The sequence below is a fragment of the Ferrimicrobium sp. genome (assembly GCF_027319265.1).
GTDB lineage: Bacteria > Actinomycetota > Acidimicrobiia > Acidimicrobiales > Acidimicrobiaceae > Ferrimicrobium.
This window is the reverse complement of sequence record NZ_DAHVNP010000031.1, coordinates 1-57,671: the sequence shown is the minus strand read 5'-3', so window position 1 is coordinate 57,671 and position 57,671 is coordinate 1. Positions and strand designations below refer to the sequence as shown.

Here is a 57,671-nt window from a genome sequence, read left to right as displayed (position 1 = left end):
ACCCCGCAACGAGTGAGCGAACTCCAACACAACAGAGAGGAATCGCAGGAGGAATACCAAATTGCTCCCCGCACCGCAAACAGCACGGGATTTGTTCCCTCTATCGTGGGCCGTAGAGGACTCGAACCTCTGACCCCTTGCGCGTCATGCAAGTGCGCTACCAACTGCGCCAACGGCCCGTGGGCTACACTCTATAGCGTATGGCCCCACATTCGTGCCATCGGATCCCGACCCCACGCCGTTGGCACCCATGATCACCGAGGCTAACGCCTATCAACATCGTCTCGCGACGCACGTGGGCAAGGCGGCGTGCTCTGGGAGCGTAACAGCAGGATCATTCCGACCTCTGACACCCGCAATATGTCGAGCCGAACAGCGATCACCCTGGGGTCTGCCATCGGCGCGCCCGGGAGGACTCTCAGCTACGCAAACACAATCACTGGAGAGATACCAGCAGGTTTGGACAAGGTGAGAAGAACCCGCGCCTCGAGCTCATCGAAGACAGTAAGGCAGTAGGGATTGGAATGGCTGACAGACATCCTCTTCGTGAGCACTGGATCGATCGGCGCTCCTGGTAGTCGTCATCTTGTCATGCAACCCGTAACAACGATGAGCGTTAGTTCGTTCACCTGCTCCACGAGATGGTGGTGGACGATGTCGTTCTCGCTCCAGAGCGCGAGCCGACGCCCATGCCCAATTCCAGCTACACGCGCCAGCCCGTTGTCCACCAGAATGGTACCACGATCCCCGATACCGACTGAACAACTGGCACTGGAAGGCTCGCCGTCCTTGGGCTTCCACGCACAACGGCATCCAGAGGTCGCCCTTAGCACGGTGCAGTTGCAGACGTGTCACCCCGATGATGTTGACCCTGTTGCACCGCAACCAACGGCAAGGTCGTTGCCGTGCACCAAGGACCCTGGCAATCGCTCTACCCTTCAATCCTGACCGGGGACCCTCGCACACCCGCGGAAACGGTGACTCAAGGGCGGTGAATGTTCCAGGGGCGCCACGTCTCCGGCGCGCGTTTTTAACCTGGCGACCATCGGCTGACTCACCCCGTGACTGCGACTCCCGAGTCCATCGTTCCCGGTTCTACCACAATCAAGTCCCAGCGCACGTCCATTGGTGCCACGACAATGACTCTCTTTGGATAGGGAAACTTGTACGGGCCGTCGACAACGATGGCACCACCTCCTGACGGATAACACATAGGTTGAAGCGACTCATTTCCGGGCTCTAACCTGATCTTGAGGTGCTGCGTCTTACCTGTACAGTTCGCTGAGAGTGTCACCTTGGAGTCCGGAAGATAACGCTCGAACCCTGGAGATTGAGAGCTTGTTGCGGGCCCAGGTACCATCTGTGAGCTCACAGGAACGATCTCTGAGCCTTGTCCGTGCGCTTCAACCAATACGGTCGCCCCAACCGCTGGGTAGAAGTGTCCGAGCGAAGGATTACCGGAGACATCAATGACTGCGACAGTGCCAAGGGCTAACAGCACCGCCAGACCGATCCACCAGTGCTTGCGCAAGAAATGCACTCGCCGCCCCTTCATCCCAACAGGGACAGCACCAAGCCTAAGTGTCATCTTGCTTACTCCCTTCTTGCTCGCAGTACATCGGTGCCGAGGCACCGTTTTGCTGCACCTCGTCCGCCTCGATCCTCGAAGGCGAACGAGCGTCCCGCTAACCACGGCATCGGCCACCGGCGATAAGAAGACCGGATAGCGCACGACTCCCCATGCCAGGGATCACCTGTCCTCAGAACAATGGCGGTTGCAGTGCCCGCAGCCCCCACATGCGCATGGGTCCACCTACTGCTCACTCTCAGCATCCCGTCAATCGAGTTGGCGAGAAGGGTCGCTGTGTGCCTGATAATGGTGGAAAGCGTAGCAACACTCCTGATGAAGTCGGGGTCTTCGCATGTGAGAACTTTTGAACCCACTGGCCAACAACCCAACGAACCCCGGTTGGGTTTGATCGAGAACATGCAACGGTCAGATGTTGTGAAATCCTTTGCTCGATGTGCGGAGAGGAGCCCTTCGCTCCGGCATCCTTGGCCACCGTATGGGTGTTCACCATCTGTCTAATCCTGGTCAAGACTGCAGACCATGACCGTACTTCCCGAACTGAGTTCGACACCCCTATACGCCACTATGGCAATCATCGCCACCACCATGCTTGTCAGTTGCTCCTACAAACCTAACACATCATGCCGACACTTACACGACATTAGTGATTATTTCCTAAAGTCAAGAGATCCCCTTCTCTCATCCCGACTTGCCACTATCGTTGCGGATAGACAGGCAACTGTCGGACCCACCTTGTCGATCCGGTGACCTGCACAGCTTTTGAAGTGCACGGAGTCCCCTTTTGAGCCCAAAGGGCAAACCGGACACCGATGGACATGTTCTGATGAGGTGCGCAGTGTCTGATCCCACTGCTACGGCGATCGGTCCGGACGTTCTCATACTGCCGGGATCGCGCCTATCGCACCACCACCCGAACACCCAGCCGCCAACCGCACCACTGCAACCCTGGCCACCCTCAAGTCCACGGATCAAGCATGCCGGGGCCTTCCCACTATGGAAGCCTTGCGTGGCACAAGTTTTCAGCCAATGCTCGTCACCACCTCGGGGGTTTGACCAGGTACGTCAAGGACTCCGGTCATGGGGCTCTCGGTGATGCGGGCATGTGGGCTTACCAACCAGTTATTATCTACCACGTTGAACGTGGCGGTCGCCAACGTCCAAAGACATCCAGTGCTTCCTGGAGGGCCTCAGCTTCAGCACTGCGCCCGCTGTGTCACGTCAATCACAGCGATGAGGTCGCCTTGCCGTGCTGGGGCCGCAGGCAATCACCTCCATGACCCTCTGTCAACCGCTCTACACCGCTCCTCTCAACCGAAAGGGCGTTTGCTCTCCTGCCCCGATAACGGACCTTCGCGGCCGGGAAAGGAGAAGTCTGTCTCAAGCCAGGACAACGCAAAGGACCTCACCATCCAATGCTTCAGCCAAGGACAACCGGGTCTTGGGCTTATGGTACCCACGCCTAGGATTGGGGCGTTTCGCAACCAGTCGAACCCGTCCTATCGTGGATAAGGAATGACGTGTTGATTGCCGAGCGTACACAGATGACCAAAGCGGGCTGCCAGCCGAACGACGCTTCGGTACACCACCAGACTCAGCTCACCCACGCGAAAACTCACCAGCGCCACGCATTGGGGTGCTGTTCATCGAGCGGACGACGGGATTCGAACCCGCGACCCTCACCTTGGCAAGGTGATGCTCTACCAACTGAGCCACGTCCGCGTTACGATCAACAGTATAACAGATGCCCCAAGTTCACTTGCCGTTGTATCCATGTGAGCGTGCCCGCATCCCATCTCGGGCAAGATCTGACCATGTAACCTGTGACGGGATTGTTGCCAGCTTGCCACCACTGACAGACGACTTGCGGCCAGATGTCCGAGTTCGCGCCCACAATCCGAGATGCAGGGTCGGCGAGTCCAATCTATCGCTCCAACAACCGGCGAGGTTCACCCCACCCCACCGGGAGACTCGTCAGCGATGACCAGTGTGGCCGAACCCTCCAGCTCCACGTTCCGTCTCCGTCAGTTCGGTTCGCGCCACATACTCAACATCCACGTAGGGAACCACAACCAGCTGCGCGACACGGTCTCCTGGAACGAGTTCCACCGTGTTCTCGCCAAAGTTGACCAGCAACACGCCGACCTCGCCGCGATAACCCTCATCGATGAGACCAGGGGCGTTCAATACCGTCACGCCAGAGCGCAGGGCAAGGCCGCTACGGGGCACCACCAACCCCATCGTTCCAGGCGCTAGTTCCACGGCGAGTCCCGTGTGACCGATGCCTCGAGAACCGGGGCATAGCGTCAGGTGCTCGATGAGGACAAGATCAGCCCCCGCATCACCGGCTAACTGGCGCACCGGCAGTTGCGCTCCAGGATGGAGCAACCGTACTGCAATCTCTCTCACGATGAGCGCCGGATCAGCTTCTCGAGATGATCGATCAATCGATCCTGTCGTGAACCTTGGCGCAGCCATGGAACTCTTCGACTGATCCCCCAAATCGTACAGAGCATCATCGCCTCAATCACGATATCGCTTGACATCTTCGAGCTGCCTGCACGCCGATCATGAAAGGTGATTGGAACCTCGATGATCCGGAAACCCAGCTGGGAGACAAGATAGGCCATCTCCACCTGAAATCCATAGCCATCAGCACGCACCTGATCCAGGTCAATCATCTTCAATGCATCGGCCTCATAAGCCCGAAAGCCAGCAGTGGCATCGCGAACATCGATACCGAGCATGATCGATGCATAGCGGTTCCCAAGACGAGAGATCAAGAGGCGCAGAGCCGACAAACCCTCAGACGAACCGCCGGAGATGTAACGGGAGCCGATGGCAAGACCAGCACCATCATCGAGACCGTCAAGCAACCTCGGCATGACCGCTGGGTCGTGCGAGAAATCCGCGTCGATTTCAACCAGCGCTGTTGCTCCCGCGCTCAGCGCCTCCCGGAAACCTGCCCGGTAGGCCGCACCCAACCCGGCCTTACCAGGACGACGCAGCACGCGAACGAACTGATCACCCTTGCTGAGGCTCTCGACCAGATCCGCGGTGCCATCAGGCGAGCTATCATCAACCACAAGTACCGTCGCCGCGGGAACCGCCTTGCGTATCGCCTCAACGATGTCGAGGATATTACTGGCTTCGTTATATGTTGGAACGATCACCCAGGGATACTGCGATGCCGTACGACCCATAAGCCCCTTCTTGCTCGTCTTACCTTCATGGTACCCCACTTAGCATACACAGCGAGTAACCTGGCTGTCATGTTGGCATGGATGGATCTTGAAATGACAGGGCTGCTCCCCGAGCGCCATGTCATCCTAGAAATCGCAATGATTGTTACCGACGACGACCTCAATACCGTCGAGGAGTTCGGACCGCTCGTGATTCATGCCGACGAGGACGCGTTAGGGGGTATGGAGAAGGTCGTCACGAAAATGCACGAAACCAACGGGCTCCTCGCCGACGTTCGCGCCTCCACGACCACTCTCGAAGAAGCCCACTCTGCCGCCCTCGCCTTTCTTAAACGACACTGTCCGAACGCTCGCCAGGTGCCGCTGTGCGGGAACTCTATTGGAACTGATCGTCGCTTTCTCGCCAAATATATGCCGGATCTTGAAAACTGGTTGCACTATCGCTCCGTCGATGTCTCAAGCATCAAGGAGCTTGCAAAGCGTTGGTATCCTGGCTTGGCAGAACACTTGCCCAAAAAGGACAGCTCCCATCGCGCTCTAGACGACATTCGGGATAGCATCGCTGAACTCGAGTACTACCGCGAGCATCTATTCGTCAAGACACCACGGATCATGGATGTCGACAATTCGTGACAGGCGCACCCGGTTGTAGCGTTGAACCGCTACAAACGGAACGTTCGCAAGCACGGCATAGAGCACAGGCACGACGACAAAACCTGGGCTAAGCCACAGCGCTGGCAACCACTGAATTACCAACAACCCAGTGTGCACCAACTCTGCTCGCACGGTCTCCAAATACAGTCTTACCAGTGTGCTGTGCTGACGATTGACAATTCGCCGTTTCGAGACACCACCCCCAAAGCTTCCCGCCTCAGGCAACCGATGCTTCCAGGTGTCAATGCATAGCCTTTGTCGGTACCAGCGTGCCTTTGGCCCACCCAACCACCAGGGATGACGAGCGATCGAGAGCAACACTGTTAGCGGAAGCCGTGCGCCGAGGAACCCCACCACCACGCTCGTCGCGATCCAGAATGCTACGGCAAGCGCCATGCCGACCACATTGGACACTACTCATCGCCTCGTTCTCATTGGCTGCCCTTTCCAGGTAGTTGTACCACGCAGCAGATCAACACCAGACATCACTACGATCACAAGGAACGCTGCTAAGTAGAGCACCTGGAGTACCATACTGCTCCAGGTGAAAGAACCGATACGCCGCGCTACCAGCACATTGATGAAGAACATCAACCCCACAACGGCGAGGGCTCCGACCAGCTCATGTGGCGCATCGGTAACCAGATTTGCGATCGCCGAGAGTTGTGCAACGATCATCAAGGTCGCCACCAATGCACCGATGCCGCGAACACTGATGGCGCCGATAGCGACGTTCTTGCGGAACCCCTCAAGTAACTGCCAGAACCCATCCGGGTACATCCGAAACTCAATCCAACTCCGACCCCCATAGAGGATGGTGTGCCCGCTAGTGTGCCGAAACTTTTCCCCCAGGGCTTGATCATCGAGCACCGAGTCCAGTACAGCTCCGTGTCCACCGACACTTTGGTATCGGGCTACTTGGCAACACAATACTGGACCAAAGGTAGCCGATGAGTAGGGATGACCTAGCGCCCCGAACGCCCCTGAGGCGATCAGAGCGACGAGGTTGGGGAAAAATGCGAATTGCTCGTACCAGCGCTCCATCCGATGATAAGGCTGCACACTGATGAGATCATTCGGTCGATTCCGGGCAGCGGCGACCAACCTAGCCAACGCATCAGCACCCACAAGAACAACATCAGCGTCCAAAAAGACCACCGTCTCGGTCGACTCCTTAGGGGACCAAGCGCTTAGAGCGCCTGCCTTCGGATTATTGCCCCGACGCTGGTCGAGGCGAACGACCTCGGCTCCCAGTGATCGTGCAATGGCACCAGTCCCATCGATTGAACGATCGTCGATCACAGTCACGGAGAAGATGACCCCCCTTTGGGCACTCAGGCTGGCAAGCAGCTTTGACAGTGATGTCGCCTCGTTGTGTGCAGGAATCACAACCTCCACCCTAACGACGGAAGCGCTCTCAAGCAGGGATCGATCAAACCGAGGAGGAATCAACAACTTCCATGCAAAATATACCTCCCCCACGACCACCAACAACGGCCACAGAACCGCAATGGAAAGCACCAAATCAAAGCCGATCAACCATGGAACGCAGCTGTCGGAACGAACCAATTGGATCTTTACCAATCGGGGTCACCATCAACGTAGTGACGCCGGCATGGGCAAAAGCCTCGACACGCTCCTGAACAAAACCCGCACTACCGACAAGGTTCATGCGCTCCAGCAGCTCATTCGGCACGAGTTGGGCGGCCCTTTCCCGTTCTCCGCCAAGATAGAGATCTTGAATTTGCTCCGCTAGGTCGCCATATCCATAGCGTCGGAACAGGTCGTTATAGAAGTTCTTCGTCTTTGCACCCATACCCCCAACGTAGAGTGCCACATATGGCCGCGCGAGATCAAGCAGATCCTGACTGTTGTTCTCAATAGCGAGCAAACCTCCCGCAACGATCTCAAAATCACCGAGATCAGAGTCGCGAAGACTCAGTCCCTTGCGCACCGATTCACCCCACACCGATTCCGCCTGTTCGGGAAGGTAGAAGATAGGCAACCAACCCTCCGCGAGTTCAGAGGCTAATGCCACATTCGCTGGTCCGATCGCCGCGAGGTAGATCGGTACTCGTGGCCGAACTGGCTCGGTAATCAGTTTGAGCGCTTTACCCAACCCAGTACCGCCCCGAAGCGGAATCTGGTAGATGCCATCAGACTCCAGTCGCTCACGGCGCCACACCTTCCGACAGAGCCCGATGAGCTCCCGTGTCCGAGCGATCGGTCGGTCATAGGCAACCCCATGCCAACCCTCGATTACCTGAGGACCGGAGGCTCCAAGACCAAGAACAGCACGCCCACCTGAAACGTAATCAAGTCCAGCCGCGGTCTGCGCAATCAACGCCGGCGTACGAGAGTAGATAGGAAGAATGCCAGGCCCGAGCTCGACACGTGTCGTTCTTGCCGCCAAATAGCCGAGGATAGACACGGCGTCGAATCCGTAGGCCTCGGCGACAAAGACGATATCGAGTCCGGCACTCTCGTAGCGAACGACCTCCTCAACCGTATCAAGAATATTCCCCGCATAGTTAATCTGCATCGCTAACTTCATCGTGCCTCCGTCTCCACCATGTTCCTATCTCCGCCATGCCATTATCGCTACATTGTCCCTATCACCATCATGTCCCTACCGCTGCGAACCTCTGCTCTCATCGCCCCAGTCTACGTTACCAAAGGCCACGACTTTGGTCATAGCGATGAACGCGTCACTAGGCTTGTATCGCAGGCAATATCTCCAACGGCACTCCACCATCGAAGGGCCATACAGCACGACCAGGCGACAGACAGGACAGCGATATGAAGCGAGTGGTAATAGTGGCGATGGTGCTTCTCCTCATCGCGGGCTCCTCACTCTTCCTCTTTGCCCCCACACAGTCGCCAACGTCACCACCCGTGCACGATTTGACCATTCCAGCTGGTGATCCAAACTGGGAAACAGCCTGTCATTCGGCGCTGATTCCCGACACAACACCGGCCTGCATGCAAGCCGCGCTCTTCGACCTCAACCTAGCGCGACGGACCGAGGGCCTGCCACAACTGACGCTTCCGCAAGATTTCGCCACATTCAATCAGGCTCGTCAACTCGTCTACCTGGCCAATAATGAGCGCTCGATCAGGAAACTCCCCACCGTAGTAAAGTCATCACCAAAACTTGACCACCTGGCCCGCCAGGCTGCCACCCAAGCACGAGACCCATTCATCCCGGCATCGATGAACGGAGGATCTGACTGGGCAGGCAACTTCCCGAACGCCATCGTCGTGGTTTTTATGTGGATGTACGAAGACGGATATCGCTACACCAATGGCGGAGGTGGATCTAACCTCGACTGTCAATCCCCAAAGGCAAGTGGATGTTGGGGCCATCGCGCCGTCATTCTGGAGGACTCCTCCACCAATACCCGTTATGGAGCCGCCTTCACGACGCAGCTCGCACCGTCACAAGCCCTCAAGTACGCCGACTCGTACACGCTAGAGTTCGCCGGGGCCCCTGCGCTCTTTGCACTCGGCAATACTAGTCAACTCGCATACACGATCGTCGTCATTGCGTTATTGATGATCTTGGTATCGGTGGCCTCATGGTTCGTTCGACGTCATCGCCGTCGTGATGGCCGCCATATGGGGCCTCCCTCGCCGCCTTACCTGTCTTGGTCATGATCCTCGTAAGCCCCAACGGCACACAGCAGGAGATCTCCCACCAGGAGACAGTCACTCTCGCGCAGCGATACCACCGAGGTTATCGCCCCACTCGCCAACGATAGGACCCAGAGCGGCACTCTACCCGACCCCGGACCAGATCTTGTCTCTCGCTAGTCCAAGCACCTACTGGACGACGGCCCTAGAAAATATCGACGAGGTGTCCTACCGGTCCCATCGGCCCCGGTAGGACACCTCATTATGACATTATGGCGTGGTGCGCTACAACTCGAGATCTAAGCCTTGGGATCTTTGGCAAAGCGCAGGTACGACTTCACCTCGCGAAAGCCTTCGAACTGCTTGCGTGCCGCTTCAGCACTGACAGAGTTAGCGACGATCACCTCGTCACCTGGCTTCCAATTCACCGGGGTCACTACAGGAAAAGCATCGGAGAGCTGCAACGCGTCCAAGACCCGCAGAATCTCCGCAAAGTTTCTGCCCACCGAGGCTGGGTACGTCATCTCGAGGCGTAATTTCTTGGCAGGATCGATAATGAAGACGGAGCGGACCGTGAGCGTATCAGATGCATTCGGGTGGATCATACCAAAGAGAGTCGATACCTTCCGATCAGCATCCCCGATCATCGGGAATCCAACCGCATGCCCTCGCACCTCTTCGATATCCGACTCCCACTTCAGATGACTCGCAACGTCATCGACCGAGAGACCTATCACTTTGGTGGATCGACGGTCAAACTCTGGTTGTAGACGTGCTACCTCACCCAGCTCTGTCGTGCACACCGGCGTATAGTCCTTGGGGTGGGAAAATAGAACACCCCAGGAGTCTCCAAGCCACTCATGAAACCGGATCTTCCCTACTGTCGTATCCGCCTCAAAATCTGGAACAATATCACCTAACTGGACCACCATAGCCTCACTTTCTTCTGTTGAGAGAACCCATTCAGCGCCCTCCCCTAACCGCCATCTACGCTCGGGTGACGACAAACGTGCGACCCGTGCGACTGCTATGTCGTTACCACCGATGAGCTCCGTGTCAACCGACCAACCGCCATTCCAACGACTACCATGCACATCACGGCCGTCGTCTACCACGAGCAACCCGGACTTGACCCTCTCGTATCAGACCGCACACTCCTGCTCGCCAGTCTAGTTGTTCCAGCGAGAGCAGCACTTAGCGAGGGCAGCACTTATCGGTCCACATCATGCGGTCTACATCATGGAGACGCTGGCGTTGGTGAGTTGCAGGGCTCAGTGTCCATGAGCAAACGCTAAGACTCCAGAGGCGGCCAGTTGGACTGCAATGGCGGCCAGGAGGAGGCCGAAGACCCGAGAGAGCAATTCAATACCCCCCTCGCGTAACAGGCGGCTGAGATGCACGGAGAATCGAAGCACAACAAGCAGCACCACCATCACCACAACGATCACAACCCCGAGTCCAAGCGCATTTCCCACCGAATGTACTTCACCGGCAAATACCAAGACCGTCGCGATCGCACCGGGGCCAGCGATCAAGGGCGTTGCGAGGGGAACCAGCGCCACATTGACCTTGGACTGTGCCGTGAGCTCCGCTTGCTTCCCCGTCAAAAGCTGTAACGCTACAATCAACAACAGCAGGCCACCAGAGACCTGGAGGGCGGGCAACGAGATGCCAAGATAGCTCAGGATCTCTCTGCCGAAACCGGCGAAGACGGCTAACACGGCGGTCGCCACCAACACCGCCTCGAGCGCGAGTCGTTGACGCGCCTTAGTGCCTTTACCTTGGGTCACCACAAGGAATGTTGGCACATTGCCAATCGGATCAGTAATCACGACAAGCGTGACAAAACTCTCCACCAGGAACTTCGTATCCACCGTTAAACTGCCTTTTTGAGCGCTTTTCCGACGCTACCACTCGCCGAACCAAAGTCTGAAGAAACTCTCAACCCTGCTGATACAAACCGACTACCCGTCACCCGCGTACGAACTATACTCTTGACTACTCGCTAGGGAAATCGTGGCGAGACTGGCCTGATAAAAGCTACGGCCAGGCCAGCATAGCTGCAATTCTCACGAGGAGGTGTCGATTGGCGAGTGCCAGGCATACAAGGTCGAAAGGGTCACACCGCGGCCGCAATGCTCTAGCGATCGGCGGTGGCGTCGTTGGGGGGCTGTTGATCGCCGGTGGCATCGTGATGGCAATCAACTGGCCGAAAGCATCCCTCTCTTCCTCCTACACCTCGCTCGGCAAATTGACCACTTCGGGAGCACACCAAAGCGTTCTCAGCGTCGCTGGATCCGTTGGTCAACAACCTATTCCGGTGGAGATCCAGGATGGAGAGGTCCTGCCAACCAAGCACATCTCCACTGGCGTAACGACAACGATCACGGTCACTCTGCAGCGTCCTTCTTGGATCGCTTGGATCGCTGGCAAAACCCAACGACTGACACTTACCGGCCATACCCCCCGTGCGCGCCTCCTCGATCCTGTAGCGATTGCATCTTCAGGTCAATCTGTTCAGTCTGAATTCTCGAATCCCGTCAGCGTCGTTGCCTACTCCTTCCACTCCACCACAAAGTATGTGAAGCTCAACAAGGCGACGAGCCACGTTGCCATACCTGGTTCTTCCCACAGCGCCGCCGGTTCACTGCAGGTGGCGGCTGTCCCTGACCCCTGGGAGACGCTCCCAGCAGCGTCCAACATGGTCTTCTTCCGCCAATCCGGGTCGACACCTGAGGCGATCATCAGTCCGGATCTCACCAACCTCTCCCCCGAGGCAACGATCACCATCACGCTTTCCCAACCGGTGACAAAGGTTTTTGGCAACAAGCTGCCTACCATCAGTCCCACCGTCCAGGGTGCCGACCCTGTCAAGGGGAACTGGAGTGAACCGACCCCCTACACACTCACTTTTACACCAACAACGGGTGACTTCTGGCCCTCAGAGACCTTCACCATGACGACCCCTACCTCGGTCGCTGTTGTAAGTCCAACCGGAGCCCGTGGAGCCACAGGAGCCACACTCGCGCTGAGCGGCGCACCGATGTCCATGCTCCGTTTGCAACAGGTACTAGCCCAGCTCAACTATCTCCCCGTCTCCTTCTCCTCGCCGACCACCGTTGCCTCTACCGAAGCAGCTCAGCTCAGTGCCCTCCAGTCGCCACCACAAGGCACCTTTAACTGGCGCTGGACGATGCCCACGCAGCTCACCTCCCTTTGGAGCCCAGGGAACGCCAATGTTATCACCAAGGGTGCAGTCATGGCATTCGAGGACTTCAACAGCCTCAACTACACCAACGGCAGCGGTTGGGCCAGTAACCCGTTGCTCTGGCCAACTCTGATCAAGGATGTCATCTCCAACAACGTTGACCCGCACCCCTACGCGTGGATTCAAGTGCAAAAGGCACCGCTACCTGAGACTCTTTATCTCTGGGAGAATGGCCGTGTCGTCCTGACGAGTCCGACAAACACCGGTATTGCAGGACTCAAGACTACGAATGGCACCTTCCCGATCTACCTGCGCTTCAAAGAAAATTACATGAGTGGCACCAATCCAAACGGCACCACCTATCACGATCTCGTCCATTGGATCAATTACTTCCTTGGATCAGAGGCGGTCCACGGGTTCGTGCGAGCACAATACGGCTTCCCGCAGAGTCTCGGCTGCGTCGAGCTCCCTGTACCCACGGCAGCCGTCGTCTTCCCTCAAGTTCACATTGGAACGCTCGTCACGGTAATGCCGTCGTAAACATTCGGCCAACCCGGCCGAGCGTGATCCTCCCAGGCCAATCTGATATCCTCGGGTACCTTCACTCTGGTGAGGCGAGGATGCTCCCGTAGGCACGGTGAAGAGGGCAGCGATAGACATCCTTCATTGGGAGAGCGTATTCGTTGTAGCAGTCGGGCTTGCCCCGACCTTTGGTCTTCCCGACCTGCAGCCAGTGCACCGCTCGGTAGCTCGCTCCGGTAAAGCGGGCGGATTCGACGAAGGCCGCTAAGAGTGCAGGCTGGTACCCGTTGGCGAGCTGCCAGTCGCTCCGGAGACGGCAACAGGACATGCGAGGCGAGGTTCACAACACCTACCTGAGGAAGAATGAGAAAGCGGGCGTCCCCAACCACAAGCAGTAGCAGCCGTGCTTCGCGGGTTGCTTTGTCCCAGCCGATATGGGTATCGCGCGGTATGCAGCTCCATGCTGAGGCAGCGAAGCCGATCGCGCCGATAGTCCCACCAGAAGAACATTCGGTGAGATAGCGCAGCTGTGCGCCTGCCACGGTGGTGTAGCCGAGATAGCAGTAGCTAGCGATGAGGTTGCACCAGCGCCGCGTTTTGGCTTTGGTGTTAGCGATGACGAACCTGATTGGAGCGAGACCGCCAAGCAATTCAGAATAGGCCAACGGTAGCTCAGCGAGAGGCTTTACGTCGCGGGTGATGTGGCCGTTGCGATTGCAATGCTCACTCAGACAACAAACACTGTAGCGAGCCAGGTGCCCAAGGCGGGAACCTGATACCGCGTCGACCCTTTTGGAATCGGTCCAGCTCGAGTTCGCCATCCGTCAACACTGCACACTACCGCTTCCGACTCGCTCTCCACGGCGTTAGACGAGACAACGACGAACAAAGCCACGACACCAGAGATCAAGTCCGTTGCCAGCAGGTCACACTAGCACCCCAAGAACTTCGCCGAGGGGCAATCATCACCCGTGGGTTCCGACGTCTTCGCCCCGATCACGGATACCCTCAATAAGGCGGCCCTAGACGTAGCATCGGGCCACCACCGACTGCAACGTTCACTACAACAACCCGAACCAGCCTGTTACTCCTCATTCTGCCTCGCTCCATGGCACTCCGATCGCCGGTATCGATACCAATAGCGTGGGCCGTATCTCTCCGCAGGCGCTACGCTCCCGGGTCTCCTCGCAGCAGGACGACTCCTCAATGCCTATACTATCCCGGCCCCGTCCAACGCGAAGATCATAGCTCGACTACCGTAGTACACATGGCGAAGTATGCGATAAGCGAAATCAAAGCAGATCTCAGTGCGGTGATGGGCAAGGAGGCAATACTGAACGGAGACATTCCCGAGGCCTACACCCATGACGAGGCCCTGGAGCTCGACCCTATCGATCCCCTCGGCGTGGTCTTCCCAACCTCCGCTGAGCAGGTGGCCGACCTCGTCAACTACGCATCCCACTCCAACATCGCACTCGTCGCCCGAGGCTCCGGTACTGGCCTCTCCGGAGGGGCACGACCAGTTACTGACGGACTCGTCGTGGGCTTTGAACGCATGAACCGCATCCTCTCCATCGACACCATCGACCAAACCGCGAGCGTCGAACCGGGGGTCACCCTCGCCCAACTCGAGGAGGCGCTGGCAGGAACACCCTACTTTTACCCCGTCTATCCAGGGGAGATGTCAGCCACCCTCGGCGGCAACGTCGCCACCAACGCTGGTGGGATGCGAGCTATGAAGTATGGGGTGACGCGTCACAATGTGCTTGGACTCGCATTCGTCACTGGGAGCGGAGTCAGAGCTCGGTCGGGCGGCGCGTATGTGAAGACAAGTTCGGGCTATGACCTCACCCAGCTCCTCATCGGCTCAGAGGGAACGCTCGCATTGGTCACCGAAGTCCTCGTACGCCTCAGCCTCCGTGCACACACCCGAACGCTCATCCTGGCAAGCTTTCGCAACTTCGAAGATCTCGCCAACGCGGTCGTGAGCATTCCCGAACGTGGTCTACTCCCTAGCATCTTGGAGTACGTCGAAGCAACCGGTCTCGCCGCGATGGCCGAGCACGCAGGTGTGAGCCTCGGCGTGAGCGCCAACGTCGCCGCAACTACGAGTGCCTACCTCATGATAGAGCTCGAGGCCATGAGCGATGACGATCTCTCATGGCAACTCAATGAAGTGATGGAACTGCTCGACGTTCATCATTCCACTGAACAGTACCTGCTCGATGAGGGACAACGCCAGGGTCTGATCAACGCCCGCGAAGCGGCGTTCTGGACCGTCAAGGCGCTCGGGGCAACGATCATACTCGATACGGTGGTGCCCCGTTCACAACTCGCAACACTCTTCGCGGGCGCCGCCCGCTGCGCTCGCGAACACGACACACTCCTCGTTGGCACCGGACACGTCGGTGACGGCAATGTCCACCTCTCACTCTTTGCGCCCGATCCCGTCGAGTGCCATGGCGCAGCAACCGCCATCGTAGAACTCGCGATCAGCATCGGTGGTGCCGTCTCCGGCGAGCATGGTATCGGGGTGGCCAAGCGACAGCTCTTCCTTGAACAAGAACCTCCTCCTCGCCTCGGGCTCCTCCGCTCCATCAAGTCCGTCTTTGATCCCGATAACCTACTCAACCCTGGGAAGCTACTATGACCGGAGCACAACACCTTCTCACCGGTCTGCGTGATGCTGGTGTCGAGTATCTCTTCACCAATCCGGGCACCACGGAGATCTACTTCGTCGCCGCGCTTGGACTCTCACCCACCCCGCGTCCCATACTCACCCTCTCCGAAGGTGTGGCGGCGGGAGCTGCTGATGGCGTAGCGCGGATGACCGGACGTCCTTGCGCCCTTCTCCTCCATCTCGGACCCGGCCTCGCCAACGCCATCGCCTCGCTGCATAACGCCAAGCGCGCGCACTCTCCAGTCGTCGTCATCGTCGGCGACCATAGTCCGGCGGTCGGGGTCCAGGATCCGCCACTTGCCTCCGACATCGAAGGCCTTGCTCGGACCTTCTCGAAGACGGTCCTCCGCGCGACCTCCGACCAACATCCGCGTCACATCGGAGCGTTGGCAAGTTACCTCACCCTCGAAGGCATGCCAGGGATCGTCACCGTCATCGTGCCAAGTGACCTCTCCTGGAGTGACTTTGCACAGGTGGCTCCCTTGACGGCCCGGCCATCGCCCGTGGTCGGGCTTGACACAGCGACCATCGCTCGGGCACGGGCAGCGCTCGATGACCCCACTGGGACAACCCTCATCGTCGGCGGTGACCTATTGACTCGTGACGGTCACGAAAGCCTCCACCAACTGACCAGCCGAGCAAACCTCCACCTATGGACCAACACGTTCCCCACCCGGATCGATCGTGGCGCGGGAACACCACCAATCCGGCGCCTACCCTACCTGCCAGAGATGGCGATAGCGGAGCTCGCAGATACTCGACACATCATTGTCATCGGGGGATCACCCCCTGTCCCCTTCTTCGCCTATCAACATCTTCCAGACCGTTTGGTGCCCGACGGTTGCGAGATCATCACGGTCACCACAAATCCAAGGGGAGCCCGAAGCGGAGCTGATCAGTTGCTGGCATCGAACACGGCCACATCGCATACGAGTACCGTAACTTCGAGCCCTAGCCCAGAGCCCTCCGCACCCGACCTCGCCGGTCCACTCAACGCCAGCAACTTTGCCTCGATTGTCGCGCATCTCCTTCCGGTAAGGGCGATCGTCGTCGACGAAAGCAATACCCTCGGCATCAACCTCGAAGAGGCTACTGCCGCGGCGCCAGAGCATGTGTGGCTCTCTGCACTCACCGGCGGCGCGATCGGTCACGGCCTCGGGCTCGCGATTGGGGCAGCACTCGCGGCCCCCGACCGGCAGGTGCTGGCCCTCATCGCCGATGGATCCTCGCTCTATGCGCCCCAAGCGATCTGGACCCATATCGCCCAGGGACTCAACATCGTCACCATCATACTGATCAACAGAAGCTACGGCATTCTCCACTTCGAGCTCGACCGCCTTGGCCCCCACGCCGCGAATGAGGAGACCGAAAAACTTCTCTCGCTGCATCACCCTCCTCTCGATCACGCACGACTCGCCGAGGCCTTCGGGGTACCAGCAACCACCGTGGAGAGTGCTATGGAGTTCCACGATTCCTTGCGGCGAGCACTCCAATCACGGGGTCCCTCTCTCATCGCTGCAATCTTTGCTACTTGATGGCGCGACGCCACAACCCTGCGATCACCGACTCATCAAGGCATCGCTTCCGTCAAGGATCCAACGAGCATGATGATCTCCTCCGACAGGACTACCTCACCCCAACTCTTCGCGAAAGTACTCCTCACGGAGGCTGCGTTTGAGAAGTTTCCCGGCCGCGTTGCGCGGTAGGGCCCTCCGTCGAACCTCGATGATGTCCGGAACTTGAAAGGCCGCCAGCCTCGCCGAGAGGAAGGCACGGAGCGCATCAGGATCGAAGGACGACGCCCGCGCCACCACCACCGCCGCTACGCGTTCACCGAGGATCTCATCGGGATAACCAAAGACCGCGACATCCTCCACCTCAGGATACTCAAAAATTGCATTCTCCACCTCGACGGTTGCCACATTCTCGCCCCCTCGGATGATGAGATCCTTCAGGCGATCCACAATCGTCAGGTAACCATCACTATCGATCGTCGCAATATCTCCTGTGCGGAACCAGTCCCCCTCGAAGACCGCCTGCGTCTCAGCTACCTTGCCCCAGTACTCACCAAAAACGGTCGGGCCGCGCACTAAGAGCTCACCAGCCTGACCGTCATCCAACTCGTCCCCCAGCGAGTCGACTACTTTTATGTCGGTAACCGGTACCGGCGGACCTGCCGAGCTCGGTCGCTCTTGATAGGATGTGCCATTGTTAAATGTCACCAGACCTGCAGTCTCCGTGAGGCCATAGCCATTACCAGGCATCATCTCAACAGAAGTCCGTTCGATCATTCGAACCAGTTCGGGAGCTGATGGCGCACCACCATAGCTCACCACCTTGACCGACGACAGATCGAACCGGTCACGGTCTGGATGGCGCAGAATCTGCTGGGCAACCGTGGGAACTCCACCAAAAGATGTCACCCGCTCACGCTCGATCAGCGCCAGCGCTTCGAGCGCGTCGAATCGGCGACTCAACACCAACTTCGCCCCCGTCGCGGTTCCAGGCAAAAGAATGGCCACACATCCGGTCACATGGAAAAGAGGGATACTCACCAAATTCACCGCTTGTTCTTGGTTCTCCGATAGATCACCTCCCGCTCGCAGCACGGTGCGAGCACCCAAGTAGAGGGCGTTGAAAAGCGCCTGGAAGAGGTTCTCGTGCCCCAGAACCACCCCTTTTGGTCGACCAGTGGTCCCTGATGTGTAGAAGATAGCAGCTGGCCCAGTACCTCCGACCTCGCGGATCTTCCCCTCTCGTGATGCCCCATCCCGCACTCGATCATCGAGCAGCGCCAACGACGGGCTCAGTGGCAGCTCAGTAACACCGCGTAACCATAGATTCATCGCGACCCGGTCCTGGAGCATCGTCGCACGCTCCTCATCAACGATAGCGAGCTTGGCTCCCGAATCGGTGAGGCCATAGACCAGTTCGTCCACCGACCACCAGGCGTTCAGCGGAACTGCAATCAACCCAGCGGCCGTAATGGCAAAGAAGCTAAACACCCACTCCGGAAAATTGCGCATCGCAATGGCGACGCGGTCTCCGGGCTCGAGACCCACCGCCTCGAAGGCCCTGATGATGCCAATGATGCGTTCCTTGGCCTCAGCGTAGGTGATACGTTGATCCTCAAAAACGAGGTATTCTCGCTCTCCAAAGCGATCGAAGTACTCCATGGTCGCCGCCATCGACCGCGGTGCGTGTCGATAGCGTCGCTTCCCGTTGGGGAGAACCTCGAGTTCAAATGGGGAGGACGGACGCTGCAACAACGAATCGGCGAAGTCCAAACGATACAAACCCATAACCCCAATCGTAGCCCACGCCATCGTTCTTCGAGGGATCAGGATGAGACAATATCCTCATCGGCGTGTGCCTGGACCTCTTCGATCACCTCGTGAAGAATGGAACCGAGACGATCATCGCCTTGCTGCCCGACAGAGGCAATAAAGGCATCGGGAAAGCACCAGTGTTGTAGGGCTCGCATCGTGATCTCGGTGCTCGTCTCCCCATAGTGCTCACGTTCAAAGGCCTCACGTTGCAAAGGGGGCAGCTGACGCAGCTCGACGAATCCAACTGGGTCCTGTTGGGCTATCAACACCAGCCCTAAGTTGACCACCAGTCCAGCGGCGATCGCTACCTGGGCGTCGAACCCCTCGGCCTCGGCCAGAACTCCCGCCTTGGTTGCGATCGCTTGGCTCATAAGATTGAGCTCATTGGGACAGTGTCCCCCACGCCGACCTAATTCACTGAGAGTGATGCTTCGTAGCCCGAGGACACCAACTACCGAACAGGCGAACTGCAAGGATTGTACGATGCCAGCCAACCCGTAGTAGCGAGAGTTCGCCACCCGCATCACCTCTGTCGCCAACACACTGTCACGCGTCACCAGGTCAGCGATCTCATGAAAACCAACCGACTCGTCCCCGACTGCCGCCATGATTTCAGCGAGCAACTCACCGTTGGCGACTCCCGTCAGTGCCACCTCAATACTGCGCACTACGAAGCCCTCATCTGCTTGCGGGCATACATCGCACGATCCGCTTTGCGAATCACCTCGCTTGCCGTATCCCCCGCTTCGATCGGTGTGACACCAACGGAGGTGTTCACGCTAAGCAAGGCGGTGCCGATGGCAATAGCGTTCGAGATCGTGTCCGCCAACACCATCTCGATCTCGCGAACCGATCGAGGATCCTCATCGATCAAGACAACGAACTCGTCGCCAGCAAATCGATAGGCAGCTAGGCCGGCCTCTTGGAGCCGATGCGCCACCTCGATCAGGACACGATCTCCTGCGAGATGGCCTAAGGTGTCGTTGATCAGCTTGAAGTTATCGATATCACAGAATCCAATCATGGCTCCTTGGAGCTCCCCGCTCGACAAGCGGGCCAAGCGGTCGGTGATATCGCTCTCAAGCCGTCGTCGGTTAGCCAATCCCGTCAATGCATCGTGGTCAACCTCAAAACTCAGACGAGCTTCGTTGGCGACCTGTTCGGTCACGTCTTGTATCGTGCCGATGAAGGAGACACTGGCGTCACGTGAGGTGACAGGAATCAACGCGATATCAAGTGTGCGTAGATCGATGTGTGCAGTCGAGACCACCATGGTAGTACGGACCGGGACCCCCGTCAACGCCGTGAGCGCGAGTCCCCGGAGCATCCCTCGATCCTGCTCAGCAAATGCATCCAACCAGCCCATGCCTAACATATCCGAGGGTATCAAGCCGAAGATAGTCGCCAAGGAGTTGTTCACGTAACCGATCCGCAGACCCGTCTCTGAGATAAGGATTCCGATGGGCAGGTTGTCGGCGAGCGCTTGGAGTTTACGGAAATAATCCGCGCTCTTATGATCCTCGTAGTCGGCCATGGCAAACTCCAGCATCCAAGTCGTCGTTGAAACGAGAGTCGTGGTGACCACCACATCGAGAAGGTAACCAGTCGTATGCCGGAGTGCGACCTCAGTTGAGCTACGACGGATGCGATCGAGGTTGAGTCCACCCACAATAGGAAGCGTGCTGTCGATCAGATCTTCGCGGGCCACGGCAAGCAGATCCGCTAGCGCACTGTTCGCCCATCGAACTCGGTCGGCCTCCACCAGTGCCAGCGGCCTTTGCAGTACCTCCAAGTACCGAACCAATGACTCATCCATACTGCCTTATCGGCAGAAAAGCCTGATCATTAATTGAGAAAGCCCACTCGCAAGGCATTCACAAAGGCTCGCGAGTTCCCGTGCGCAGGCGACCGGAGCGCGTTAGAGCCTCAGCCCCAACGCTATGGCCGAAAATGCAAAGATACAGGCCAACACAATCGTGATCCGATCGAGGTTCTGCTCCGCCACCGTAGATCCCGCAGCAGCCGAGCCGACACTGCCCCCCATGAGATCCGACAGCCCACCGCCCTTACCAGAGTGGAGTAGAACAAAGACGAGCATCCCCAGCGAGGACGCCACCTCAAGAACCACCAGAACCGCTGTTAACACCGAATCTCCAATCAAATCTCCACACTATCCGTCAAGCGGATGCACAACCAGCGACTACTTTGAGCTAGCCAGCCCTAGGCGAACTCGCTCTCAGTTAGCTTGCCACCTAGCAGTCTAGTCCAGCTCGCTCGCTACCTCTTGAGTTAGCAACTCTTGACCAACAGGGCAAAAGTATCTGCGTCCAGGCTAGCGCCTCCAACCAAAAGACCATCGATCGCCTCAAGGCTCATGAACTCGTGGGCATTCCCAGGATGCACCGACCCCCCATACTGGAGACGGATCTGCGCAGCCGTCGCTGATCCGACTCGCTCCGTCAGCAGTTGGCGAAGCGATCCACCGACCTCCTCGACCAACTCCGGAGAGGCCGACTCACCAGACCCTATCGCCCAGATCGGCTCGTACGCGATCACAATCCCCTCGAGAGCCTTGACTGGATAGGTGCTAAGGACCGGATCGAGTTGCTCGGTGAGCACCTGCACTGTCTGGTCTGTCCGACGTTGCTCACTCGTTTCACCGATGCAGATGATGGGACGCATCCCCATTGCTTGGACCGCAATCGCCTTACGAGCCACCTCCTCAGAGGTCTCACCAAAAAGACGACGACGTTCAGAGTGCCCGACAATGACATAACCCACACCGAGCTTGGCAAGCATCGGTGCGGATACCTCTCCGGTGAACGCACCAGAGGGTTCGTCAGCGGCGTTCTGGGCACCAAGCGTAAACGGCATTCGATCGGCTTCAAAGCTGAGCTGTAGCGAGCGCAACGAGGTAAAGGGGGGATGAATGCTGATCTCGGCATACCGAAAATCTTCGGGTCGCAACAGATGGTATAGCTTCTGCACCAGTGCGATCGCCTCAAGATGATTGAGATTCATCTTCCAATTCGCCGAGATGAGCCGTACTCGATGACTTACTGGGTCAGGGCTGGGTACGAGATCGTCATACTTGCGGCTCATCATGGCTCCCTTGAATGGCGCAAGGCGGCCAGTCCCACCAGGTCTCCGTGTTCAAGATACTCGAGCGTCGCCCCACCGCCGGTAGACAGATGTGATACGCTGTCTGCCAACCCTGCCTGATGCAGCGCGGCAACTGAGTCGCCACCACCGACGACACTGTAGGCATCGGAGCGTCCGATCGCCTCGGCAACTCCATCGGTTCCCGATCGGAATCGGGGATCTTCAAAGACCCCCATCGGCCCATTCCAGAGGATTGAACGAGCCCCGACCAGGAATTCACTAAAGCGCTCAACCGTCGCCGCGCCGATGTCAAGTCCTCGATACCCAGCGGGCACACCGAGTCCAAAGCGCTGTGCCTCGCTCGCTCCACCATTCGGTCCAAAACTGTCACTCGTCGCGAGTCCCATGACGTCGACGGGGAGTACCACCTTCCCAGTGGCCAGGAGATGCTGACATTGATCAATCATCTGCTCCTCGACCAAGGAATCGCCGACCTCAAGACCCTCGGCAGCGAGAAAGGTAAAACACATGCCGCCACCAACGAGCAGGGTGTCCACCTGTTGCACCAGCGCATTGAGCAGACCAAGCTTGTCGGAGACCTTTGCTCCACCCAACACGGCCACATAGGGACGTGCCGGCATCTCTAGCAACAGTGTCAGATGTTTGACCTCCTCCAGCAGGGTGATACCTCCGGCTGACTCCAGCAATGGTGGGACCCCGACGATCGAGGCATGACGTCGGTGAGAGACCCCGAACGCATCGTTGACATAGGCGTCGAACCCGTTGGCGAGCTGAGCCGCGAACGCGGGATCATTCGCCTCCTCTCTTGGGTCAAAGCGCAAGTTCTCCAATACCTCAACCTCTGGAAAATGTGCTGCGATAATCGCGCGCACGGGCTCCATCGTGAGCGTCGGGTCATAACCCTTGGGTCTGCCGAGATGGGAGCACACCACCACCTCCGCACCGGAGGCCCGCAACCGTTCGATCGTCGGGAGTGCGGCCTCGATCCGAAACTGATCGGTGACCACCTGGGTGCCGTCAGGTCCACTACGAAGCGGGACATTCAAGTCCGCCCGCAACAGTACCCGCTGCCCAGGGCTCAGCGTCAGATCATCGATACTTGGAATCGCCGATGGCGTCACAGGCTACCAATCCCTTTCCCTACCAACATGGCGAGATCGACCAAGCGTGACGAGTAACCCCACTCGTTGTCATACCAGCCAAAAATCTTTACCAAAGTCGTATCATTCCCGAGGTCAAGCACCTTGGTGAGCAACGAATCGAAGGTACATGAAGCGGGTGAACCGACGATATCGGTAGACACGAGCGGCTCCTCTGAGTAGACCAGCACGTTGGCGAGATCCCCATGGCGTGCCGCCTCCCCAAAGGCACGGTTCACCTCCTCCACCGTGTGGGAGCCACGCACCACCGCTGTCACGTCGGTGAGCGAACCGTCAGCCACAGGGACACGAATCGCTACCCCATCGAGCCGTCCTTGCATCGCCGGTATCACCAGGGATGTCGCTCGGGCCGCGCCAGTTGACGTTGGGACGATGTTCACCGCGGCGGCCCTCGCCCTCCGAAGATCCGCATGCGGTAGGTCCAACAGGTTCTGATCGTTGGTATAGGCGTGGACCGTCGTCATCAGGCCTTGATTCACGCCAAAGGAGTCCTCGAGCACCTTGATCATCGGCACAAAGCAGTTCGTCGTGCACGAGGCGTTCGAGATGATCTTGTGCCGCTCTGGATCATATTGAGCGTCATTCACACCCATCACAAAGGTTCCGTCAACGTTGGTGGCTGGTGCAGAGATCACCACCCGCTTGGCGCCCGCACGAAGGTGAGCGGCGGCACGCTCGCCATCGGTGAAGATGCCCGTCGACTCAATCACGCAATCGACGCCAAGATCTTCCCACGGAAGCGCGGCAGGGTCCCGCTCGCTGAGCACCCGCATCCGCTGATCGCCAGCGACCAGATCGCCACCGTCGAGGCGTACCTCCCCAGGGAAACGCCCTTGCGTCGAGTCGTGAGCCAACAGGTGCGCATTCACACTCGGCGAGGTGAGGTCATTGATCGCCACAATCTCCACCGGGTGGTGGCCTGCCACCACCGCCCTCACAAAACTACGCCCGATCCGTCCAAAACCATTAATTGCTACACGATATGCCATCAGGCCCCCTTGTCGTCTCATCGATCAGTCGTTACCAAAATTCCGCTGCACCCACCTCAGGCGACGGTCCTGTTCCTCGATCACCCCTCAACCATCTCGGTACGGGTCAACTCTAGCGGCGCTCCACCCCGCGTCGGCATTCCACAGAAGCTGCGTCGCCGTTCAGCGTTGGGCGTGGGCGGCCCAATCGAGGGCTTGTGCAAGCAAAGGCGGGGCATGCGCCACCCCATCATCGCTGAGCGGCCCCTCCCATACACGCATCACACCGTACCGAGCGAGGTCCACCGAAGAGGCCTCCGAAGGCCGAGCACGGTGGACAAGGACCACATCTGGACAGATGCCGTGATCCATAAGGGCGTGGACGGTCATCTCCTCATCGTAGTCACGCGTCTCGGCCTCTTGAGGAGCGAGGTTCGCGACAAAGACCACAACCCCTCGCGTCTCTTCGAGGGCAGCCAGAAGGCCTGGAGCCAGTGCAGTCGCCAACACACTGGTGTAGAGTGACCCCGGGCCGAGCACGACCAGATCGGCCATCATCAGCTCCTTAGTCGCCTCCGCGAGCGGAGGAACCTCTGGGACCACCCAGACCCGCGCAACCGACGGAGACCAATGGACGGCGAGTTGTCCCAGTAACGGCTGACCAGATCGGTCTACACCACGAAGCTCGAGCGCTGCATTGCTTGCAGGTAGTACGCGCTCATGAAGATTACCAAGTGATCCAAGGTATTGGAGCGCCGCATCGAGACTTCCGGTTTTCTCGAGAAGACCAAAGAGGACCAAGTTGCCGAGCGCGTGGCCAGCCAATTCCCCCGTTTGAAACCGATACTCGAGGAGCTCACCGAGTCCTGAATCGACCCCTACGAGGTTGGAGACAGTTAGGCGCGCATCACCAAGCGCAGGACAGTCGCGCCAAAGCTGGCGCAGTCGGCCGCTTGAGCCACCGTTGTCAGCGACCCCAACGATCGCCGTAACCTCGTCGGCGATCATACGCAGGGCCTCCAGCGAGACCCCGAGACCATGCCCTCCTCCCAGCGCCACGGCACGCATTACTCGCTGCGATCCAAATCCCGATGCGAGAGCAACACGGCAAAGCCGGCTTGCCCAATACGCCGAGCCACTACATCAGCTACGACAACCGAGCGATGGCGACCTCCGGTGCAACCAATAGCCACGTTGAGGTAGGCCTTTCCCTCCGTCACGAAACGCGGGAGTAAGAACTCGATAAGCGGCCAGAGGTGCTCAAGAAAGGGTTCCGTATCCGGCTGCGCCAGCACAAACGTACGCACCTCCTCATCCAGGCCGGACTTCGCTCGCAGCTGCGAATACCAGTAGGGGTTAGGGAGAAAGCGAGCGTCAAACACCAAATCGGCGTCCAGGGGGATTCCATACTTGTAGCCAAAGGAGGTCACTTGGACCTGCAGCCGCTGACGAAGGGCCGTCGGGTCAGCGAGCTCCAACGTCTGCGCACGGAGATCGTGCACACTCAGGTTGGAGGTTTCGACGATGACATCAGCGAGATTCCGCACCTTTGCGAGCGCTACTCGCTCAAGCGCGATCGCCGGTGCGAGTCCTTCCGCGGCCATCGGGTGTCGTCGTTTTGTCCCCTCAAATCGCGAGATCAGCACATCATCTCGTGCCTCAAGGAAAATCACATGGACAGCTATCGGGGCGGCCTTGAGCTCGTCGATAAGCTCAACCAGCTGGTCAAAGTTGTTGTTCGAGGGGTACCCGAGCACCAGCGCTAGTTTCTCGATACTCCCTTGTGTCCCAAGTTCAACGACCTTTGAGATCAGCGACAGGGGAAGATTATCGATGACGAACCATCCTGCATCCTCAAGTGCGGCACCAGCGGTGGAGCGCCCGGCACCCGACATCCCAGCGACGACGACAAGCTGACTCATGCGCGTCGCTCAAAGTGGAGCACCAGGAGCCGCGGATACTCCTGGACTTGGCGGTACTCTTCGGCCCTCGCAACGAAGCCGGGGGGCGGTGGCGGCTCCTCCATCCTCACCAGCATCAAACCCCGCGCACTGGCTCCATTGAGGTAGCGAGAGAGTGGCCGATGCACAAAGGGTACAAAGATCTGGGCATCGACCTCCTCCATCTGGATGTCTTCTCGCAGATAGGGGCCAAGACGCCAATACTGCTCTCCCAGATCCACGTCATCGATAAATCCCGACCCAGGTGTCTGCAAAATCGGATGATTGAGCATCAGCAGGAACCGGCCACCTGGTTCGAGTACGCGAGCTACCTCGGCGAGAACTTCATCGAGTTCCACCACATGCTCGAGTACCAAGCAGATGAGGACACCATCGAAACTGCCATCCCGAAATGGCAACGCTGCGCCGGTCGCGAGCACCACCGAGGAGCCCCGATGATGTGCCGTCTGTAGTTGGGCTACAGAACTATCGAGCACCACGGTGCTTGCGCCATCCGCGGCGAGCACCCGAGCCAACTGCCCGTCACCTCCACCGAGATCGAGGATGCGACGAGCACCGCCGAGGCCGACACGAACGATCGGCTTGATCTGTTCCTCGTATTCGGCGTCACTTCCCTCGGTAAAGCCTGCCTGCCACCAACCCGCATTGGTCTCCCATGAGTCACGCAGAATCATTGGCCACTCCGGCAGCGAACGAAACGCTTCAAGATCCACCTTTACTCCTCGCTTGAGCTGCTCTTCGTACCGTAGACTTTAGTCAGTTGCTCAAGAAGTTGCGTGGCCACCGCCGCAGGGACGATCTTGGTCGCGACAAGCTCCGCCTGCGAGGCCTGCGCGATCTCAAAAACCGAGCCGTAGTGCTCCAAGAGCCTCGCTCTACGTTTTGGCCCAAGACCAGGTATTTGGTCAAGAATCGACCGTTCCGCGGTGATCGTGCGTCGACGCCGATGATAGGTGATCGCAAAGCGGTGTGACTCGTCCCGAAGGGTCTGCAACAGGTACAGTGCCTGACTACCGCGTGGCAGACGCAGGGGCTCGCTCAACTCGGGACGGTAGACCTCCTCAAAGCTCTTGGCCAGCGAGGCAAGCTCGATCGTCTCACTCAAGCCGAGCTCTGCGAAGACTTTGCTACCAACGGAGAGCTGTCCAGCACCACCATCGAGCAAGATCAGGTTCGGTCGATAGGCGAAACGCCTACTCCGATCGAGCGTCTCGGGCTCCTCTGCGACCAGTCTTGCAAGGCGTCGACGCAAGACCTCCTCCATGGCGGCGAAGTCATCGTTCTTTGGAATGGAGACGCTAAAATGACGGTAATCCCGATTCTTCATCAGGCCATCCTCCATCACCACCATGGAGCCGACATAGTTGGTGCCCTGAAGATGACTCATGTCATAACACTCGATACGTAGCGGAGCTTCACGAAGGCCGAGTCGCTCCCGTAGATCGACGAGCGCCTCGGCACGGGCGTTATGGTCAGTCGCGCGATGCAGGCGGTGTCGTCGAAACTCCTGACGTGCATTCTCCGTCGCCGTCGCCACAAGGGCACGGGGTCGACCTCGCTTACCGGTGCTACACACCACTCTCCTACCGGCAAGCTCACTCAAGAGACGCTCAAGTCGCTCTTGATCGGCGATGGGAGCCGGGAGGATCACCCGCGACGGATAATCGAAGGCCTTCTCCGCGTAGTAAAGCTCGATCACTCGCGTGAGCATCTCCGCTTCAGTAAAGTCCTCTACCAGATCGACGACGATACCGTTGGTGCCGACGACGCGACCAGCACGAACCCGTAGCGCCTGGAGACTGACCTCGAGTTCATCGGCGTTGAATCCAAAGACATCGAGGTCACCATCGCGGCTGATCACCATCTCCTGTCGCTCGAGGACACTCGTGATCGCCTGCAGTTGGTCGCGGAATCGTGCCGCCTGTTCAAACTCAAGGTCGGCAGCCGCCTGACGCATCTTGGCCGTAATCCCCTCAGCAAGCTGTGCCCCTTGCCCCCCAAGAAACTGGGAGACCCTCTCTACCATATCGCCATACTCCGCGTGCGTCACCGCACCGATACACGGGCCAGCGCAACGACCGATGTGATAATACAGACAAGGACGCCCGTCGCGCGTATGGCGAGCTAACTTAGCGGGTGAACAGCTTCGCAATGGCAACGCTCGTAGTAGCAGTTCAAGGGTCTCCCGGGCGGCACCCGAACTCACGTAGGGACCAAAGTAGCGCACCTTTGGACGACGGGCTCCACGCACGAGCATTGCCCGCGGCCACTCCTCATTTGTGGTAACCGCAATCATCGGATAACTCTTGTCATCGCGCAATCTGATGTTATAGCGCGGCCGGTGCTCCTTGATGAGCGAGTACTCGAGCATAAACGCCTCTGCGTCAGTCGCCACCGTGATCCAGGTGACCGACTCCGCCACCGCCAACATCGCTCGCGTCTTGCCCGTCAGGCTCTGTGGGTTAACAAAGTAACTGGATACACGGGATCGGAGGGACTTTGCCTTGCCGACATAGATCACCCTTCCTTCCGCATCCCGGAACTGATACGAACCCGGCTGGTCAGGGATGGAGGACTTTTCGAGGCGCTCAATCACGATGTAACAGCGGTGCTAAAAATTGCCCTGTGTAGCTAATGGAAGAACGTGCCACCTCCTCCGGTGTCCCCGTCGCGAGCACTTGCCCTCCACGATCCCCTCCATCTGGCCCCAGATCGATAAGGTAATCAGCCGTCTTGATGACGTCAAGATTATGTTCGATCACGACAACCGTGTTACCCTGATCGACCAAGGAGTGGAGCACGACCAGGAGCTTACGGACATCCTCAAAGTGCAGTCCGGTTGTCGGCTCGTCAAGAATATAGAGGGTTTTACCCGTCGATCGTCTCGCTAGCTCGCTCGCTAGCTTCACTCTCTGGGCCTCACCTCCGGAGAGCGTCGTCGCTGGCTGTCCAAGCCGAACATAGCCCAGTCCAACCTCATCCAAGGTGATCAGATGCCGCACAATCGGCGGCTGTCGAGCGAAGAACTCACGCGCCTCCTCGATCGGCATTGCCAGCACATCTGCAATGGAGTGCTCGCGATAGGTCACCTCGAGCGTCTCTCGGTTAAAACGAGCACCATGACACGCCTCGCAGGTGACAAAGACGTCGGGCAAAAAGTTCATCTCAATGCGAATGGTGCCTTCCCCGCTACAGGCTTCACATCTTCCACCCTTGACATTGAAGGAGAAGCGACCCGGTTTGTACCCACGCGCCCGCGACTCTGGCATCTCGGCAAAGAGCTTACGGACATGGTCGAACATCCCTGTATAAGTGGCAGGATTTGATCGTGGTGTGCGACCGATCGGCGACTGGTCGATGTCGATCACCTTGTCGATCAGCTCAAGACCGGTCAGACCCTTATGCCTACCAGGGACATCACGAGAACGGTTGACCTGGGCGCGCGCAGCTTTAAAGAGGATCTCGTTCACCAGTGTCGACTTTCCAGACCCAGCCACCCCCGTCACGCAGGTAAAGAGACCGACAGGAAAGGCAACGTCGAGCTCCTTCAAGTTATGTTCGCTCGCACCGAGAACGGTAATGAAACCGCGGGCCGCCTCCCGTCGGGTTGGAGGGAGTGGAACACTCTTTTTGCCGGAAAGATAGGCACCGGTCAGCGAGGTCTTGGAACGCAGCAACTCCTTCACTCCACCCTCGAAGACGACCTCACCTCCGTGTTCGCCAGCACCCGGGCCAATATCGACGATATGATCCGCAGCTCGAATCGTATCTTCATCATGTTCAACGACAATCACCGTGTTCCCTTGATCCCGAAGTTTCAAGAGCGTATCAATGAGTCGATGGTTATCGCGTTGATGCAGACCGATCGAGGGCTCGTCAAGGACGTAGAGCACGCCAGCGAGTCCGGAGCCAATCTGGGAAGCGAGTCGAATCCGCTGCGCCTCGCCACCCGATAACGTCACCGCGCTACGCGCCAGGGTCAGGTAATCGAGGCCAACATCGACTAAGAAGCGAAGCCGCGCAATGATCTCCTTCAAGATCTGGACGGCGATCTGACGTTCGCGATCGTCGAGATCGAAACCGATCACCCGAGCCAGTGCATCGCCGATCGGCAGAGCGACCAACTGATCGATTGCGATACCACCAACGGTAACCGCACGCGCCTCGGCCTTCAATCTCGTCCCATCACAGCCCTCACACGGCACCTGTCGCATGTAGGATTCGATAATGGCCCGCGCGGTGTCCGTCTCCACCTCGCCATGACGACGTTTCAAAAAGTTGACGACGCCTTCATAGGTAAAACTATAGGAACGTTCACGACCACGCCGATCGACGTACTCATGAAGCACCTTCTCGTCGACTCCGTAGAGGATGATCCTTCGCTGCTCCTCATTGAGTGAACCCACCGGCTTGGTGAGCGGAATCTTGTAGTCCTTGGCCACTCGCTCTAGCATGTGCTCGAGGTAGTCGGCACGGAGCGCGCCGAAGGGGGCAACCGCGCCTTGCACCAGGGAACGCGAAGCATCGGGCAACACAAGTTCTTCATCGACCTCGAATCGCATGCCCAACCCCGAACAGACGGGACAGGCGCCGAAGGGAGAGTTAAAGGAGAAGTTCCTCGGTTCCAGGTGTCCCAGAGAGATGCCGCAGGCGACACAGGCCAGCTCCTCAGAGTACCGTTCTACGCGCACGACTTGACGATCTTCGCCGACTTCGAGGACGTCAACGCGGCCGTGTGCAACACCAAGCGCGGTCTCGGTCGACTCGATCAGCCTTCGTAGATCTGTTGGCGTGACCCGAAGTCGATCGACAATCACCGAGATCGAATGCGCTTCGTAGCGCTCAAGTGTGACCTGTCTGCGATCGGCCAGTTCCACAAGCTCGTCGTCGATCATCACCCGGGCGAAACCCTGTTTGGTCAGGTCATCAAGGAGCGATTGATACTCACCCTTGCGTGCCTGTACGACCGGTGCTGCGATCATGATGCGACGGTCATCAAAAGTCGACGAGATCAGGTCGACGATCTCCTGAGGGGTCTGCTGGGATACCTCCAACCCACACTGTGGACAATGTGGATGCCCAATGCGAGCGAACAGCAGTCGCAGGTAGTCATAGATCTCGGTCACTGTGGCGACGGTTGAGCGCGGGTTATGCGAGGCGGTTTTTTGGTCAATAGATATGGCCGGAGAGAGACCTTCGATGAAGTCCACATCCGGCTTCTCCATCAATCCCAAAAACTGACGAGCATAGGAAGAAAGCGACTCTACGTAGCGCCGCTGTCCCTCGGCAAAAATCGTGTCAAAGGCCAGCGAACTCTTCCCAGAGCCGGAGAGGCCTGTAAAGACCACAAGACGATCCCTCGGAATGTCCACAGAAATATTTTTGAGGTTATGCTCTCGTGCACCCCGCACCCGTAGAATGTCAGGCATACATCTCCACCCTAACGTGGATTCAAGGCACGGGTGACCACATCAAACTTGGCCTCGATCTCGGCCACCTCAGCGTCGGCTTGCGAATCAGCGACGATGCCAGCGCCGGCGACCAGCCCAAGCGTTCCCTGGCAAGCGGATGCACCCCGTATAGCCAGATACACCTCCCCGTCACCGAAAGGGTCGGTGATCCCGATAATGCCCGCGTACATCCCACGAGAAGGCTCGATCTGCGCTAACATTTCAAGAGCAGTCGTCCTCGGCACACCCGATACGGCGGCAGTCGGCGCGATAGCGAGCACCACGGACACGAGATTCGCGCCGGGTAGTAGCTGGCCCCGCATCGGGGTAGCCAAATGGATCAGTCGTCCAGCATCGAAGAGAATCGGCGCCCGCGGCATGTCAAGTTCCTTCACGTGACCGCTGAGATCATCCTGGAGCTGCTCGATCATGAGTCGATGCTCAAAAAGGTCCTTCGCAGAGTTGAGGAGCGCAACCTGACCACCTCGCAAGGCAGTACCTGCGAGTGGGCGAAGCGAGAGGAAGTGACCGGACTTGGCGGCGACAAGCTCAGGCGAGGCCCCAAAGAAGCCGTCGACGTAGTAGAGATGGCTCGCCGGGTGCGCCTTTTTTAACCGAGAGAGTGCTGCCCCAACCGAAAAACTCTCGGTCAGGGACTGGGTCGCGCGACCGGTGACGACGAGCTTTGTCAGTTGACCCTGTTCAATAGCCAGCTTTGCGAGTCGTACGCGATCGGCAGTGGCCCCAACATCGTGGGACCGTTCTCCTTGCAGCAGCGGTCCCGCGGGCGCCATCCGCACCTGAGACGCGAGTTCGAGTATACCGAGACGCATGGCGCTTCTTGGCGACGACTCATAGACATCGACCTCCAGGCGATCCTTGCCAGCTACTAACACAACCGGATACGAACGCGACGCGAAGGACTCGGTTACCGAGAACCCACTAGAGAGAAAACACGGGCCAGGCCGATCGAGTCCGGCTTCGGGCGCGCACGCCTCAGGCTGGCCGACGCCCAGGTAGAGACTGCCGGCAGCCTCAACCATCTGGAAGGGAATATGCCTCGCCTCCAGCGTCGAGATAAACCCAAAGAGGCGGCCAGACCCAAAGGACCCAACCATCGATAATCCAGAGAGGAACCTCACTCCACTCCCCGCCTCGCAATGAGAAGCTGAGCCGCCCCCAATCCGACGCTGATGCGTCGCACCTGGGTGAAACCCGACTGCTGCAGGAGTTGACGAAAACGCTCATCCGTCGGCAGGTACGCCACCGATTCAGGAAGATACCGGTAGGCACTCCTGTCAGCGGAGATCAGGCCTCCAACCAGAGGCACCATCGAGCCAAAATAGACACCGTGGAGCTCCCGCACCAGGCGACTCTTCGGCGTTGCGACCTCCAAGATGCCAAGCACGCCTCCTGGTCGCAACACCCGGTGCACCTCGGTCAGAACGGCAGCGAAGTCCGCGAAATTGCGGACCGCGAATCCCGAACTCACCGCGTCAAAGCTCGCGTCCCCAAAGGGCAGCGCCTCTCCCACACCTTGGACCAACGGTCCATACCTCTTGGCCTTCTCCAACATGCGATAAGACAGATCGAGCCCATACACCTGCATTCCCTTTGCCGACCAGGCTTTGAGAAAATCTCCGGTGCCACAGGCCAGATCGAGGACACGCGCCTTGGGATCGAGGTACATCTCGCGCACTAAGTGAGCACGCCACCCTTGATCGAGACCAAACGTCATCAGACGGTTCACCACATCATAGGTTCCCGCGATTCGATCGAACATGTCACGAACGTACGGCTGCTTCGCCCCCTCATCAGGGAGCACGCTATCGTTTTGCTTCATCGTAGCGGATCAACCCTTCACCGAATTGAACGATTCCCCGACGCTCCGCTGGAAACCAACGAAGCTCCGCAGTGCCGACAACGAGGATAGGCCGAGGACGTAGGACGCTGGCACTGTGGGCAGGAGTTCGCCCTCATCTCACCAGAGGCGACCTTGCGTATCACCGAGACTAGCATCCCCCCGATAGCTATCACGAAGAGACCCTCAAGTACATCTCGAGGTATATGGGCTAGAACGAACGCCTCTATCATCTCCGCAACTTTCTATGCGCAACTACTCCGCACACCACCTCATTCTAGTCTCCCGCCACCTCCTCAACCCGTGCTAGGGACGAGGAGAAGTTAGGCCGAACCGCTACCGCTCGGCTCCGCTGACTGTGCAGGGGAGCTTCCCATTGTTGACGCATTGAAGAGCTGGGACATAGTTGGATCGAGTGCCGCAGCGGCCTGGCTACTCTGCGAATTCGCGACAGGCGTTGGCATCAATGACGTATTGAAGAGCTGGGACATGCTTGGATCACTTCGATCCTCCCCACCCTCGCTGGCCTGGGCATCGGTCGCAGTCAAGGATGTCCCCAAGGAACTTGGAACCATCTCAGCTCGTACTCTCGGCAGTACCTCTGGGTACTGTTGCTGCAGGAAGAGAATCATCTTCTCGCGTAACTCGCACTCGAGGTTCCATGACCTTGAACTATCGGGGGAACTCATCACGAACCGGAGTTGCATCGTGGATACACCAAGCTGGGTGACCTGCATCCGAGCCACACTGCCATCCCAGTCAGGAGAGGAGGCAAGGATCGAGAGAAACTGCTCACGGATAGCCGGAACCGGGGCGGTATAGTCCAGTTCGATATGGACAATGCCAAGGATGTCGGCGGTCGTCTTCGTCCAGTTCTCGAAGGGGTTCGAGATGAAATAGGAGATAGGCAACACCAGTCGTCGCAGATCCCAGACGCGGACCACGACATAGGTGAGCGATATCTCTTCGACGCGTCCCCAGTGCCCTTGGATCACGACGACATCGTCAAGACGGATCGGCTGGGAAATGGCGATCTGGATCCCCGCGATCACATTTGACGCCACGGGCTTTGAGGCGATACCGGCGATAATCGAGATGATACCGGCCGAAGCCAACACGCCAGCGCCAGCGAGTCGGACCGATGGGAAGGAGAACAGAGCGACTGCGATAGCGATCAATGCGATCACCACGACAATAATGCGCCGAAAGACACGCACCTGGGTCTGCAGCCTCCTCGCCTTCAAGTTGTCGGCTGCATCGATGTGGTAGTAGTAGAGGATCGCATCCTCCACCGCCTCGACCAGACGCGCAAGCCCCCATGCGACCACCCCAACCAGCAGAATGGAGATCGCATGACGAATGTCCACCTCGGCAGCGACTGAAACCTTCACATAATGTAGCGACGCGAGCATCAGTAACAGCGGAACCAACGACCTTGTCGGGCCGCGTAGCCTCCGTAAGGCAGCCGTGCGCACGGAGTTCGGATGGCGCGCATTGACCCAACGGGTAAAACGGATAATCAAAAAGGCAACAGCAACCCCGAGCACGAGCGCCACTACTAGCGCCGGAAATGCCTTTAGATACTCATGAAACAAGCTATTCAACCTCTTCGAGCCCTCCTCATTTTGGCACTACTCGCCTAACAGTGTAGGGGCTGCATAAAACTGGTGCTGAGATGATGCTACGCTGAAGGCATGCCAACACCAGTTCATGGAGTCAATGGGCTCAAACAACTCGTCGGGGTCGATCTGGGGTTTACGCCCTACCGAACCATTACCCAGCAGCAGATCACAATGTTCGCCGATGCAACCGATGACCATCAGTGGATCCACGTCGATCCCGACGCCGCGAAGAATGGTCCCTTTGGGACGACTATCGCTCACGGATTCCTGACGCTCTCACTCGTGTCGGCGATGCTCCCCGAGGTGCTCCAAGTCGATGGAGTCTCCATGGGCGTCAACTACGGTACCAACCGTGTGCGCTTTCCAGCGCCAGTGCCTGTCAACGCCCGGATCCGTCTCGGAGCGAAAGTCGCTGAGGTGGCTGAGGTGGCTGGCGGCGTCCAGGTGCAGATCAACGTCACCATCGAGGTCGAGGGTGCAACGAAGCCTTCCATGGTCGGCGAGATTCTCTTTCGCTATTATTGATACTCGGCCGATCGCCACGAGTATCTTGGCACTTCCGTGCACTCCGGTCGAGACAGCCTGGCTTTGCGCTAGCCAGTCGCCAACGCACCTCACTCCTGCAGCAGTAGCGGGTTTTTCTCGCTGCTGAACTACTCACATTGACTAGCTCGCGTTGGTAGGGAGGGACAACAAGTCCCCCTCACCCAAGTCACCTGCAGGGCTCAAGAACTCCTGTACCCGACGGTATCGGGTGCACGCCGTAGGTGTCATCCAGCTTGGTAGACGCTTACCTCAAACCGCCGCCCTCTCCCCACTTGCTGGCTGGTCAATGGATGGTCACGACACCGATCGCCCACAATCCAGCGGCAACGACGAAGATCAGCAAGAGTGCCGTCGCTGCGAGTTTAAAGATCAATCGCACTCCGATCAGGACGACCACGATGACGATTAAGAACTCTGGCCAACTACTGACACCACTATGGGTAAGCTGCATGTTGCTTTCGCTCCCTCTCCTACCGACGGGCTATCTGCCGCCTTCGCCACGCCAGGACCACTCGTAGACGGCCCATAAGCCTACCGTGCATCGACACAAATTGGAGTAAGGTCACCACTATGACTACCACTCCTAGCATCAACTGGTCAAAACTCACCCGCCTCGTCCACCATCATGAGATCAACGCCAACACCTCCGCCGTACCCGGGGGGCCAGATCTTACCAAGGAGGAGGGCAAGCAGCTCCGCCACCGGAGCGTCAAGGTGCTCACAGAACTCCAGGAAGCCCTCTATGCACAAGCGTCGCACGGGGTGCTCGTGGTGCTCCAAGGTTTGGACACGGCAGGCAAAGATGGCACCATCCGAGCCATCTTTGATGGCGTCAATCCACAAGGCGTCAACGTCCACGGCTTCAAGGTCCCAACGCCATTTGAGGCAGCCCATGACTACCTCTTCCGCATTCACCAGGCGGTTCCCGGACGTGGTGAAATTGGCGTCTTCAATCGCTCACACTACGAAGACTTGATCGTTCCACTCGCCGCAACAACCATGAGCGATCAGGCATTCACCCGACGCGTTGATGAAATCCACCGCTTCGAGGAGTACCTGAGCGACCAGAGCATTGTCATCGTAAAGCTCTACCTACACGTCTCGTATGAAGTGCAGGGACAGCGGCTCTTGCGACGTCTTGACCGTCCGGAGAAACACTGGAAATTCTCCTCTGGTGACCTCGTTACCCGCGAACACTTCAACAACTTCGCACACGCGTACGGACGGGTCATTCCCGCTACCTCATTCGACGAAGCCCCGTGGCACGTCATTCCGGCGGACCGAAAGTGGTACCGAAACGCGATTGCTACCGCCATTGTCACCGAAACCCTCACCCAACTCGCGCCAAAGGCACCGAAGGTCGACATCACCCACATCGAGAAAATTCGGGCAGAGCTCAAGAAGGAACTCTCCGGACCGACGTGATCGCAGCAGCGACCCGGTGACCCTGCCACCCTCGCTCATCCGCTCAGCAAAGGGCTCTCGCGCCGCAGCCAGCGGCGATCTGAGTACGGAGGAGCACCTAACCCATTCCGCCATGCAGTGCTGTTGCCAGCACGCATCGCGAGTACCGTGACGATGGCGTACTCCTTCCAGTAAGGAGCCGCCTGGTACCGATATCTCGTCCGCCCTGTGATCACTGAGTACACAGTTAGCGGATCACACGCAAAGAGTTATCCAAATCGACCCACGAAGCCACTCCACAGCTTTTGACTGCTTCAGCGGTAGCGCAGACCGAACTCACCGATGAGCAACACATACCGGCGATTGCCAACAACCCTCGCTACTCCTATGCGAGCGAGCAAGTCGTAGGTGAGTGCGAAAGTTCTAGTGGAACCACGTCTTTGCATACATCCGTGACTGTGGATGAATAAACAAGGCAAAAAGAACAACCGTAATGATGACGTTGAGCAGCTCAGCACCGAATATCGCACTCAGGCCGACCGTGAACACGTAATAGATCAAGAGAGCTAGCGGTATGCCTGTAGCGAGTAACGCGGCATAATACCCGAGCTTTCTGGAGTTCGCAACACCATAGGCGCCGCCGATGGGAAGCAAGATATCAAGGACCAGAAACAGAAGCGACAGGCCACCACCAAACAGCACCGTCAAAAGCGCCAGCGCAGCGTTGAGGTACAACAACAACACACCAATCTGCAGCGTCTGTGGCTGAGTCCGATCGAACAACTTGAGCTCTCTCATATGCGCAGTCTATCCCAGGTCGCACGCGAAAACCCAACACAGCTCTCAGGAAGTTGCCCTACGCCGGTCGAGAGCACTACGGGGGCCACTATCTTGAGAAGGGTGGAAGCGCATCATAGTGGCCATCGCGACATCACTGGAGGCGGAGCTCGGGCAGCCGTTTTTGGTGTCTCTGATGGACTTCTCTCGAACGTTGCCCTCATCTTAGGAGTAGCAGGTGCTCATCCCGCCCCGAAGGCCGTGGTAATCGCGGGACTTGCAGGATTGGTGGCCGGCGCCTTCTCCATGGGGGTTGGTGAGTACATCTCGATGGGCGCTCAGCGCGAACTGTTTCAGCATGAACTCAACGTAGAGGCGACTGAGATTCGCGACCGTCCTGATGCCGAGACACGCGAACTCGAGGAACTCTACGTCTCCCGAGGAGTTCCCAAGGAGCTGGCATCCCAGGTCTCACGCTATCTGATGCGCGACCCGGACACCGCGCTTGAGGTGCACGCGCAAGAAGAACTCGGGATTGCACCGGGATCCGTCGGCTCACCCATCCAGGCTGCGCTAGCGTCCTTTATCTCCTTCGCAATCGGTGCGGTCATCCCGCTCATCCCCTGGTTTATCACCATCGGAACGGCTGCGGTGATCGGTTCAGCCGTCTTAGCAGGCATTGCCACGCTGATCGTTGGTGGTGGACTCGCGGCCATGACAGGAAGAAGTGTCACCAAGGGCGCTCTCCGTCAGTTCCTTCTGAGCGCGGTTGCCGCCTTGGTGACCTATGGCGTCGGCCACATTCTTGGAACTACCATCCACTGAATCCGCAGATGGACCCAGCTTCTCGTGCCGTGGCCGAACTCCTGTTGACCGTCTTGGTACATCCACCCACACGTTTCGGCTCTGACACGAATCCACCGGTCAACTAGACTTCAGTCGTGCCCTTAGCTCATGCGATAGAGACGCGCCGCGTCATCAAGTATCAAGACGGCACGATCAGCGTCTCGGTAGATTCGTTGATTCAAGAGGAACCGCTGGTGATCGACGTTGAATGGCCCGGAAGTGCCGCCACGCACTTCACGACCACAATGCGGACACCCGGCGATGATTTTGCGCTTGCCGTTGGCCTTCTCGCCACCGAGGCAGCGGTCACCAGCCAAGATGTCCGCCAAACTCGCTACTGTGTCGGTCCCGGGAATACGCAAGACTATAACAAAGTCACCGTTACGCTACGCAACGCGGTGGAGCTAACCACCTCGCCTATACGGCCGGTCTCGTGTGGCTGGTGTGGCGCTGAGGATCTCGTGGCCCGTCTTGAACCACGTAGCTCCCTTGTCGCTCAACCCTCCTACAGTTTTGACCAGATCGCCCGCCTCTTCATCGAGTTCGACCAACGGCAACGGAACTTCCACTCCACTGGCGCCTCGCACGCCGCACTGTTGCAGCCTCGTAGCGGCGAGGCGATCCTCGGGGAGGATGTGGGACGCCACAACGCACTGGACAAGGCGATCGGCCATTCCGTCCTCGACGGGGTGCCACTCGATGGTGGCATTGCACTTCTGTCAGGGAGAGCTGGATCGGACCTCGTTTTGAAGGCCGCAAGAGTCGGTCTCACCCACATCGCCTCGGTATCGGCTCCAACCGCTCTAGCGGTCAAAATCGCAAACCAGGCAGGCATCACACTCTTAGGGTTTGTCCGACCGGGTCGCTTCAACCTCTACAGCCATGCCGAAGGTATCACCGAAACCTACGACGCCACGCGCGTCCTGCGCTGAACGCGGCGAATGCGGCGAATCATCCGTCGCTCCTCCTCGTCCTTACCACCCCAGATGCCATACTCTTGATTCGTACGGAGGGCAAACTCTAGACACTCCAGTGAAACTGGACAGAGCGCACAGAACTCCTTGACACGGCGAATTTGGATCTCCGCGTCACCAGTGACCCCCACCGGAAAGAACCACCCAGGGTCAGTGTCTCGACACTTTGCATTACTGCGCCACGCCTCATAATCCCAGGTCGCTAACTTCGCTGACTCCATCGAGTACCTCCGAATTCGTTCTCCGCAACCTCGATCCCCCGAGTTCGAGCCACCAACCGAGCCGTCAAACCAACGAGCAGCGAGTCACACAACGGACCTCTTTGTCCCTCAGCTCGTCGCCCACTTGACCGGACGACATAATAAGTATAATACAAGCTTAGACGCTTCGGTATACACAAAGACGTCACTTCCTTCAACCACCGTGAGCCAATTATTATTCATTCACGCCACAAGCCGCGTTCAGCTCCGCTTGCTTCCTCATCGGTGTACAGTCTCCAAAGCATGCTTCGCACAACTTGGGCCAGCAGAATAGGCGCTGAGTGGAGCACATCATGGTCAGCTATTGGAGACACCGTCAAGGTGGCCTCCGGAAGACGATCGACGGCGTGCACCATTGCGGCCAACGGCACAACGCGATCACGCAGGCCAGCCACCACCACCGACGGACAGCGAACATTGCGTAGCTCACTCTCCACTAGACGTAGCTCGTCAAGGAGATGGCGCTGTTCCGCTAGGAAACTCCGTCGCGTACGCCCAAACTGGGAGCGGCGCGCGGGGCCAAGGCTGACCCCGGCAACGAGGGCAGATGTCATCGCTCCAAGAAAGCGTGCCGCTAGAAGACGATCGACGGCGACCAGTGAGCTTTGTGTGATCGGTGGGGCCACGAGCACGAGCCCCTTCACTCGCTCGGGATCTAGCTGTGCCGCACGCACCGCGATGGTGGCCCCCAACGAGTGCCCGATCAGAACGACCCTGGACGTCTTTAGTTGGTCCAAGACCCACGAGGCGTTCGCCTCAATCCCGATCACGCCCAGTGGATTAGCGCCCCAACCGGGGCGATCAAGACTCACCACTGGCCAGCGATGGTCCATCCATCGATAGACCGGGGCAAAGTCCTCTTTTTGACCCGGCTGTCCATGGAGAAAGATCACCTCCACTTCAGTTGCCGTCATGGTGGAGTTCGGCATCAACACGAACCTCAGAACGGGCAAGATAGATCAACGCCAGTATCTCGACAACGAGGGCTCCAAGACTCGCAAAGGTACTCGCTCCAGCCCGAAAGAGCGGCGTCTGCAACGCGAGCGCACTGATCGCAATGGCAGCAATCGGCTCACCCACGGTAACCAACGGCAAGACCCGCGCGAGGCTCTGTCGCTGAAAGGCACTCTGCACCACCAACAACGCAAGTCCCCCCACCACCACGAGCACCCAGAGTTCCCAGTGTTCTAAGGTACGCACGGCGCCCTCTTGGGTCCACAGAATCCCCACCTCACGTTCGAAGATCGAGACGACACCGAGAAGTGCTGCCCCTATCATCGCCTGTATCCGTCCATGACCTGCCAGCAGCGGGCGCAAAAGGGTGACGGTCAAGACACCAATCACGACTCCCAGCCCTCCGATCAGGATGGACGCACCGACGTAGATCGTCTCTCCACTCGCTTGTGGGCTGAGCACCAAGAAGGTGATCAACGCCCCACAGCTGACCAGCAGCGCGATCACGTCGCCAACGCCCACAGGACGCCGAGCGAGAAAATGCTCGAGAAGAATGGCGAGCACAAAGCCACTCGCCAAGATCGGCAGCACCTGGGGAACGGAACCATACTTGAGGGCGAAGAACTGGGCCACCCCACCTACGACATCGAAGATGGCCCCCAATCCAAACCGCGGATTAGCCAGTAGCCGCCATAACAGGCTAAAGCGCAGATTAAGCTCACTGGCCGACGCGGTGCTCGCTTGAAATTGCAACACTGCGGCCATCCCAAAACAAATCGCCGCCAGTAAAGATAGAAGCACTACCACGAGGTCTCTAAGTCTATGGCGAACTGGTAGAATCATCTGCAATGTCAAGCACTAAGGCACTCTTGCTCTCGGCGAGAATGGGAGGTGGCCACAACGGAGTAGCCCGGGTGATCTCGGAGGAACTCAATAGCTACGGGATTACGTGCGAAACTCGTGATTTCCTGGATGCATCTCCTCGTATGGGGCGGCTTTTAGAACGAGGTTTCAAACTTGAGGTCGAACGAGCCCCATGGGCGTATCAACTCGAATTCTGGCTTTGGAATACCTTCTCCCCGATGGCCACCATCACCCGGCGCGCGCTGCAGGCCTTCTTCCAGCGTGGTGTAGTTCGGTGGATTGAGGAGACTGAACCCGACATCATCATCGCTCTGCACCCCTTTAGTGCACAGCTGCTCGGTCAGATGAGACACCAAAAGAATCCGGTCATCTCGCATCGGCCGATTGCCACCTTCCTCACCGACTATTCCGTTCACCCACTCTGGGTGCATCCCGCCGTCGACTTACACCTATGCGTCTCTGAGACGGCAGCCATGCAGGCACGGAACCGAGCGGGTGCCAACGGAGAGATTGTGGTCACCGGACCCTTTGTTGAGGCTCGCTTCTTCCATCCTGTTGATCAGCGTGCAGCAAGGGAGGCTCTCGGCATCCCCAACGACCGCTCGATCGTGCTCATCGTCTCAGGTTCCTGGGGGGTGGGGGACATCGCCCAGACCTTCGAGCTGCTCGCCACTGAAGAGGACATCTTCCCCGTTGCTCTCTGTGGACGTAACCACGATCTTCAGGCCCAACTCGAACGCCACGGTGGCGGGCTGTCCGTCGGCTGGACCGAGGAGGTGCGCCTCTACATGGCAGCTGCCGACGTCGTCATTCAAAACGCGGGAGGATTGACCGCACTTGAGGCGATGGCGGCACAGCGACCAGTGATATCGTACCGACCAATCGCAGGACATGGGCGCGAAAATGTAGCAGCTATGGAGTCCGTCGGTGCAACGGTCTGGTGTCATAACGAGGAGCAACTCGTCCAGCAGGTACGCAACTTGCGCCTCCATCCAGCCGAACAGGTCACCAAACAACTCGATCAGTTTCAGACCGCGCCTCATCAGCCGATCCTGGAGCTACTTCATGAAGCTCGGTTGACCCCGACAACCCGCCATGGCGTTTGGGCGTTACGTCTGACAAGGACCGCCGCCATGCTGATCGTGCTCTTTGTGGTCGCCAACCTCCTCTCGGGCGTCATCGGCTATCACGGCCTCAACCTAACGAGAACTGCCAACAAATCCGACTACGTGTATCTTTCCACCCGCCTCCCCGCATCGGCGCTTGTGAACCCGGCGATCGACAGCTTGATCATCAACGAGGGCATCGGAGTTGTCGTCACCGGTCGACAGGCCATAGCTCATCCCGGCGCTGTGCGGTACGCCTTTCACCAGGGGGTTCAGCTCATCAACGGTGGTAGTGGCAACTCCTCGGACTTCAATTTCATCCTTCCCGAAAACGACCTCTCCACAGGACGCGCCGACCTGGCTCGGGTACTCGGGGTCCAGATCAACGCCTACCTCCCACAGAACACCATGAATGCCGTGGATCTCGCCTGGGCGTCACTCCATCACCAGACCATCATCCCTGCTCGCATCCTCGCCCACCACTTCGATCTGACACCGCACCCTGGCGCCATTCTCGAACTCAATCTGAGCCAGCTGTCAGCCGCCAAAGCGGAGGCTGAACTCCAGATGGAGATCAAACATCTCAACAGCGACCATCTCACTCTCGCCCCCTTTGCAACCTTGCATGGGTCCCAAGGCGTGCACGCATGAAGACCTCCACCGCCGTCCTCACCCTTGCGAGCACCAGGGTTGCTCTCCATGCTGCATCCTTTCTAGCCCACAACTGGATCCTCGCCCCCTACACCGCCCCCTGGCTTCTTGGGGATGGTCACCCCCAGTCCATTGCCTTAACCTTCGATGACGGCCCAGACCCAATCTCCACACCGCTGCTATTGGACCTTTTGGACGCGAACGATATTAAAGCGACGTTTTTTGTCCTCGGCGAGATGGTGGATCGCCAACCGGGACTCGCCCGCGACATCCTCGCGCGAGGCCACGAACTCGGCACGCATGGCTACTGGCACAAGAATCACCTGATCCGCAGTGCCCGCAGCATCCGTTACGATCTCGCTCGCGCACTCGCCACCATCGAAACCGCCACGGGGACCCGTCCCACCTGGTACCGGCCGCCCTATGGTGTCGTCACACGAGCTGATCTCACCGCCGCCCATGCGGAGGGCCTGCGCCTGGTACTTTGGGGAACTTGGGGTAGGGACTGGCGACGCCAAGCATCACCAGTATCGGTGATGGCAGATCTACGGTCACGGTTCCACCCTGGTGTCACCATACTCCTCCATGACTCCGATTGCACCTCCTATCCGGGGTCGTTTCAGGCGACGCTGCAGGCTCTTCCCCAGCTCATCGACCTCGCCCGCTCCCAGCGTTTAACCTTCGCCACCCTCTCCAACCACGGCATCTGAATCCTCAGGCCTCAGCCGCCGACGTAGCCATGGCGCGACCAGACGTCGTGCCAGCACTTGAAAACCACTGGCAATGGGGATGCCCACCAGCGCTCCGGGAACCCCTGCTAGCTGTGCTCCGATCAAAACGGCTAACAAGATCCAGAGGGGATTGAGCTGCACCGTGTGCGAAAGGATCACGGGATTGAGAAGATGATTTTCTATCTGCTGATAGACGAGAAAAACCACCAAGAGGATGATCGCCGGTAGCAGCCCATGCAATAAGGCGAGCCCAACAGCAGGAATACCTGCCAACAGACCACCCACCAGAGGAATAAGATCGACCAACCCGACCCAGACAGAGACCAGCAGTGCGAAGGGAAGCCCAAGGGAGCGAAAGGTGACATAGACAACGATACCCGCAACGATCGAAGTGGCGAGATTACCGAGCACGTAGCCGCTCACCGCCACCCCCGTCTCGTGCAGAGCGCTCCGCAGATGCTGTTGTCGTTCGGCTGGCAACATTCCAACCACCACGTCAATCCCCTTTGGGCCTTCCAGTGAGAAAAATACCGTCAACATCGCCGTGATCACCGCATCGGTTAAAAACGAGAGGACTCCCTTCGCGGCGAGGAGGGCCGGCTCTAGCGCAGTGCTGGCGAACTTCGCTAGCCCCTGGGCGGAGAGATTGAGATAGTGTTCAAGATGAAATTTATGCAACAACGACACAATGCGCGTTTTCCGATGGGTCACCGTTTGGATGAGCCCGGGAAGATCATTGGCGAGTCGCACGCCGGCCGAGTAGAGCGGGACACTGAAGATCAGCAGAAGACCGACAAGTACTGCAGCAGCCACAAAGACGGTCAGCGCGACGGCAGCCCCTCGCGGAAAGTGCAGCCTTCGCAACAGATTCACCAACGGTTCGACAATGATTGCACCGACGATCGCGACCAGAACCTCAATCGCAAGGACTTTGACGTACAGCACAAAGACCAGTGCCAGTATGACCCCGACGATGCCGATCTCTGCTAGGAAAATCTGCTTGCCCAGACCCTGGTAGCGATGGGGAGATCCCTGGGTCGTCATGGACGCCTCCTCGCGATCACATCGTACATTACCGACAGACCTCCACTCCCACCAAGCGCTGGCGGCACCCTTCGTACGCCGTACGACTCCATCCGAAAGCTCCTTGCCTGTGCCCCGTTCACCATCGCATAGCCCGACGCACGTATCGGCAACACCCATCTACGCAATCAGTAGGAAAACTCACCCTAGTCCACCTGATCATGCTTCTTGTCCATCCACAGAACCTCAACCTACACAAAGTCAGCTAGGGTGGTACTGTGAGCACTTGGCGGTCCAAGAATGGTGGGAGTCGCCGTCGGACCTCTCGTCACCTCCCTACAGAACAGTCGCGCGAGGTCATCACTGGAACCCGACGAAGTCTGGGCAAACTGATCCGCCATTTCGCGATCCGCGGAATCTGGGGGTTCGCCATCCTCCTCGTCATTGAGTACCTGGTGATTCCCCAAATCGCTGGGGCTCGCAAAACCCTGCACCTCCTCAGTCATGCGAATTACTGGCTTATTCCGCTAGCGATTCTTGCCGAAGGATTTTCCCTCTTCGCCTACGCCAAACTCACCTCAGTCGTATTACCCCATCCACAACCGTCCCTGAAATCGCTGGCAAAGGTCGATCTCTCCGGACTCGCCGTCTCCCACGTGTTGCCGGGTGGGACTGCGAGTGGTGCCGGACTCACTGTACGACTGCTGAACGGTCTCGGTGTACGGGGAACCGACGCGGGTGTCGCCTTGGCCACCCAAGGCATTGGCTCGGCCGTGGTGCTGAACCTCATGCTCTGGCTTGCCCTGATCGTCTCGCTACCCTTGTTTGGGTTCAACGTCCTCTACCTCATCGTGGCCGGGTTAGGGATTGTCCTAATGGCGGCGGTGATCGCGCTCGTACTCACCCTCACCCGAGGCAATGACCGTATGGTCTTGCTCGTGGATAGGCTGGTGAAGAAGCTTCCCTTCCTCCGACGTTTTCAAGCGCCGATACACGCAGGAATTATCCGTGCAGGCCAGCGAGTCCGTGCACTCGCAAGTGATCCACAGCTCCTCAAGCGAGCCATCACTTGGGCTGCCTGCAACTGGCTCTTTGATGCGTTGAGCCTGTGGATCATGTTGCTGGCCTTTGGCTCACTGGTCAACCCTGACGCCCTCCTCGTCAGTTACGGTATTGCCAACGTCGCCGCCGCGATCCCCATTACCCCTGGCGGACTCGGTGTTGTCGAAGGCATTATGATACCACTCATCACCGGCTTTGGCACCGCGAAGGGCATCGCGATCCTCGGGGTGCTCTCGTATCGCCTCTTCAACTTCTGGATTCCCATTCCGATCGGTGTCGGCACCTACGTCTCGCTCAAACTCAGCCGGGGAGAGGAGATTACTATGGAGCTCGACAGGATCGACCCTCCTCCCGACGACGAGGACAAGCCTAAGCGATGAGCAGCGAACAACCCAAATACAGCGCGAGGCAACGGCCAATCTTGCGATCATCGATCAATCGATGCCTGCCAGGTAGACCCGCTCCAACGCGAACCCAAGATTGGGTGGAGTACGAATCGTGAACGCACCTTGCGCGCTATGGCGAGGTGATCGGCCGTTCCTTCATCGGTGCTGTTGTACGATGATGTGCGTTGGAAGGCCCTGGGCCACCTCGGCTGCCTCAGGATACATCTCAGAAAGCGTCGGGTGCGGATGAATCGTGAGCGCGAGATCGTCGATGGTGGCACCCAACTCAATCGCGAGCGCCGCCTCACTGATGAGATTTGACGCATCAACTCCTACGATATGCACACCAAGGAGTCGCTTGGTGCTCGCAACGGCAATAAGTTTGACTTCACCGACCGACGCGCCTAAGACAATCGCACGACCGTTCGCCCGATAGGGAAACCGAGCCACGAGTACGTCGTCTCCATGCGCCGTATGCGCATCCTGCTCACCCATCCCGACGGAGGCCACCTCCGGCTCCGCAAAGATCACCGCTGGTATGACGGTCGCATCATTTCCGGCCGCATGGCCAGCGGCGACCTCTGCAGCCACCTTGGCCTCGTAATAGGCCTTATGAGCAAGCATCGGCCCAGGAACGATATCCCCAATGGCAAATACATGGGTATTCGACGTGCGCATCTGGTCATCGACGACAACGCGTCCGTCGGAGCCAAGAGCAATGCCTGCTAGTCCGAGCCCGAGATCCTCGCCCAAGTTAGGAACCCGACCGACCATGACAGCCACCGCACTCCCGCGAATCTCTTCGACTGCATCTCCCCGAAGCATCTCCACGACAACCGCATCGCCTGCGGTCTTCATGCTCTTCACCCCAACGCCCGTATAGACCTCGACACCCATCTGCTTTAGGACCGTCCTAAGGGTCCGCTGGATCTCCGGTTCGACACCCATCAAGATCTCTGGGGCTGTCTCGAGGATCGTTACCTTGGTCCCAAGCCGCGCATGGGCGCTTCCGAGCTCGATACCGATATAGCCACCCCCGACGATGATCAAGTCTCGGCGAATCACCGGTGTGAAGAGGAGGTCGGTAGAGTCCAATACCCGTTGATGATCAACGACAAAACCTTCAAGCTCGCGAGGTGACGATCCCGTTGCCAAGATGCAGTCCTTGAACTTGATTCTGCTGGTGTCGTGGCTCGCACGGATTCGAACCTCATTACGACCGACGAAACTCGCCTCGCCTTCAACGATCTCGACGTCCGCCGCCTTAAGCAGTTGACGAACCCCTGAGGTCAGCCGCTCAACGCTTGCCATCACCGTCTGTGAAAGGGCAATGGGGTCGACGTGGGCGTCCTCGGTCACCACCCCTTTTTTGGCGAGACTATCAAGCTCATGAAAACGGCTAGAAAGCTCGATCAACGCCTTCGAGGGGATACACCCGATGTTGAGGCAGACCCCACCAATCGCTCCACGCTCGACTACGGTAACCGATCGTCCAAGTTGTGACGCACGGATCGCCGCACTATAGCCACCCGGACCTCCACCGATGACGAGGAGATCCGCCTGTTCTGTGAATTCGCCGACGACCAACTACTTCATCTCCATCATCAACTGCACGGGATCACTGAGTAAGCCGATCACCCGCATCAGAAATCTCGATGCATAGCCACCATCAATAATGCGATGATCGAAGGTGAGAGAAAGCGTCATCACGTCTCCGACGCCCACGGTGTTGTCCTCAAGGACAACTGGGCGTTTGCGGATCGGACCCACCCCGAGGATTCCCACTTCGGGGTAGTTGATGATTGGCGTGGCATAGACTCCACCGATGGTGCCATAGTTGGTAATCGTAAAGGTCGAGCCTGTGAGTTCTCCCGAGGTAAGCGTGTGGCTCCTAGCGCCCTCAATCAGACGATTGAGCTCAGCCGAGACCTCAACAAGTGATTTTTCTCCGACAGCGCGCAGGACTGGAACCATGAGTCCCTGCGGGTCATCGACCGCGAAACCCAGGTGCACATCCGAGTACGTCACGATCTCGCCAGCCTCCTCGTCGAGTCGACCATTGAGATCGGGGAACTGGGCGAGGACTCCAGCCACCGCCTTCGCGATCAACGGGAGATAGCTGATACGCTCAGGCGCTAAACGTGCATTCATATCACGGCGCAAGGCCACCAACGCCGCCACATTCGCCTCTTCAAAGACCGATACTTGGACAGCATGGGACCACGAGCGAGCCATGTTCTCCGCGATCCGCTTTCGGATCCCCACCAGCGGCCGTCGTTGCTCATTGGTCAGCGCGGCGGGCACAGAAGCGGGAGCGGAGGGCGGGGCTAGCACTTGTTCACTTGCACCAGTGGTCTCCGTCGCGACAGCAGCCTGTAGGTCCTCCGCCACGACGCGACCGTCAGGACCGGTACCTCGCACCAGGTTGATATCGAGACCGAGTTCGCGAGCCAACCTACGCACCGCCGGCGTCGCCATCGCTCGCTCGCCGGTCGCTCCAACTACTTCCCGCGAGGGAACGATGGGTGGCCGCGCTGAGGCCTCAGCCCCCTTGGCAGCTGGAACAACCGGCGCAGGGCTTGCTTCATTCCGCGACGGCGACGCATCAGGCCCACCACCACTCGGTTGATCGGTCGAGAAAGCGACGACGACCTCACCAACGTTCACGGTATCGCCCTCATGAAAGAGGACCTTATCGATCGATCCCGTCACCGGGGCACCGATCGTCACCACTGCCTTATCGGTCTCAACATCGAGCAAGGGCTCATCACGCTTGACATCATCGCCTTCTTGGTGGTACCACTTGACGATCTGCGCCTCGTGCAGCCCCTCACCAACATCAGGAAACTTCCACTCCACTATCGCTTACTCCTTAAAATCGCACTGATGCCAAGGCGGCGGTGATCACCTGCGAGGTGTCAGGCAACCAGAGATCTTCAAACATTGTCATTGGGTACGGGGTGTCATAACCTGTCACTCGCAGCACTGGAGCCTCAAGATAGAGGAATGCCTTCTCCTGGATGACCGCTGCCAGCTCACCACCGAACCCGGAGGTCCGCACCGCTTCGTGCACCACGACCGCGCGTTGGGTCTTTTGGACCGAAGCCACGATCGTCTCCTCGTCGAGTGGGGTCAACGTCCGCAGGTCAATCACCTCGGGGGAGATGTCGTACTGGGCGACCAATTCGTCAGCGGCTGCGAGTATCAGTGCCATCGATGGTCCCCAGCCAATCAGCGTGACATCGGTGCCTTGACGCACCACATTGGCCTTGCCAAGCGGGACTCGATAGGCCTCCTCAGGCACCTCGTCTCGGAAGGCACGATAGAGTCGCATAGGTTCAAGGAACAGCACTGGATCAGGGTCATCGATCGCACTGAGCAAAAGACCCTTCGCATCATAGGGGTTGGAGGGCGTAACCACCTTGATGCCCGGCGTATGGGTAAACAGTGCCTCAAGTGAATCGGAGTGGATCTCCGGGGCCTTGACTCCGCCACCGAATGGTGCGCGGATCACCATCGGCGCGCCGTAACGCCCAAGCGAACGAAAACGCACGCGCGCCGCCTGGGAGGCGATCTGATCCATCGTCTCATAGATAAAGCCAAAGAATTGGATCTCCGCTACTGGCTTCATGCCGGCCATTGCGAGTCCGACAGAGGTCCCCACGATCCCTGACTCCGCTAACGGGGTGTCGATCACTCGCTCAGCACCGAACTTCTCAAAGAGACCATCGGTAATGCGAAAGACTCCACCGTCTTTGCCCACGTCTTCACCGAGAATGATGACTGCATCGTCCTCAAGTAAGGCAGCCTCCAAAGCTTGATTCAATGCCTGTGCAATCGTCAACTTTGCCATATCAAGCTCCTACCTCTTTGACTCGGGCCTCAAACTGTGCACGCTGCGACGCCAGACCAGCCGGAACGTCAGCATAAACGTTATCGAAAAGGACAAGTGGCGATATCTCGAGCGCCTCACGGAAGGTAGCGAGAATCTCCTCCACCTTGGCCTCAGAGTCACCATCCATCGCGACCAGCTCCTCATCACTGAGTAGCCCCTCACCTCGAAGCCACTTCTCAAGCCGAATCAGGGGATCGCGCCGTATCCACAGATCCTCCTCCTCGACCGCGCGATATTTGCCGGGATCATCGGCGGTGGTATGCGCCCCCAAGCGGTAGGTGACCGCCTCGACAAGGAAGGGTCCTTCGCCGTTACGAACGCGGGCCGATAGCTCGTGCATCAGATTGGCGACGGCAACATAGTCATTGCCATCGACGCGGAAACCCTCGATGCCATAGGCTACCGAGCGCTGGGCGATCGTCTCGGCATGCATCTGGCGGGACAGAGGGACCGAGATAGCCCACTGGTTGTTCTCACAGAAAAAGATCAGTGGCACCTCGAGCACAGAGGCAAAGTTCATCGCTTCATGGAAGTCACCTTGTGAGGTGGCACCATCGCCAAAAGTCACCACAGTTGCTACCCCTTCGTGACGGAGTTTGGTTGCCCATGCAACACCGACACCGTGGAGGGTTTGGGCAGCGATCACCACCTGCGCTGGCAACACTTGCTTCCCCACTGGGATATCACCCAAGCTTGGGTGACCCTTCGAGAAGAACAATGCATGCTCCATGGGGACACCACGTAGATAACTTGCTGCCCAATCACGATACGTTGGGACTAACCAGTCACGATCGTCGAGTGCGGCTACCGCTCCCATCTGAGCGGCTTCCTGCCCCTTGAAGGGGGCGTACGTCCCGATCACACCTTGGCGTTGGAGATTCCATGCTCGCTCATCAAAGGTGCGTAGAAAACGCATCGTGGTGTAGGTCTCCTTGAGATTCTCCGCGGTCAGGACTCCGAGTTCGCCGACGAGCTTTCCATCCTGATCGAGCCGCTGTATCAGCGGAAACATCTCATTACCATCGGTCACGTCAGACCACCCCCTTTCTGGGTTGCCCTCATGCATATCCGCCTATGTGCTGAGGCGACATGCTTTAGCCAGGTCGATAGCCTTGGGATCGCCAAGTCAACTAATGCCAATCTCCAATATAGTGCATCAGCGATGAACGAACCAAGACCAACCTTTCGTTAAAGGTTAGAGTTCAAACGTTACCGACTGGTTACAACTTTTAGAACTCCTCGCCACCGAGTGCACGCAACAACGCAAGCAACACACCGATCCCACGCCGCGTCGAGGGGAGTTTCATCTGCCTCGCCAGCTCCCTCCACGAGGGGACCTCGCTGGTGGCGACCTTTGTCGAAGTCGCCTGAATTCCGTTAGCGAGTCGTTCAACAAGCAGCGGCGTATAGGAGCCCGTCAACAGTGAAAGCTTGGCAATGCGAGTGATCGCAGCGCGTCCGCTGTTGGAGTCCAACCGCTCCAGCATCACGGCCAAGGCATCTGCCCCTCCATGACGCAGGGCATACACCGTCTCTTGGAGCTTCGACGACTCAAACCCAACCGCACTCGTCACTGTTGGGGTCAAGGGGGACTGGTAATCGATCGGTTCCGCCATCACTACCTCACTTTCGTTCCGTATGCATTTGCGAGGCCTCGTCGTCTACCGGGTTATGGTAATCACCCCTGGAACGCTTGGCCCCGATGTTGACACCGCGCTGTGGGGTGCGATGTCCATAGCGAAAATTATGCTTTGGGAGCGCCCGGCGTGGTTTGTCGTCGAGCACCTCCAGCTTGGCTGCCAACTCCTTGTAGGCCGGTGTATGGGTAGCCCCATCGACCTCTGAAGAGGTGAGGAAATTCACCGCCATCTCGTTGTGCTGGGCATTCATCGGCAGGTAGACCTGATTGCCTTGGACCCGGTCCGTAATCACCGCACGCACCTTGACCGATCCCCGGCGAGAGGTCAGCCGAAGGAACGAACCATCAACCACCCCTCGTTGTTCAGCCAACTCTGGCGAGACTTCAACAAAGGGTTCCGGTGTCATCTGTGAGATCCCTGGCACTCGATATGTCATATTGCCCTCATGAAAGTGTTCCAAAAGCCGACCATTGTTGACGTGAATATCGAACTCCTCATCAACCTCGTCGGTAGGAGTCGAGTACCCAACAGGGTAGAAGCGCGCCTTCCCGGAGGGAAAGTGAAAACGATCGAGATACAGCGTTGGCGTGTCGGTTCCGTCCTCGGCGACCGGCCACTGCAGCGATCGATAGCCCTCTAGTCGCTCGTAGCTGACGCCAGCGAAAATCTCTGCGAGACTCGCCGCCTCTGCCATAATATCGGAGGGGTGCTCATAGGACCATGGGGCACCCATCGCTCGTGCAATACCTTGGGTGATCTGCCAGTCGGGCCGTGCCTCACCAAGCGGATCAAGCACCCGGTACAGACGCTGAAGGCGCCTCTCCGTACTGGTAAAGGTGCCTTCCTTCTCCAATGACGGTGCCGCAGGCAACACGACATTGGCAAACCGAGCCGTGTGCGAGAAAAAGATATCCTGGACGACAAAGAACTCAAGTTTGCGAAAGGCATCCTGTACGACGGTGGAGTTTGCGTCTACCAGACCCATCTCCTCGCCGGTCAGGAGAAGAGCCTTCAACGTTCCGGAGTGAATTGCATCCACCATCTCGTGATTGTCCAGCCCCCGGGTCGTTGGCATCGTCTTTCCCCACGCTGCCTCGTACTTGGCCACCACTTTGGGATCATCAACCAACTCATACCCAGGAAAATAGGTCGGCATCGCACCAAAGTCACTCGCCCCTTGCACGTTGTTGTGACCGCGCAACGGGTACGCTCCGCATCCCGGCTTCCCGAAGTTACCAGAGACTAACAGCAAGTTTGCGATGGCCGTCGAGGTATCAGAGCCTGCGCTATGTTGGGTCACTCCCATCGCCCAGAGCACGGCAATAGAGTCCGCGTGGGCAAGCGTCTCAAAGACGGTGATCAGCGTCTCCTCGGCGACGCCCGTGACTCCGGCAGCATAGGCGACCGTGAATGGTTCTAGCGAGGTTACGAAGTCGGCGAGGTTCTCAACCTTGTCAGCGATGAACTTCTCGTCATGATATCCATGGTCGATCAGGTACCGACTCGCGGCCGACAACCAAACCAGGTCGGTGCCTGGACGGGGTGCAAACCAGATATCGGCACGCTCCGCCATCTCATGCTTGCGCAGATCGGCAACGATGAGCTTTTGACCTCGCGACTTGTGGGCCCGTTTCACTCTGGTCGCGATGACTGGATGGCTCTCGGCGGTATTCGAACCCACGATCAAGACAAGATCGCTCGCTTCGATATCGGTCGCCGAACCCGAGTCACCACCATAGCCAACCGTTCGCCACAGTCCCATCGTTGCTGGTGACTGGCAATAGCGTGAGCAGTTGTCCACATTGTGAGTTCCAATGACGGCCCGTGCTAGTTTTTGAGCGAGGAACGCCTCCTCATTGGTGCACTTCGAAGAGGCGATGACCCCGACGGCGTCAGGACCATCACGCTCAACGATGGCTTTGATTGAATCAGCGATAAAGACAAACGCCTCATCCCACGTCGCCTGACGAAAGTGGTCACCATCGCGAATTAGCGGATGTTCTAGACGATCAGCACTGTTGACATAGTCCCAGCCGAACTTACCCTTCACACAGGTCGAGATGCCGTTCATCGGGCCATGTTCCGGATGAACCTTGAGTATGGTGCGCCCCTTGGTCCAGAGGTCGAAGGAGCACCCGACGCCACAGTAGGTGCAGACCGTCTTCGTCTTCTTGACGAGCTGTCGCCGGAGTCGCTCCTCCATCTCGGAGAGCATAAAGATGGGTTTGAGTCCAATCGCCGGTTCGAGCGCTTTGGTGAGGTTGATCATCGGCTCGCGCACCTTTGGCTTGATGTTGGTGGCGATGCCTGCCCTACCAATCATCGACTTCTCCATCAACGCATTGCAGGGACAGACCGTCACACAGTGTCCACAGCTCACACAACTGGACTCGCCTGCCGGGACACCGCCATCAAAGACAACACGGGGAATCGGCAAGGACCAGTCGATCGACAACGTCTCGTTGACCTGGACCTCTTGACAAGCTTGCACACACCGCCCACACAGGATGCATTGCGACGGATCATAGCGATAGAAAGGGTGGCTATCGTCAACAGCATAAGGTTTTGGTCGAAACGGCTCGGGCTGATCGTTGATGCCCATGTCGCGAATGCTGTTATGCAGGACGCAGTCCGAGTTGTTGTTATCGCAAATAGTGCAGTAGAGGTCATGGTTAACAAGTAAGCGTTGTGCACCAGCAACACGCTCACGGGCGACGCTCTGCAACCGCACCACCTCGCCACCAGCGACAGTGTACTCACAGGCTCGCCGGGTGCGCCCATCAACCGTGACCAGGCACAGATCACAGGTTCCGATGGTTCCAAGTGCCGGGTGGTAGCAGACCTGTGGAACGCCGATCTCAGCCCGATTGAGCACCTCTATGAGCAACTCCCCTAAGCTCGCCGAATATGTGGTCCCACTAACCGTAATCTCAATTGCTTCGCCCAACAGAACCTCCCCTCAGAGCTACAGTAGCATAGACTCGACGAGCTGCGGCGTGGATCCCTGGCCTCGATGGTACGACGGCACCCGATAAGCACCCGATTCTTCGATGGTACGCCCCCTGTTTTCACCACGCTCACTAGCCTGTCAAGGGTGATTGATCTCAACGAACCAGTGACCGTCGACTACCATTTTGACATTCTCTGCCCATTTGCCTATATGACCTCCAAGTGGATCCGCCAGGTTCGCGAGCAAGTTCCATTGACGATCAACTGGAGGTTCTTCAGTCTTGAGGAGGTCAATCGGGAGGACAGAAAGCGCCATCCCTGGGAACGTTCATGGTCCTATGGTTGGTCCATGCTTCGCATAGCCGCGCTCCTTCGACGCCAGGATCCCATACTCGTCGACCGATGGTATGCCATTGCCGGCTTTGCCCTTCACGAAGCCGGTCAAAAACCCCACGATCCGTCAGTGGCGCGCAAGCTCTTGACGGAGTTGGATCTGGACCCGAGCTTGGTCGAAGCGTCGATGGATGATCCGACCCTCGATGACGAGATCCGGTACGACCATGAAAGAGTACTGGCCGCGGGAGGTTTTGGGGTACCGACGCTGATCTTTGACAACGACCAGACCCTCTTTGGCCCGGTCCTCATCGATCCACCGTCTGGAGAACAGGCGCTTGAGCTATGGACGATGGTCCTTACTGCATCGCGACATGCAAACTTCTTCGAACTCCAACAGCCCAAGGGACCAACGCAACGCAATGCCATCGCCAGTGCACTGGAGCCCTACCTCCAAGGGCGTGACTGGAAAAGTATCAATCGAGGTAAAGAGGTGACCTTCGGCGAAGCCATCGACACAACCAGCGCAGGCCTGCCGGCTGCGCCAGCAACGAATTCAGGCGAATAGCTCGTGGATCCCGTCGTCACAACGCTCATAGCAGAGTGGGACGCCCTCAGTCTGTTCATCGCTCAGATCACCGAGGATCAATGGTTACAACCATCGATCCTTCCACACTGGACAAGCTTCGACATTCTTGCTCACATCGTCGGCACGGAGCTCTTCTTGAGTGGTGCATCGCCCTTCGACGGGCCGCTTCCCACAGATCGCCACTACGCCAACGAAATCGCCGAGCTCAACGACCGTTGGCTAGTCACATTACGTCAACTATCGGTCAACGAACTCCTGGTCAGCTACCACAACACCATTACCCAACGCACCCATGTGCTGTCGACCCTCACCGACGCAGAACTCGATGTCACGGGTTGGACACCCATTGGACAAGCACCGTTCCGGCGGTTTCTTCAGATTCGCATCTTCGACTGCTGGGTCCATGAGCAGGATCTACGTCGTTCTCTTGATCTACCTGGTCATGAATCTGGAGCAGTCGTGGAGGCGAGTATCGACGAGGTGGAGCGCGCCATCGGTTATATCATCGGCAAGCAGGCCCACCTTCCCAAAGGGAGTACCGTGGTCGTATCCCTCACCGGCGGAGCGCCAAGAACCTGGAACATCGAGGTGGGAGAACGAGCACGGCTTGTGCCCTCAATCGAGACACCCTCCTGTCGGTTACAGATAGACTCCACCCTCTTTATGGCACTTGCTTGTGGGAGAGTCGACCCGCATCAGACCGACGACTCCATCATGATCGAGGGGGATCAGGCGATTGCAAACCAGATCGTCACCAACCTCGCCTTTACTATCTAATCACCTTGAGGGGACGCTCATCTCTGGTGAAACGGAAGTTACGAATGCTGGAGTTCTTGGCCCGCGACCTTGAATTGATAGGTACCCGCGACAAGAGACTGCTGTAGCCGACCCTGGATCGCGAGGAGTTCGAGATGATATTTGGTCTCCATCACCGCTAACATCTGATTGAACGGGTCAAGTTCTACCAAGTGGCGTCGCCGTCGCGTCCAACGGAGAACGCTCGCGACTTCGTAAGGACTTGATGCCCCCGCGATCACCGCAGCCTCGGTGGCCCCCAGCCGCTCATCGTGATGAGCAAGCAACTCATCGACCCTACGATAGAATCCGGGTGCAGGCATCCCGTGGGCTGGAAGCAGATGGCCCTCGGGAAGATGTCGTACGCGTCGCAGCGAACGTAGGTAGTTGCCGAGCGGATCCGGATATACCAGTGGTTCGAATCCGATGGATGGGGTGATGTGTGGAAGCACATGATCTCCAGCGAACAACAATCGATTGCTGTCGTCATAAAAGATGACATGTCCTCGTGTATGTCCAGGGGTTGCGATGACCCGCAACTGCCGATTCGCAAGCTCGATCGTCTCCTCCTGGAGCCAATCATCGGGCTCTTCATAGAGTGAGCCAGCAATATCTTCGGTGTCAGACGAGGGCTTGATGTTTGCCACCAGTGCGTTCGCCCCACAGCGCTCCAGTTCGACCAGCTGATCGTGCAGGGGATTGCCGGTGGGATGGGAGGCATGGTTCATCGACTCGCGTTCTCCGGCGCCAAGATAGATCCGATTCCCAAACTCGCGCCGAACAGCGACTGCCTGCGTGTAATGATCACGATGGATATGGGTGACGAAAAACGTACTGATGTCGCCGAGGGATGCGTTCAGACTTCTGAGTGCCAGTTCAAGAGCGGACCGCGCCACCACAAGCTGTTGGCCAGAGTCGATCAGT

51 protein-coding genes and 2 tRNA genes are annotated in these 57,671 nt (G+C 58.1%); 14 read left to right on the top strand and 39 right to left on the bottom strand.

Going from position 1 to position 57,671, the window contains the following annotated elements; all coding sequences use genetic code 11:
- Positions 1-106: 106 nt before the first annotated feature.
- The 5 genes from M7439_RS04595 to M7439_RS04575 form a co-directional block, all read right to left on the bottom strand.
- Positions 107-179, bottom strand: a tRNA-Val gene (locus tag M7439_RS04595).
- An 875-nt stretch (positions 180-1,054) separates the two neighbouring features.
- Positions 1,055-1,588 carry a hypothetical protein gene (locus tag M7439_RS04590; protein WP_298346105.1) on the bottom strand — a complete coding sequence of 178 codons (534 nt, stop codon included), beginning with the start codon at positions 1,586-1,588 and terminating at the stop codon, positions 1,055-1,057.
- A 1,649-nt stretch (positions 1,589-3,237) separates the two neighbouring features.
- A tRNA-Gly gene (locus M7439_RS04585) sits at positions 3,238-3,310 on the bottom strand.
- A 252-nt stretch (positions 3,311-3,562) separates the two neighbouring features.
- Positions 3,563-3,997 carry a dUTP diphosphatase gene (dut, locus tag M7439_RS04580; RefSeq protein WP_298346103.1) on the bottom strand — a complete coding sequence of 145 codons (435 nt, stop codon included), beginning with the start codon at positions 3,995-3,997 and terminating at the stop codon, positions 3,563-3,565.
- Complete coding sequence (locus M7439_RS04575; protein WP_298346101.1) at positions 3,994-4,791, bottom strand: polyprenol monophosphomannose synthase; 798 nt, start codon at positions 4,789-4,791, stop codon at positions 3,994-3,996. Before M7439_RS04575 ends, dut begins: the two co-directional genes overlap by 4 nt.
- Positions 4,792-4,818: 27 nt before the next feature.
- Here M7439_RS04575 and orn point away from each other — a divergent pair, with 27 nt between their 5' ends.
- A complete protein-coding gene (orn, locus tag M7439_RS04570) occupies positions 4,819-5,424 on the top strand; it encodes an oligoribonuclease (protein WP_308464398.1) in 606 nt (201 codons plus the stop codon).
- On the opposite strand, the gene M7439_RS04565 is transcribed toward orn, so the two are convergent.
- From M7439_RS04565 to M7439_RS04555, 3 genes are read right to left on the bottom strand one after another with little or no spacing between them, the layout of a single operon-like run.
- Positions 5,380-5,859 (bottom strand): hypothetical protein, encoded by a 480-nt coding sequence (locus M7439_RS04565; RefSeq protein ID WP_308464397.1) that lies wholly within the window; start codon positions 5,857-5,859, stop codon positions 5,380-5,382. The genes orn and M7439_RS04565 overlap by 45 nt on opposite strands.
- Before the next feature lie 3 nt (positions 5,860-5,862).
- On the bottom strand, positions 5,863-7,029 hold the full coding sequence (locus tag M7439_RS04560) for a glycosyltransferase family 2 protein (protein ID WP_298346096.1): 1,167 nt from the start codon (positions 7,027-7,029) through the stop codon (positions 5,863-5,865).
- The gene (locus M7439_RS04555) at positions 6,971-7,999 is read right to left on the bottom strand and encodes an LLM class F420-dependent oxidoreductase (RefSeq protein ID WP_298346094.1); all 1,029 of its coding nucleotides are present in this window, start codon (positions 7,997-7,999) and stop codon (positions 6,971-6,973) included. The genes M7439_RS04560 and M7439_RS04555 overlap by 59 nt, the downstream gene beginning before the upstream one ends.
- Before the next feature lie 245 nt (positions 8,000-8,244).
- Here M7439_RS04555 and M7439_RS04550 point away from each other — a divergent pair, with 245 nt between their 5' ends.
- Positions 8,245-9,102, top strand: coding sequence for a hypothetical protein (locus tag M7439_RS04550; protein WP_298346092.1), 858 nt, complete (start codon positions 8,245-8,247; stop codon positions 9,100-9,102).
- 275 nt (positions 9,103-9,377) lie between these two features.
- Here M7439_RS04550 and M7439_RS04545 read toward each other — a convergent pair whose 3' ends face one another.
- Both M7439_RS04545 and M7439_RS04540 read right to left on the bottom strand, forming a co-directional pair.
- Positions 9,378-10,010: a peroxiredoxin gene (locus tag M7439_RS04545; RefSeq protein ID WP_298346090.1), complete on the bottom strand. Its 633-nt coding sequence runs from the start codon at positions 10,008-10,010 to the stop codon at positions 9,378-9,380.
- Positions 10,011-10,349: 339 nt separating this feature from the next.
- Positions 10,350-10,952, bottom strand: coding sequence for a MarC family protein (locus M7439_RS04540; protein WP_298337910.1), 603 nt, complete (start codon positions 10,950-10,952; stop codon positions 10,350-10,352).
- Positions 10,953-11,164: 212 nt separating this feature from the next.
- Between M7439_RS04540 and M7439_RS04535 the strand changes: the two genes are divergently transcribed.
- Complete coding sequence (locus tag M7439_RS04535) at positions 11,165-12,826, top strand: L,D-transpeptidase (protein ID WP_298346088.1); 1,662 nt, start codon at positions 11,165-11,167, stop codon at positions 12,824-12,826.
- Here M7439_RS04535 and M7439_RS04530 read toward each other — a convergent pair.
- Positions 12,790-13,473 carry a Druantia anti-phage system protein DruA gene (locus M7439_RS04530; RefSeq protein ID WP_298346086.1) on the bottom strand — a complete coding sequence of 228 codons (684 nt, stop codon included), beginning with the start codon at positions 13,471-13,473 and terminating at the stop codon, positions 12,790-12,792. The two genes, M7439_RS04535 and M7439_RS04530, sit on opposite strands and share 37 nt — an antisense overlap.
- Positions 13,474-14,075: 602 nt before the next feature.
- On the opposite strand from M7439_RS04530, the gene M7439_RS04525 reads away from it, so the two are divergent.
- Together M7439_RS04525 and M7439_RS04520 are read left to right on the top strand one after the other, a co-directional pair.
- Positions 14,076-15,458 (top strand): FAD-binding oxidoreductase, encoded by a 1,383-nt coding sequence (locus M7439_RS04525; protein ID WP_298346084.1) that lies wholly within the window; start codon positions 14,076-14,078, stop codon positions 15,456-15,458.
- Complete coding sequence (locus M7439_RS04520) at positions 15,455-17,023, top strand: acetolactate synthase large subunit (protein WP_298346082.1); 1,569 nt, start codon at positions 15,455-15,457, stop codon at positions 17,021-17,023. The genes M7439_RS04525 and M7439_RS04520 overlap by 4 nt, the downstream gene beginning before the upstream one ends.
- Positions 17,024-17,119: 96 nt before the next feature.
- Here M7439_RS04520 and M7439_RS04515 read toward each other — a convergent pair whose 3' ends face one another.
- The 15 genes from M7439_RS04515 to M7439_RS04445 all read right to left on the bottom strand — a co-directional run bounded on the left by M7439_RS04515 (position 17,120) and on the right by M7439_RS04445 (position 34,944).
- Positions 17,120-18,790 (bottom strand): class I adenylate-forming enzyme family protein, encoded by a 1,671-nt coding sequence (locus M7439_RS04515; protein ID WP_298346080.1) that lies wholly within the window; start codon positions 18,788-18,790, stop codon positions 17,120-17,122.
- 38 nt (positions 18,791-18,828) lie between these two features.
- On the bottom strand, positions 18,829-19,485 hold the full coding sequence (locus tag M7439_RS04510; RefSeq protein ID WP_298346078.1) for an HDOD domain-containing protein: 657 nt from the start codon (positions 19,483-19,485) through the stop codon (positions 18,829-18,831).
- Entirely contained in the window at positions 19,485-20,633 is a 1,149-nt protein-coding gene (locus M7439_RS04505; RefSeq protein WP_298346076.1) for a sensor domain-containing diguanylate cyclase, read from the bottom strand. Before M7439_RS04505 ends, M7439_RS04510 begins: the two co-directional genes overlap by 1 nt.
- 102 nt (positions 20,634-20,735) lie before the next feature.
- Positions 20,736-20,963: a preprotein translocase subunit SecG gene (gene secG, locus M7439_RS04500; protein WP_298346075.1), complete on the bottom strand. Its 228-nt coding sequence runs from the start codon at positions 20,961-20,963 to the stop codon at positions 20,736-20,738.
- Positions 20,964-21,106: 143 nt separating this feature from the next.
- Positions 21,107-21,922 carry a triose-phosphate isomerase gene (gene tpiA / locus M7439_RS04495; RefSeq protein ID WP_308464395.1) on the bottom strand — a complete coding sequence of 272 codons (816 nt, stop codon included), beginning with the start codon at positions 21,920-21,922 and terminating at the stop codon, positions 21,107-21,109.
- Entirely contained in the window at positions 21,919-23,061 is a 1,143-nt protein-coding gene (gene pgk, locus M7439_RS04490; protein ID WP_298346073.1) for a phosphoglycerate kinase, read from the bottom strand. Before pgk ends, tpiA begins: the two co-directional genes overlap by 4 nt.
- Positions 23,058-24,089 (bottom strand): type I glyceraldehyde-3-phosphate dehydrogenase, encoded by a 1,032-nt coding sequence (gap, locus tag M7439_RS04485; RefSeq protein WP_298346071.1) that lies wholly within the window; start codon positions 24,087-24,089, stop codon positions 23,058-23,060. The genes pgk and gap overlap by 4 nt, the downstream gene beginning before the upstream one ends.
- A gap of 162 nt (positions 24,090-24,251) precedes the next feature.
- A complete protein-coding gene (gene yvcK, locus M7439_RS04480) occupies positions 24,252-25,136 on the bottom strand; it encodes a uridine diphosphate-N-acetylglucosamine-binding protein YvcK (RefSeq protein ID WP_298346069.1) in 885 nt (294 codons plus the stop codon).
- Entirely contained in the window at positions 25,136-25,990 is an 855-nt protein-coding gene (rapZ, locus tag M7439_RS04475; RefSeq protein WP_298346067.1) for an RNase adapter RapZ, read from the bottom strand. Before rapZ ends, yvcK begins: the two co-directional genes overlap by 1 nt.
- Positions 25,987-26,742 carry a class I SAM-dependent methyltransferase gene (locus tag M7439_RS04470; RefSeq protein WP_298346065.1) on the bottom strand — a complete coding sequence of 252 codons (756 nt, stop codon included), beginning with the start codon at positions 26,740-26,742 and terminating at the stop codon, positions 25,987-25,989. Before M7439_RS04470 ends, rapZ begins: the two co-directional genes overlap by 4 nt.
- 2 nt (positions 26,743-26,744) lie before the next feature.
- Positions 26,745-28,625, bottom strand: a complete 1,881-nt coding sequence (gene uvrC / locus M7439_RS04465; protein WP_298346063.1) for an excinuclease ABC subunit UvrC — start codon at positions 28,623-28,625, stop codon at positions 26,745-26,747.
- Entirely contained in the window at positions 28,618-31,458 is a 2,841-nt protein-coding gene (uvrA, locus tag M7439_RS04460) for an excinuclease ABC subunit UvrA (protein WP_298346060.1), read from the bottom strand. Before uvrA ends, uvrC begins: the two co-directional genes overlap by 8 nt.
- A gap of 11 nt (positions 31,459-31,469) precedes the next feature.
- On the bottom strand, positions 31,470-32,621 hold the full coding sequence (locus M7439_RS04455) for a chorismate-binding protein (protein ID WP_298346058.1): 1,152 nt from the start codon (positions 32,619-32,621) through the stop codon (positions 31,470-31,472).
- Complete coding sequence (locus M7439_RS04450) at positions 32,618-33,322, bottom strand: ubiquinone/menaquinone biosynthesis methyltransferase (protein WP_298346056.1); 705 nt, start codon at positions 33,320-33,322, stop codon at positions 32,618-32,620. Before M7439_RS04450 ends, M7439_RS04455 begins: the two co-directional genes overlap by 4 nt.
- A 341-nt stretch (positions 33,323-33,663) precedes the next feature.
- Positions 33,664-34,944, bottom strand: coding sequence for a mechanosensitive ion channel family protein (locus M7439_RS04445; RefSeq protein ID WP_298346054.1), 1,281 nt, complete (start codon positions 34,942-34,944; stop codon positions 33,664-33,666).
- A gap of 90 nt (positions 34,945-35,034) precedes the next feature.
- Here M7439_RS04445 and M7439_RS04440 point away from each other — a divergent pair, with 90 nt between their 5' ends.
- Positions 35,035-35,487 (top strand): MaoC family dehydratase, encoded by a 453-nt coding sequence (locus M7439_RS04440; protein WP_298346052.1) that lies wholly within the window; start codon positions 35,035-35,037, stop codon positions 35,485-35,487.
- A 304-nt stretch (positions 35,488-35,791) separates the two neighbouring features.
- Here the strand turns inward: M7439_RS04440 and M7439_RS04435 are convergent, their stop codons facing one another.
- Complete coding sequence (locus M7439_RS04435) at positions 35,792-35,959, bottom strand: hypothetical protein (protein WP_298346050.1); 168 nt, start codon at positions 35,957-35,959, stop codon at positions 35,792-35,794.
- 119 nt (positions 35,960-36,078) lie between these two features.
- Between M7439_RS04435 and M7439_RS04430 the strand changes: the two genes are divergently transcribed.
- Positions 36,079-36,933: a PPK2 family polyphosphate kinase gene (locus M7439_RS04430; RefSeq protein WP_298346048.1), complete on the top strand. Its 855-nt coding sequence runs from the start codon at positions 36,079-36,081 to the stop codon at positions 36,931-36,933.
- Positions 36,934-37,335: 402 nt separating this feature from the next.
- On the opposite strand, the gene M7439_RS04425 is transcribed toward M7439_RS04430, so the two are convergent.
- Positions 37,336-37,710, bottom strand: coding sequence for a hypothetical protein (locus tag M7439_RS04425; RefSeq protein WP_298346046.1), 375 nt, complete (start codon positions 37,708-37,710; stop codon positions 37,336-37,338).
- 102 nt (positions 37,711-37,812) lie between these two features.
- Between M7439_RS04425 and M7439_RS04420 the strand changes: the two genes are divergently transcribed.
- Together M7439_RS04420 and fdhD are read left to right on the top strand one after the other, a co-directional pair.
- Positions 37,813-38,514, top strand: coding sequence for a VIT1/CCC1 transporter family protein (locus M7439_RS04420; protein ID WP_298346598.1), 702 nt, complete (start codon positions 37,813-37,815; stop codon positions 38,512-38,514).
- Between the two features lie 116 nt (positions 38,515-38,630).
- Positions 38,631-39,467: a formate dehydrogenase accessory sulfurtransferase FdhD gene (fdhD, locus tag M7439_RS04415; RefSeq protein ID WP_298346044.1), complete on the top strand. Its 837-nt coding sequence runs from the start codon at positions 38,631-38,633 to the stop codon at positions 39,465-39,467.
- On the opposite strand, the gene M7439_RS04410 is transcribed toward fdhD, so the two are convergent.
- From M7439_RS04410 to M7439_RS04400, 3 genes are all read right to left on the bottom strand, one after another.
- A complete protein-coding gene (locus M7439_RS04410; RefSeq protein WP_298208179.1) occupies positions 39,440-39,730 on the bottom strand; it encodes a WhiB family transcriptional regulator in 291 nt (96 codons plus the stop codon). The two genes, fdhD and M7439_RS04410, sit on opposite strands and share 28 nt — an antisense overlap.
- Before the next feature lie 218 nt (positions 39,731-39,948).
- Entirely contained in the window at positions 39,949-40,698 is a 750-nt protein-coding gene (locus M7439_RS04405; protein ID WP_298346042.1) for an alpha/beta fold hydrolase, read from the bottom strand.
- Positions 40,670-41,479: a hypothetical protein gene (locus M7439_RS04400; protein ID WP_298346040.1), complete on the bottom strand. Its 810-nt coding sequence runs from the start codon at positions 41,477-41,479 to the stop codon at positions 40,670-40,672. Before M7439_RS04400 ends, M7439_RS04405 begins: the two co-directional genes overlap by 29 nt.
- 92 nt (positions 41,480-41,571) lie before the next feature.
- Between M7439_RS04400 and M7439_RS04395 the strand changes: the two genes are divergently transcribed.
- The gene (locus tag M7439_RS04395; protein ID WP_298346038.1) at positions 41,572-43,344 is read left to right on the top strand and encodes a glycosyltransferase; all 1,773 of its coding nucleotides are present in this window, start codon (positions 41,572-41,574) and stop codon (positions 43,342-43,344) included.
- On the top strand, positions 43,341-44,054 hold the full coding sequence (locus tag M7439_RS04390) for a polysaccharide deacetylase family protein (protein ID WP_298346036.1): 714 nt from the start codon (positions 43,341-43,343) through the stop codon (positions 44,052-44,054). The genes M7439_RS04395 and M7439_RS04390 overlap by 4 nt, the downstream gene beginning before the upstream one ends.
- Here M7439_RS04390 and M7439_RS04385 read toward each other — a convergent pair.
- The gene (locus tag M7439_RS04385) at positions 44,019-45,119 is read right to left on the bottom strand and encodes an AI-2E family transporter (RefSeq protein ID WP_298346034.1); all 1,101 of its coding nucleotides are present in this window, start codon (positions 45,117-45,119) and stop codon (positions 44,019-44,021) included. The genes M7439_RS04390 and M7439_RS04385 overlap by 36 nt on opposite strands.
- Before the next feature lie 257 nt (positions 45,120-45,376).
- On the opposite strand from M7439_RS04385, the gene M7439_RS04380 reads away from it, so the two are divergent.
- Entirely contained in the window at positions 45,377-46,540 is a 1,164-nt protein-coding gene (locus M7439_RS04380; RefSeq protein WP_298346032.1) for a lysylphosphatidylglycerol synthase transmembrane domain-containing protein, read from the top strand.
- A gap of 162 nt (positions 46,541-46,702) precedes the next feature.
- Here M7439_RS04380 and lpdA read toward each other — a convergent pair whose 3' ends face one another.
- The 6 genes from lpdA to fdhF form a co-directional block, all read right to left on the bottom strand.
- Complete coding sequence (gene lpdA, locus M7439_RS04375; protein ID WP_298346030.1) at positions 46,703-48,133, bottom strand: dihydrolipoyl dehydrogenase; 1,431 nt, start codon at positions 48,131-48,133, stop codon at positions 46,703-46,705.
- On the bottom strand, positions 48,134-49,405 hold the full coding sequence (locus M7439_RS04370) for a dihydrolipoamide acetyltransferase family protein (RefSeq protein ID WP_298346028.1): 1,272 nt from the start codon (positions 49,403-49,405) through the stop codon (positions 48,134-48,136). It abuts the gene before it with no gap.
- A gap of 13 nt (positions 49,406-49,418) precedes the next feature.
- Positions 49,419-50,399 (bottom strand): alpha-ketoacid dehydrogenase subunit beta, encoded by a 981-nt coding sequence (locus M7439_RS04365; RefSeq protein WP_298346026.1) that lies wholly within the window; start codon positions 50,397-50,399, stop codon positions 49,419-49,421.
- Between the two features lies 1 nt (position 50,400).
- Entirely contained in the window at positions 50,401-51,471 is a 1,071-nt protein-coding gene (gene pdhA, locus M7439_RS04360) for a pyruvate dehydrogenase (acetyl-transferring) E1 component subunit alpha (protein WP_298346024.1), read from the bottom strand.
- 199 nt (positions 51,472-51,670) lie between these two features.
- Positions 51,671-52,057 carry a DUF1641 domain-containing protein gene (locus M7439_RS04355; protein ID WP_298346022.1) on the bottom strand — a complete coding sequence of 129 codons (387 nt, stop codon included), beginning with the start codon at positions 52,055-52,057 and terminating at the stop codon, positions 51,671-51,673.
- A 7-nt stretch (positions 52,058-52,064) separates the two neighbouring features.
- Positions 52,065-55,028 carry a formate dehydrogenase subunit alpha gene (fdhF, locus tag M7439_RS04350; protein ID WP_298346020.1) on the bottom strand — a complete coding sequence of 988 codons (2,964 nt, stop codon included), beginning with the start codon at positions 55,026-55,028 and terminating at the stop codon, positions 52,065-52,067.
- Between the two features lie 147 nt (positions 55,029-55,175).
- Between fdhF and M7439_RS04345 the strand changes: the two genes are divergently transcribed.
- Together M7439_RS04345 and M7439_RS04340 are read left to right on the top strand one after the other, a co-directional pair.
- Positions 55,176-55,931, top strand: coding sequence for a DsbA family protein (locus M7439_RS04345; protein WP_308464394.1), 756 nt, complete (start codon positions 55,176-55,178; stop codon positions 55,929-55,931).
- A 3-nt stretch (positions 55,932-55,934) separates the two neighbouring features.
- Entirely contained in the window at positions 55,935-56,729 is a 795-nt protein-coding gene (locus M7439_RS04340; RefSeq protein WP_308464393.1) for a maleylpyruvate isomerase family mycothiol-dependent enzyme, read from the top strand.
- Between the two features lie 38 nt (positions 56,730-56,767).
- Here the strand turns inward: M7439_RS04340 and M7439_RS04335 are convergent.
- Positions 56,768-57,671: MBL fold metallo-hydrolase (locus M7439_RS04335; protein ID WP_308464392.1), on the bottom strand; the 904-nt coding region annotated here is incomplete at its 5' end.

Bases quoted from the DNA above. Each gene is read 5' to 3' on its own strand.
- M7439_RS04575 (WP_298346101.1), bottom strand. From the start codon at position 4,791: ATGGGTCGTACGGCATCGCAGTATCCCTGGGTGATCGTTCCAACATAT.
- M7439_RS04440 (WP_298346052.1), top strand. From the start codon at position 35,035: ATGCCAACACCAGTTCATGGAGTCAATGGGCTCAAACAACTCGTCGGG.
- M7439_RS04450 (WP_298346056.1), bottom strand. From the start codon at position 33,322: ATGAAGCAAAACGATAGCGTGCTCCCTGATGAGGGGGCGAAGCAGCCG.
- tpiA (WP_308464395.1), bottom strand. From the start codon at position 21,922: ATGATGAGCCGCAAGTATGACGATCTCGTACCCAGCCCTGACCCAGTA.
- M7439_RS04505 (WP_298346076.1), bottom strand. From the start codon at position 20,633: ATGGATGAGTCATTGGTTCGGTACTTGGAGGTACTGCAAAGGCCGCTG.
- M7439_RS04365 (WP_298346026.1), bottom strand. From the start codon at position 50,399: ATGGCAAAGTTGACGATTGCACAGGCATTGAATCAAGCTTTGGAGGCT.
- M7439_RS04520 (WP_298346082.1), top strand. From the start codon at position 15,455: ATGACCGGAGCACAACACCTTCTCACCGGTCTGCGTGATGCTGGTGTC.
- gap (WP_298346071.1), bottom strand. From the start codon at position 24,089: ATGGCATATCGTGTAGCAATTAATGGTTTTGGACGGATCGGGCGTAGT.
- M7439_RS04590 (WP_298346105.1), bottom strand. From the start codon at position 1,588: ATGACACTTAGGCTTGGTGCTGTCCCTGTTGGGATGAAGGGGCGGCGA.
- M7439_RS04405 (WP_298346042.1), bottom strand. From the start codon at position 40,698: ATGCCGAACTCCACCATGACGGCAACTGAAGTGGAGGTGATCTTTCTC.
- uvrA (WP_298346060.1), bottom strand. From the start codon at position 31,458: ATGCCTGACATTCTACGGGTGCGGGGTGCACGAGAGCATAACCTCAAA.
- M7439_RS04425 (WP_298346046.1), bottom strand. From the start codon at position 37,710: ATGAGAGAGCTCAAGTTGTTCGATCGGACTCAGCCACAGACGCTGCAG.
- M7439_RS04515 (WP_298346080.1), bottom strand. From the start codon at position 18,790: ATGGGTTTGTATCGTTTGGACTTCGCCGATTCGTTGTTGCAGCGTCCG.
- M7439_RS04435 (WP_298346050.1), bottom strand. From the start codon at position 35,959: ATGCAGCTTACCCATAGTGGTGTCAGTAGTTGGCCAGAGTTCTTAATC.
- M7439_RS04430 (WP_298346048.1), top strand. From the start codon at position 36,079: ATGACTACCACTCCTAGCATCAACTGGTCAAAACTCACCCGCCTCGTC.
- M7439_RS04355 (WP_298346022.1), bottom strand. From the start codon at position 52,057: ATGGCGGAACCGATCGATTACCAGTCCCCCTTGACCCCAACAGTGACG.
- M7439_RS04390 (WP_298346036.1), top strand. From the start codon at position 43,341: ATGAAGACCTCCACCGCCGTCCTCACCCTTGCGAGCACCAGGGTTGCT.
- M7439_RS04525 (WP_298346084.1), top strand. From the start codon at position 14,076: ATGGCGAAGTATGCGATAAGCGAAATCAAAGCAGATCTCAGTGCGGTG.
- M7439_RS04550 (WP_298346092.1), top strand. From the start codon at position 8,245: ATGAAGCGAGTGGTAATAGTGGCGATGGTGCTTCTCCTCATCGCGGGC.
- rapZ (WP_298346067.1), bottom strand. From the start codon at position 25,990: ATGAGTCAGCTTGTCGTCGTCGCTGGGATGTCGGGTGCCGGGCGCTCC.
- orn (WP_308464398.1), top strand. From the start codon at position 4,819: ATGGTACCCCACTTAGCATACACAGCGAGTAACCTGGCTGTCATGTTG.
- M7439_RS04555 (WP_298346094.1), bottom strand. From the start codon at position 7,999: ATGAAGTTAGCGATGCAGATTAACTATGCGGGGAATATTCTTGATACG.
- M7439_RS04410 (WP_298208179.1), bottom strand. From the start codon at position 39,730: ATGGAGTCAGCGAAGTTAGCGACCTGGGATTATGAGGCGTGGCGCAGT.
- yvcK (WP_298346069.1), bottom strand. From the start codon at position 25,136: ATGCGTGCCGTGGCGCTGGGAGGAGGGCATGGTCTCGGGGTCTCGCTG.
- M7439_RS04385 (WP_298346034.1), bottom strand. From the start codon at position 45,119: ATGACGACCCAGGGATCTCCCCATCGCTACCAGGGTCTGGGCAAGCAG.
- M7439_RS04395 (WP_298346038.1), top strand. From the start codon at position 41,572: ATGTCAAGCACTAAGGCACTCTTGCTCTCGGCGAGAATGGGAGGTGGC.
- M7439_RS04545 (WP_298346090.1), bottom strand. From the start codon at position 10,010: ATGGTGGTCCAGTTAGGTGATATTGTTCCAGATTTTGAGGCGGATACG.